Origin of the sequence: Reyranella aquatilis (assembly GCF_020880995.1) — a bacterium.
GTDB lineage: Bacteria > Pseudomonadota > Alphaproteobacteria > Reyranellales > Reyranellaceae > Reyranella > Reyranella aquatilis.
Genome location: NZ_JAJISD010000012.1, coordinates 55,334 through 108,089, shown reverse-complemented (window position 1 = coordinate 108,089; position 52,756 = coordinate 55,334). Strand labels below are relative to the sequence as shown.

The 52,756-nt window shown below is 67.8% G+C and carries 63 protein-coding genes (1 of these 63 only partly in view); 35 read left to right on the top strand and 28 right to left on the bottom strand.

What is annotated here, in order from left to right; translation table 11 throughout:
* Positions 1-523 carry the final stretch of a penicillin-binding protein activator gene (locus LJ725_RS23795; protein ID WP_230553436.1) on the top strand. Its footprint begins 653 nt before the window's first position, so only the last 523 of its 1,176 coding nucleotides appear in the window; the start codon falls outside the window, past its left edge; it ends in the stop codon at positions 521-523.
* Between the two features lie 2 nt (positions 524-525).
* Positions 526-1,263, top strand: a complete 738-nt coding sequence (locus LJ725_RS23790) for an HAD family hydrolase (RefSeq protein ID WP_230553435.1) — start codon at positions 526-528, stop codon at positions 1,261-1,263.
* 6 nt (positions 1,264-1,269) lie between these two features.
* Here the strand turns inward: LJ725_RS23790 and LJ725_RS23785 are convergent, their stop codons facing one another.
* Positions 1,270-2,049 (bottom strand): aspartyl/asparaginyl beta-hydroxylase domain-containing protein, encoded by a 780-nt coding sequence (locus tag LJ725_RS23785; protein ID WP_230553434.1) that lies wholly within the window; start codon positions 2,047-2,049, stop codon positions 1,270-1,272.
* A gap of 192 nt (positions 2,050-2,241) precedes the next feature.
* Here LJ725_RS23785 and LJ725_RS23780 point away from each other — a divergent pair, with 192 nt between their 5' ends.
* Together LJ725_RS23780 and LJ725_RS23775 are read left to right on the top strand one after the other, a co-directional pair.
* Positions 2,242-3,132, top strand: coding sequence for an SAM-dependent methyltransferase (locus tag LJ725_RS23780; protein WP_230553433.1), 891 nt, complete (start codon positions 2,242-2,244; stop codon positions 3,130-3,132).
* A gap of 8 nt (positions 3,133-3,140) precedes the next feature.
* The gene (locus LJ725_RS23775; protein ID WP_230553432.1) at positions 3,141-3,440 is read left to right on the top strand and encodes a hypothetical protein; all 300 of its coding nucleotides are present in this window, start codon (positions 3,141-3,143) and stop codon (positions 3,438-3,440) included.
* 169 nt (positions 3,441-3,609) lie between these two features.
* Here the strand turns inward: LJ725_RS23775 and LJ725_RS23770 are convergent, their stop codons facing one another.
* Both LJ725_RS23770 and LJ725_RS23765 read right to left on the bottom strand, forming a co-directional pair.
* Positions 3,610-3,960 carry a (2Fe-2S) ferredoxin domain-containing protein gene (locus tag LJ725_RS23770; protein WP_230553431.1) on the bottom strand — a complete coding sequence of 117 codons (351 nt, stop codon included), beginning with the start codon at positions 3,958-3,960 and terminating at the stop codon, positions 3,610-3,612.
* 10 nt (positions 3,961-3,970) lie between these two features.
* A complete protein-coding gene (locus tag LJ725_RS23765; RefSeq protein ID WP_230553430.1) occupies positions 3,971-4,237 on the bottom strand; it encodes a DUF6489 family protein in 267 nt (88 codons plus the stop codon).
* Positions 4,238-4,280: 43 nt separating this feature from the next.
* On the opposite strand from LJ725_RS23765, the gene LJ725_RS23760 reads away from it, so the two are divergent.
* The 4 genes from LJ725_RS23760 (at position 4,281) to LJ725_RS23745 (ending at position 7,402) form a co-directional block, all read left to right on the top strand.
* A complete protein-coding gene (locus LJ725_RS23760) occupies positions 4,281-5,453 on the top strand; it encodes a diaminopropionate ammonia-lyase (RefSeq protein ID WP_230553429.1) in 1,173 nt (390 codons plus the stop codon).
* Between the two features lie 5 nt (positions 5,454-5,458).
* On the top strand, positions 5,459-5,881 hold the full coding sequence (locus LJ725_RS23755; protein WP_230553428.1) for a DUF2267 domain-containing protein: 423 nt from the start codon (positions 5,459-5,461) through the stop codon (positions 5,879-5,881).
* Between the two features lie 81 nt (positions 5,882-5,962).
* On the top strand, positions 5,963-6,583 hold the full coding sequence (locus LJ725_RS23750; protein WP_230553427.1) for a hypothetical protein: 621 nt from the start codon (positions 5,963-5,965) through the stop codon (positions 6,581-6,583).
* 75 nt (positions 6,584-6,658) lie between these two features.
* Entirely contained in the window at positions 6,659-7,402 is a 744-nt protein-coding gene (locus tag LJ725_RS23745; RefSeq protein WP_230553426.1) for a creatininase family protein, read from the top strand.
* A 21-nt stretch (positions 7,403-7,423) separates the two neighbouring features.
* Here the strand turns inward: LJ725_RS23745 and LJ725_RS23740 are convergent, their stop codons facing one another.
* From LJ725_RS23740 to LJ725_RS23715, 6 genes are read right to left on the bottom strand one after another with little or no spacing between them, the layout of a single operon-like run.
* Entirely contained in the window at positions 7,424-8,284 is an 861-nt protein-coding gene (locus tag LJ725_RS23740) for a DMT family transporter (protein WP_230553425.1), read from the bottom strand.
* A 25-nt stretch (positions 8,285-8,309) separates the two neighbouring features.
* Positions 8,310-8,714, bottom strand: a complete 405-nt coding sequence (locus tag LJ725_RS23735) for an EVE domain-containing protein (RefSeq protein ID WP_230553424.1) — start codon at positions 8,712-8,714, stop codon at positions 8,310-8,312.
* Between the two features lie 15 nt (positions 8,715-8,729).
* A complete protein-coding gene (locus tag LJ725_RS23730; RefSeq protein ID WP_230553423.1) occupies positions 8,730-9,719 on the bottom strand; it encodes an NAD(P)H-dependent glycerol-3-phosphate dehydrogenase in 990 nt (329 codons plus the stop codon).
* The gene (locus tag LJ725_RS23725) at positions 9,716-10,351 is read right to left on the bottom strand and encodes a TIGR02466 family protein (RefSeq protein WP_230553422.1); all 636 of its coding nucleotides are present in this window, start codon (positions 10,349-10,351) and stop codon (positions 9,716-9,718) included. Before LJ725_RS23725 ends, LJ725_RS23730 begins: the two co-directional genes overlap by 4 nt.
* Positions 10,352-10,360: 9 nt before the next feature.
* Positions 10,361-11,398: a tRNA (adenosine(37)-N6)-threonylcarbamoyltransferase complex transferase subunit TsaD gene (gene tsaD / locus LJ725_RS23720; protein ID WP_230553421.1), complete on the bottom strand. Its 1,038-nt coding sequence runs from the start codon at positions 11,396-11,398 to the stop codon at positions 10,361-10,363.
* A 7-nt stretch (positions 11,399-11,405) separates the two neighbouring features.
* Positions 11,406-12,056, bottom strand: coding sequence for a 2OG-Fe(II) oxygenase family protein (locus LJ725_RS23715; RefSeq protein ID WP_230553420.1), 651 nt, complete (start codon positions 12,054-12,056; stop codon positions 11,406-11,408).
* A gap of 152 nt (positions 12,057-12,208) precedes the next feature.
* Between LJ725_RS23715 and hemC the strand changes: the two genes are divergently transcribed.
* Complete coding sequence (hemC, locus tag LJ725_RS23710) at positions 12,209-13,135, top strand: hydroxymethylbilane synthase (protein ID WP_230553419.1); 927 nt, start codon at positions 12,209-12,211, stop codon at positions 13,133-13,135.
* Between the two features lie 20 nt (positions 13,136-13,155).
* Here hemC and LJ725_RS23705 read toward each other — a convergent pair whose 3' ends face one another.
* On the bottom strand, positions 13,156-14,652 hold the full coding sequence (locus tag LJ725_RS23705) for a methyltransferase domain-containing protein (RefSeq protein WP_230553418.1): 1,497 nt from the start codon (positions 14,650-14,652) through the stop codon (positions 13,156-13,158).
* A 91-nt stretch (positions 14,653-14,743) separates the two neighbouring features.
* Here LJ725_RS23705 and LJ725_RS23700 point away from each other — a divergent pair, with 91 nt between their 5' ends.
* Genes LJ725_RS23700 through LJ725_RS23685 form a run of 4 tightly spaced genes read left to right on the top strand, consistent with a single transcriptional unit; the run spans position 14,744 to position 17,641 of the window.
* Positions 14,744-15,556 carry a M48 family metallopeptidase gene (locus LJ725_RS23700; RefSeq protein ID WP_230553417.1) on the top strand — a complete coding sequence of 271 codons (813 nt, stop codon included), beginning with the start codon at positions 14,744-14,746 and terminating at the stop codon, positions 15,554-15,556.
* On the top strand, positions 15,553-15,780 hold the full coding sequence (locus LJ725_RS23695) for a sulfurtransferase TusA family protein (protein WP_230553416.1): 228 nt from the start codon (positions 15,553-15,555) through the stop codon (positions 15,778-15,780). The genes LJ725_RS23700 and LJ725_RS23695 overlap by 4 nt, the downstream gene beginning before the upstream one ends.
* Before the next feature lie 45 nt (positions 15,781-15,825).
* The gene (locus tag LJ725_RS23690; protein WP_230553415.1) at positions 15,826-17,031 is read left to right on the top strand and encodes a phosphoglycerate kinase; all 1,206 of its coding nucleotides are present in this window, start codon (positions 15,826-15,828) and stop codon (positions 17,029-17,031) included.
* 10 nt (positions 17,032-17,041) lie between these two features.
* Positions 17,042-17,641 (top strand): NUDIX hydrolase, encoded by a 600-nt coding sequence (locus LJ725_RS23685; RefSeq protein ID WP_230553414.1) that lies wholly within the window; start codon positions 17,042-17,044, stop codon positions 17,639-17,641.
* Between the two features lie 126 nt (positions 17,642-17,767).
* On the opposite strand, the gene LJ725_RS23680 is transcribed toward LJ725_RS23685, so the two are convergent.
* Genes LJ725_RS23680 through LJ725_RS23665 form a run of 4 tightly spaced genes read right to left on the bottom strand, consistent with a single transcriptional unit; the run spans position 17,768 to position 21,342 of the window.
* The gene (locus tag LJ725_RS23680; RefSeq protein ID WP_230553413.1) at positions 17,768-18,364 is read right to left on the bottom strand and encodes a septation protein A; all 597 of its coding nucleotides are present in this window, start codon (positions 18,362-18,364) and stop codon (positions 17,768-17,770) included.
* The gene (gene ftsY / locus LJ725_RS23675; protein WP_230553412.1) at positions 18,361-19,569 is read right to left on the bottom strand and encodes a signal recognition particle-docking protein FtsY; all 1,209 of its coding nucleotides are present in this window, start codon (positions 19,567-19,569) and stop codon (positions 18,361-18,363) included. Before ftsY ends, LJ725_RS23680 begins: the two co-directional genes overlap by 4 nt.
* A gap of 9 nt (positions 19,570-19,578) precedes the next feature.
* Positions 19,579-20,427: a diaminopimelate epimerase gene (dapF, locus tag LJ725_RS23670; protein WP_230553411.1), complete on the bottom strand. Its 849-nt coding sequence runs from the start codon at positions 20,425-20,427 to the stop codon at positions 19,579-19,581.
* Positions 20,428-20,433: 6 nt separating this feature from the next.
* A complete protein-coding gene (locus LJ725_RS23665; RefSeq protein WP_230553410.1) occupies positions 20,434-21,342 on the bottom strand; it encodes a hypothetical protein in 909 nt (302 codons plus the stop codon).
* Between the two features lie 62 nt (positions 21,343-21,404).
* Between LJ725_RS23665 and LJ725_RS23660 the strand changes: the two genes are divergently transcribed.
* A complete protein-coding gene (locus LJ725_RS23660; RefSeq protein ID WP_230553409.1) occupies positions 21,405-22,007 on the top strand; it encodes a 2-hydroxychromene-2-carboxylate isomerase in 603 nt (200 codons plus the stop codon).
* A 9-nt stretch (positions 22,008-22,016) separates the two neighbouring features.
* Here LJ725_RS23660 and LJ725_RS23655 read toward each other — a convergent pair whose 3' ends face one another.
* Positions 22,017-22,616, bottom strand: a complete 600-nt coding sequence (locus LJ725_RS23655) for a CPBP family intramembrane glutamic endopeptidase (RefSeq protein WP_230553408.1) — start codon at positions 22,614-22,616, stop codon at positions 22,017-22,019.
* 206 nt (positions 22,617-22,822) lie between these two features.
* Between LJ725_RS23655 and ffh the strand changes: the two genes are divergently transcribed.
* From ffh to leuB, 9 genes are all read left to right on the top strand, one after another.
* Positions 22,823-24,226, top strand: a complete 1,404-nt coding sequence (gene ffh / locus LJ725_RS23650) for a signal recognition particle protein (protein ID WP_230553407.1) — start codon at positions 22,823-22,825, stop codon at positions 24,224-24,226.
* A 68-nt stretch (positions 24,227-24,294) separates the two neighbouring features.
* A complete protein-coding gene (rpsP, locus tag LJ725_RS23645; protein ID WP_230553406.1) occupies positions 24,295-24,666 on the top strand; it encodes a 30S ribosomal protein S16 in 372 nt (123 codons plus the stop codon).
* Positions 24,667-24,682: 16 nt separating this feature from the next.
* A complete protein-coding gene (rimM, locus tag LJ725_RS23640; RefSeq protein WP_230553405.1) occupies positions 24,683-25,216 on the top strand; it encodes a ribosome maturation factor RimM in 534 nt (177 codons plus the stop codon).
* Between the two features lie 6 nt (positions 25,217-25,222).
* Positions 25,223-25,954 (top strand): tRNA (guanosine(37)-N1)-methyltransferase TrmD, encoded by a 732-nt coding sequence (gene trmD, locus LJ725_RS23635; RefSeq protein WP_329958389.1) that lies wholly within the window; start codon positions 25,223-25,225, stop codon positions 25,952-25,954.
* Between the two features lie 16 nt (positions 25,955-25,970).
* Positions 25,971-26,456 (top strand): 50S ribosomal protein L19, encoded by a 486-nt coding sequence (rplS, locus tag LJ725_RS23630; protein ID WP_289297505.1) that lies wholly within the window; start codon positions 25,971-25,973, stop codon positions 26,454-26,456.
* Between the two features lie 10 nt (positions 26,457-26,466).
* Positions 26,467-27,912, top strand: a complete 1,446-nt coding sequence (leuC, locus tag LJ725_RS23625) for a 3-isopropylmalate dehydratase large subunit (RefSeq protein WP_230553404.1) — start codon at positions 26,467-26,469, stop codon at positions 27,910-27,912.
* A gap of 126 nt (positions 27,913-28,038) precedes the next feature.
* On the top strand, positions 28,039-28,533 hold the full coding sequence (locus LJ725_RS23620) for an RDD family protein (RefSeq protein ID WP_230553403.1): 495 nt from the start codon (positions 28,039-28,041) through the stop codon (positions 28,531-28,533).
* A 65-nt stretch (positions 28,534-28,598) separates the two neighbouring features.
* Positions 28,599-29,213, top strand: coding sequence for a 3-isopropylmalate dehydratase small subunit (gene leuD, locus LJ725_RS23615; RefSeq protein WP_230553402.1), 615 nt, complete (start codon positions 28,599-28,601; stop codon positions 29,211-29,213).
* 193 nt (positions 29,214-29,406) lie between these two features.
* Entirely contained in the window at positions 29,407-30,525 is a 1,119-nt protein-coding gene (gene leuB / locus LJ725_RS23610) for a 3-isopropylmalate dehydrogenase (protein ID WP_230553401.1), read from the top strand.
* A gap of 24 nt (positions 30,526-30,549) precedes the next feature.
* Here leuB and LJ725_RS23605 read toward each other — a convergent pair whose 3' ends face one another.
* Positions 30,550-32,259, bottom strand: coding sequence for a helicase HerA-like domain-containing protein (locus tag LJ725_RS23605; protein WP_230553400.1), 1,710 nt, complete (start codon positions 32,257-32,259; stop codon positions 30,550-30,552).
* A gap of 63 nt (positions 32,260-32,322) precedes the next feature.
* Between LJ725_RS23605 and LJ725_RS23600 the strand changes: the two genes are divergently transcribed.
* Positions 32,323-33,216, top strand: coding sequence for a sugar phosphate isomerase/epimerase family protein (locus LJ725_RS23600; protein ID WP_230553399.1), 894 nt, complete (start codon positions 32,323-32,325; stop codon positions 33,214-33,216).
* Here the strand turns inward: LJ725_RS23600 and LJ725_RS23595 are convergent.
* Genes LJ725_RS23595 through LJ725_RS23585 form a run of 3 tightly spaced genes read right to left on the bottom strand, consistent with a single transcriptional unit; the run spans position 33,213 to position 35,712 of the window.
* Positions 33,213-34,136 carry a glutathione S-transferase family protein gene (locus LJ725_RS23595; RefSeq protein ID WP_230553398.1) on the bottom strand — a complete coding sequence of 308 codons (924 nt, stop codon included), beginning with the start codon at positions 34,134-34,136 and terminating at the stop codon, positions 33,213-33,215. The two genes, LJ725_RS23600 and LJ725_RS23595, sit on opposite strands and share 4 nt — an antisense overlap.
* On the bottom strand, positions 34,133-34,795 hold the full coding sequence (gene rpe / locus LJ725_RS23590) for a ribulose-phosphate 3-epimerase (protein ID WP_230553397.1): 663 nt from the start codon (positions 34,793-34,795) through the stop codon (positions 34,133-34,135). The genes LJ725_RS23595 and rpe overlap by 4 nt, the downstream gene beginning before the upstream one ends.
* A 20-nt stretch (positions 34,796-34,815) precedes the next feature.
* Complete coding sequence (locus tag LJ725_RS23585) at positions 34,816-35,712, bottom strand: prephenate dehydratase (RefSeq protein ID WP_230553396.1); 897 nt, start codon at positions 35,710-35,712, stop codon at positions 34,816-34,818.
* A gap of 174 nt (positions 35,713-35,886) precedes the next feature.
* Between LJ725_RS23585 and LJ725_RS23580 the strand changes: the two genes are divergently transcribed.
* Positions 35,887-36,423, top strand: coding sequence for a c-type cytochrome (locus LJ725_RS23580; protein ID WP_230553395.1), 537 nt, complete (start codon positions 35,887-35,889; stop codon positions 36,421-36,423).
* Positions 36,420-37,205, top strand: a complete 786-nt coding sequence (gene hisN / locus LJ725_RS23575) for a histidinol-phosphatase (protein WP_230553394.1) — start codon at positions 36,420-36,422, stop codon at positions 37,203-37,205. The genes LJ725_RS23580 and hisN overlap by 4 nt, the downstream gene beginning before the upstream one ends.
* Here the strand turns inward: hisN and LJ725_RS23570 are convergent.
* Positions 37,172-37,720, bottom strand: a complete 549-nt coding sequence (locus LJ725_RS23570) for a GNAT family N-acetyltransferase (protein ID WP_230553393.1) — start codon at positions 37,718-37,720, stop codon at positions 37,172-37,174. The genes hisN and LJ725_RS23570 overlap by 34 nt on opposite strands.
* Positions 37,721-37,825: 105 nt before the next feature.
* On the opposite strand from LJ725_RS23570, the gene LJ725_RS23565 reads away from it, so the two are divergent.
* From LJ725_RS23565 to LJ725_RS23525, 9 genes are all read left to right on the top strand, one after another.
* Entirely contained in the window at positions 37,826-38,293 is a 468-nt protein-coding gene (locus tag LJ725_RS23565; protein WP_230553392.1) for a Spy/CpxP family protein refolding chaperone, read from the top strand.
* Positions 38,294-38,348: 55 nt separating this feature from the next.
* Positions 38,349-39,044: a response regulator gene (locus LJ725_RS23560; RefSeq protein WP_230553391.1), complete on the top strand. Its 696-nt coding sequence runs from the start codon at positions 38,349-38,351 to the stop codon at positions 39,042-39,044.
* 3 nt (positions 39,045-39,047) lie between these two features.
* Complete coding sequence (locus tag LJ725_RS23555) at positions 39,048-40,316, top strand: sensor histidine kinase (protein WP_230553390.1); 1,269 nt, start codon at positions 39,048-39,050, stop codon at positions 40,314-40,316.
* 191 nt (positions 40,317-40,507) lie between these two features.
* The gene (locus tag LJ725_RS23550; RefSeq protein ID WP_230553389.1) at positions 40,508-41,779 is read left to right on the top strand and encodes an acyl-CoA dehydrogenase family protein; all 1,272 of its coding nucleotides are present in this window, start codon (positions 40,508-40,510) and stop codon (positions 41,777-41,779) included.
* A gap of 209 nt (positions 41,780-41,988) precedes the next feature.
* A complete protein-coding gene (locus tag LJ725_RS23545) occupies positions 41,989-42,906 on the top strand; it encodes a DMT family transporter (protein ID WP_329958388.1) in 918 nt (305 codons plus the stop codon).
* A gap of 8 nt (positions 42,907-42,914) precedes the next feature.
* The gene (gene hisB, locus LJ725_RS23540; RefSeq protein ID WP_230553387.1) at positions 42,915-43,544 is read left to right on the top strand and encodes an imidazoleglycerol-phosphate dehydratase HisB; all 630 of its coding nucleotides are present in this window, start codon (positions 42,915-42,917) and stop codon (positions 43,542-43,544) included.
* 23 nt (positions 43,545-43,567) lie between these two features.
* Complete coding sequence (gene hisH, locus LJ725_RS23535) at positions 43,568-44,221, top strand: imidazole glycerol phosphate synthase subunit HisH (protein WP_230553386.1); 654 nt, start codon at positions 43,568-43,570, stop codon at positions 44,219-44,221.
* Positions 44,222-44,279: 58 nt separating this feature from the next.
* The gene (locus LJ725_RS23530; protein WP_230553385.1) at positions 44,280-44,675 is read left to right on the top strand and encodes a four-helix bundle copper-binding protein; all 396 of its coding nucleotides are present in this window, start codon (positions 44,280-44,282) and stop codon (positions 44,673-44,675) included.
* Between the two features lie 61 nt (positions 44,676-44,736).
* Positions 44,737-45,558 carry a bestrophin-like domain gene (locus LJ725_RS23525; RefSeq protein WP_230553384.1) on the top strand — a complete coding sequence of 274 codons (822 nt, stop codon included), beginning with the start codon at positions 44,737-44,739 and terminating at the stop codon, positions 45,556-45,558.
* A 24-nt stretch (positions 45,559-45,582) separates the two neighbouring features.
* Here LJ725_RS23525 and leuD (LJ725_RS23520) read toward each other — a convergent pair whose 3' ends face one another.
* From leuD (LJ725_RS23520) to LJ725_RS23485, 8 genes are all read right to left on the bottom strand, one after another.
* The gene (leuD, locus tag LJ725_RS23520; protein ID WP_230553383.1) at positions 45,583-46,185 is read right to left on the bottom strand and encodes a 3-isopropylmalate dehydratase small subunit; all 603 of its coding nucleotides are present in this window, start codon (positions 46,183-46,185) and stop codon (positions 45,583-45,585) included.
* Positions 46,186-46,197: 12 nt separating this feature from the next.
* Complete coding sequence (leuC, locus tag LJ725_RS23515) at positions 46,198-47,598, bottom strand: 3-isopropylmalate dehydratase large subunit (RefSeq protein WP_230553382.1); 1,401 nt, start codon at positions 47,596-47,598, stop codon at positions 46,198-46,200.
* 135 nt (positions 47,599-47,733) lie between these two features.
* Positions 47,734-48,603 (bottom strand): isocitrate lyase/PEP mutase family protein, encoded by an 870-nt coding sequence (locus LJ725_RS23510; RefSeq protein ID WP_230553381.1) that lies wholly within the window; start codon positions 48,601-48,603, stop codon positions 47,734-47,736.
* Positions 48,604-48,614: 11 nt separating this feature from the next.
* Positions 48,615-49,400, bottom strand: a complete 786-nt coding sequence (locus tag LJ725_RS23505; RefSeq protein WP_230553380.1) for a GntR family transcriptional regulator — start codon at positions 49,398-49,400, stop codon at positions 48,615-48,617.
* Entirely contained in the window at positions 49,397-50,176 is a 780-nt protein-coding gene (locus LJ725_RS23500; protein WP_230553379.1) for an ABC transporter permease, read from the bottom strand. The genes LJ725_RS23505 and LJ725_RS23500 overlap by 4 nt, the downstream gene beginning before the upstream one ends.
* The gene (locus tag LJ725_RS23495; RefSeq protein WP_230553378.1) at positions 50,173-50,922 is read right to left on the bottom strand and encodes an ABC transporter permease; all 750 of its coding nucleotides are present in this window, start codon (positions 50,920-50,922) and stop codon (positions 50,173-50,175) included. Before LJ725_RS23495 ends, LJ725_RS23500 begins: the two co-directional genes overlap by 4 nt.
* Positions 50,919-51,767: an ABC transporter ATP-binding protein gene (locus tag LJ725_RS23490; RefSeq protein ID WP_230553377.1), complete on the bottom strand. Its 849-nt coding sequence runs from the start codon at positions 51,765-51,767 to the stop codon at positions 50,919-50,921. Before LJ725_RS23490 ends, LJ725_RS23495 begins: the two co-directional genes overlap by 4 nt.
* Positions 51,767-52,756, bottom strand: coding sequence for an ABC transporter substrate-binding protein (locus LJ725_RS23485; protein ID WP_230553376.1), 990 nt, complete (start codon positions 52,754-52,756; stop codon positions 51,767-51,769). The genes LJ725_RS23490 and LJ725_RS23485 overlap by 1 nt, the downstream gene beginning before the upstream one ends.

The window sequence follows — 52,756 nt, the reverse complement described above, 5'->3', positions numbered from 1 at the left end:
ACAGGCCCGTCAGCTCGCCGCGTCGGCCAAGGGCGACGGTGGCAAGCTTGCCGTCCTGGTCCCGGTCGCGCCGCCGGCCCTCCCGGTCGCGCTCGCCTCCCTCGCCACCAACGGTCTCGATGGTCGCGCGGTACAGCTCATCGGTACGGGCGTCTGGGATTTCCCCGGCGTCGGCTCCGAATCCATGCTGCGGGGCGCGTGGTACGCCGCGCCCGACCCGGCCAAGCGTGCCGATTTCGAACGCAGATTCGTCTCGACCTACGGCCGGCCGCCGCATCGCCTGGCAACGCTTGCCTATGACGGCGTCGGCCTCGCCAGCCATCTCGCGCGGCTGAAGCCGGGCGGCGACTTCTCGGCGGAAGCACTCACCAATCCCAACGGCTTCTCCGGCGTCGATGGAATCTTCCGGTTCCTGCCGGACGGACGCTCCGAGCGGGCGCTGGCCGTGATCGAGATCCAGGGCGAGCGCGGCGTGGTGATCAGCCCCGCGCCCACGACCTTCGCGGGCCAGCCGACGAACTGACCATGCCTGATTCTCCCCGGGCGGGCCTGCCCCGCGCCATCCTGTTCGACATGGACGACACGCTGATCCGCGCCTACGCCCAGCCCGAGGAGGCGTGGACCCGCCTGCTCCATGTCTTCGCGGCCCACCTCGATGCCCACGACGAGGCCGCCATCGCCCGCGTGCGCACGGCCGTGATGGAAGAGGCACGCGCCTTCTGGAACGACCGCGCCGAGGCCGCGAAGTGGCGGCTCGACATTCCCGGTGCCCGTCGCCTGTCGGTGCGCCGCGGGCTCGCCCGCCTCGGTCGCCCGGACGATGCGCTGGCCGACCGCATCGCCGATTCCTTCACCGAGCTGAGGCGCAGGGAATACCGGCTCTACCCCGACGCCCATGCCACGGTCGATGCGCTGCGCGACGCCGGCGTCCGGCTGGCGCTCGTCACCAACGGCGCGTCGGAGACGCAGCGCGCCAAGATCGAGCGGTTCGAACTGGCCCATCGCTTCCACCACATCCAGATCGAGGGCGAGTTCGGCCAGGGCAAACCCGAGCTCGCCGTCTATCGCCACGCACTGGAGCGGCTGGGCGTTGGCCCCGAGGACGCCTGGATGGTGGGCGACAATTACGAGTGGGAAGTCGTGGCGCCGCAGATGCTGGGCATGTGCGGTATCTGGTACGACCCGTTCAAGGCCGGCGTGCCGGCCAACGCCACGGCGCAGCCGACGCGCATCATCAACCGGCTGGCCGAACTCGTCGAATAGCGCCGATCAGGCGGCCGAGCGCGGCGGCACGCCGATGGCGGCGCGGTCGTACACCGCCTTCACTTCGGCGCTGCGACGGCCGAGTTCGTAGCGCAGCGTCGTGTAGAGGTTCACCGGGAACGGCATGTTCGCGTTGAAGTCGATGATCAGGACGACGCGCGTCTCGTCGGTCTGGTTCTTGACCCAATGCTCGCGCGTGTCGTCGAACACAAGCGGCACGCCCTCTTCCCAGAAGAAGTGATGACCGCCGATCTCGATCCAGCACTTCTCCGGCTCGCTCGGCACGATCAGCGGATAGTGGAAACGGATCACGCCGGCGGCGGACCCGCGGTGCGGCTCGATCTCCGCGCGCCCCGCCAGGATGCTGAACAGCGCGGTGTGCACGCCGGGCAGGCGATTGATCGCCGCCATCGTATCCGGCACTGCGGCTGTGTTCGCCGTGATCTCATGGCCGTAGATCTTCAGGATGAACGTCCGCCATGCCCGGCCCGGCACGTAGAGATCGCGCGGATGGACTTCGTGCAGCGCCGGAATCTCTTCATGGTGGCTGAGCAGGTAGTTGAGATCGGCCTTGATCTTGTCGTGAACCTTCGAGAGTTCCGACAGGACCGGGAAGGCCTTCAACGCCTCCTCGCCGGCCAGCGGCAGCTTCGGCATGTTGCGCAGGATCCAGTCGGAGAGCCTGAGGTTCAGCTTCTCCAGTGGCTCCTGGGGGACCCAGATGTTCTTGGTGAGATAGAAGCGACCCTTCTGTCCAACGCCCTGCGGTTCATCCATCGTCGTCATTGGGGAGCGATCCTGACTGCCTCGATCTTTTGCACGAAGCGCGCTCATAGCGCCAAATCCATTCTTCGCGTGGTGGCATTTCTGGGACAAACGTAACCGCGATGCAAGACGGTCAGGAGGCCGCAGCGATCGGCCTTTCGGCACCGGGGCGCAAATCGACTATGGTGGCGCCATGAAGATTGGAATTAATCGATGATCGATCAGGCAACGGCCACCGGCGCATCCGCGGAGGCGATCCGCGCGCACTACGACGTCGGCAACGACTTTTACCGGCTGTGGCTCGACGAGACGATGACCTACTCGTCGGCGATGTGGCGCGACGAGAGCGACACCGGGCCGCTGGCCGAGGCGCAGCGCCGCAAGATCGACTGGCACCTGCGCCACGCCGGCGCCGATCGTTCGCCGAGCCTGCTCGACATCGGCTGCGGCTGGGGCGGCATGCTGCGCGCGGCGGTCGCGACGCGCGCTGACCACGCACCGCCCTTGTCGCGCGGCGTCGGCCTGACCCTGAGCGATGCGCAGGCCGAACTGGCACGCGCCGCGATCCGCGAGGCCGGCTCGCCGCCCGTCGAGATCCGCGTCGAGAGCTGGGCCGACCACAAGCCGGCAGAGCCCTACGGTTCGATCATTTCCGTAGGCGCCTTCGAGCATTTCACCAAGCCGCGCGACGATTCGGCGACCAAGACGGCGATCTACCGCCACTTCTTCACGCGCTGCCGCGACATGCTGGCGCCCGACGCGCGCATGACCCTGCAGACCATCGCCTACGGTGATCCCGACGACAAAGTGCCGATGGGGCCCCTGGTGGAAGACATCTTCCCCGATTCGGAACTGCCGCGCCTGCCGGAGATCCTGGCCGCCGCCAACGGTCTGTTCGAAGTCGAACGCTTCCGCAACGACCGCAACGACTACGGCCGGACCTGCGAGATCTGGGCCGCCAACCTCAAGGCGCGGCGGGCCGAGGCGATCGAGATGGTCGGCAAGGACCAGACGAGGCGCTACGAGCGCTATCTCAAGTTCTCGGCCTGGGGCTTCTTCTCGCACCGCCTGCATCTGCTGCGCTTCCGCCTGAAGCGCCGCTAGGAGGAGCCATGGACGCTCTCGCCACCTTCGCCGCCAGCGTGATCGCCGACCAGCCGCCAGCCGGGGCCAGCCCCGCCCTGCAGGCGCTGTGGTGGGTACGCCGCGGTGACTGGGCCCAGGCTCACGCATGCGTGCAGGCGCACGAGGGCGAGGCCGATTGCGACAGCGTGCACGCCCATCTCCACCGACAGGAGGGCGACCTCTCGAATGCCGGCTACTGGTACCGGCGCGCCGGCCGACCCGTGGCGCAGCAGTCGCTGGAGGCTGAATGGGCGGCGCTGGCAACGGAGCTGCTCGACCGCCCGTAGGCGGCGACCCGGCCCCGCCGAAGTCACGGCCTGTTGAGGAAACGGACCGCCCCACACCGGCGTTAGGCCCTCAGGAGGCCTGCCATGCTGGGTATCATCGTCGTGCTGATCATCTTCGCCGGATCGCAGGGGCTCGCGCGACGCGCCTCCTGACGCCGCGTTCTACCGGCTACTTGTCCTCCGGCTTCAGCATCAGCCGCTCGACCCTGCCGCCCTTCACCAGGTGCGTGTCGAGCACCTCGTCGACGTCTTCCTTGGTCGGCACCCTGTACCAGATCCCTTCCGGATAGATCACGAGCGTCGGCCCGAGTTCGCAGCGGTCGAGACAGCCGGCGTTGTTGATCCGGACGTTCTTCAACCCCAGCGCCTTGGCCTTGCTCTTCATGTGGTCGCGCAACGCCTCGCCGCCCCGCTCGGCGCAGCAGCCGCGCGGATGGCCGGCCGGGCGCCGGTTGGTGCAGCAGAAGACGTGGGCCTCGTAGTAGGGCTTCGGGTCGCCCGGCTTTTCACGCGCGCTCATGAACTCCGCCCTACTCTTTCTTGGTCGATCCGCCGGTGGCGATGTTGGCCAGCTGGGACCAGAAGACCTGCTGCATCTGCTGCATCTGGTCCATGCCCTGCATCGAGGCCGGCAGCCAGGTCTTGAAGATCGTCTCGGGGTTCATGGCGCCCAGGCTGTTGCGCAGGCGCTCCTCGATCTCGCCCATGATGCGATCCTGCATGGGCTTGATGTCCGGCAGGCCCATGAAGGCGCGAGCCTCCTCGGGCGTACAGGTCACTTCGACATTCACCTTCATGGGCCACTCCGTTTTGGGGACCTTAGCATGCTATGACCGGGTCATGACGACCCCCCGGTTGGCCCCCTGGTTGGCCCAGAATCCGCGCGCCTCCCGCGCCCTCGAATTCGGTCGCGAACAGCAGTTCGTGATCAATCCCAACGGGATTCCCGAGCTTTGCGAAGACCTGAGGGCCTGCCCCGTGCACAAGCCCACGCCGCTGTACGAGCTGCCGGCGCTCGCGGCACGGCTGGGCGTGGGCGAGATCCGGGTTAAGGACGAGAGCCAGCGATTCGGCTTCGGCGCGTTCAAGGCGCTGGGGGGCGTGATCGCGGTCGCCAATGTGCTGAGCAGCGCCGTCGGCGAGGCCTACCGGTCCACGCCCTCCTTCGAAAGCGTGATGAAGGGAGAGCATCGCGAGATCACCGGCAGGTTCGTCTTCACCGCAGCCAGCTCGGGCAACCACGGCCGATCGGTCGCGGCGGGCGCGAAGCTGTTCGGCAATCGCTGCGTGATCTTCCTGCCCAAGTTCACCAGCGCAGAGAAGGAGGCCGCGATTCGCGCCCGCGGCGCCGAGGTGATCCGGGTCGACGGCGACTACGATACCGCCGTCGCGGAATGCCGCCGGCAGGCCGAGGCGAGAGACTGGACGATCATTTCCGACACCTCCTGGGAAGGGTACGAATCGGTGCCGCGCAGCGTGATGCGCGGATATTGCGTGCTCGTCCACGAAGCCGCCGTCCAGCAATGGGGCCAGGCTCCGACGCATGTCTTCGTGCAGGCGGGTGTCGGCGGGCTGGCGGCCGCCGTGATCGGCTATCTCTGGGCGGTGTGCGAGAAGCGCCCGGTCTCGATCGTGGTCGAGCCCGAGAGCGCGGACTGCTGGTTCCAGAGCAACCTCGCCGGCAAGCCGACACTCGCCAGCGGTGACGCCGACACGGTGATGGGCGGCCTCGCCTGCCGCGAGATCTCACCCGTGACCTGGCCGATCATCGGCGCGGCGGCCGACTGGTTCATGACCATCCGGGAAGAAGAAGTCCTTCCGGCGCGCCGCCTCTACGCCAGTCCGCTCGGCCACGATCCCGCGATCATCTCCGGCCCGTCGGGCTGCGCGGGCCTCGCGGGCCTGATGCGCGTCTGCACCGACGCCGAAGCGTTCAAGGCCGTCGGCCTCGGCCCGACCTCGCGCGTTTTGCTGATCAACAGCGAAGGCAACCTGGGCGAGCCGCTGCCCTGACGACCATGCCGGTGCCCTTCGAATACAAGCGTGCATCCGCGGACTTCGAGCAGTTCATGCTCGACGCGCGGGACATTTCCTTCCTGGCAACCACCCATCAGACCTACACGATGGTGCAGGGCGTGTTTCAGGCCTTCCGCCGCCGCCTCGACGTGAGGGACGCGCTGCTGTTCGCCAACGTCCTGCCGCCCGTTCTGCGCGCGCTCTTCGTCGCCGACTGGAACCTCGACGAGCCCCACCGCCCGTTCGAGGATCGGGCAGTCATGACCCGCGAGGTGCAATCGCTGCGACCCGACCATAACCTTGCACCGGCCTCCTCGATCCGCGACGTGGCCGCCGCGCTGCGCAAGAATATCGACCAGGCCGAACTGGACCGCGTCCTGGCGCGGTTGCCGGCGGGCGCCCGCGAGTATTGGCAGGCCGACTGACCATCAGTTGTCCTTTCCATCTCTCTGCGCGTCGTGGTAGCAAGCCGGGCCGGGCCTTCCGGCAGGGGGAGAAACGAGAGAATGAACTCCGGGAAACTGGCGGCCGTCGGCCGCCTGATGATCGCTGTCGGCCTGCTGGCCACGACGGCCGCCTGCGCCACGGTGGTCGGCGGCACGACCCAGGAAGTCTACGTCGATACCGAGCCCAAGGGTGCCACCTGCACCGTGAACCGGCAGGGCACTGCCATCGGCTTCATCAAGCCCACGCCCGGCAAGACCACCCTCTCGCGTTCCAAGGAAACCGTCACGCTCGCCTGCAATCTCGAAGGCTACGAACAGTCCAACGAGGTCCTGGTGTCGAGCTTCACCGGTGCCACGGTGGGCAACATCCTGCTGGGCGGGCTGGTCGGCGTCGCCATCGACGCAGCCTCCGGCGCCAACAACAAGTATCCCGAGCGCGTGATGGTCATCCTGACGCCCGCGACCTTCCCGAGCGACGAGGCACGCGACGCCCATTATGCCGGCATCCGCCAGCGCATCGAGGCCGGCGCCAAGGCGGAGATCGACCTCGTCAACACGCGCTGCAGCTCGACCAACCGGGAACTCTGCACGATCGAGGCCAAGCAGATCGCCGACGCCCGCGACAAGGCGCTGGCCGATCTCGACAAGCGCCGGCTGGCCGCCAAGGTCGTGCCGGGCTGACCTCCAGCTGCCGGCATCCTTGTCTCGCTGCACGAAGCGACGCATCCTGCGGTCACATCACAGGAGTTTCGGTTCGTGCAGCTTCAGCTCAAGACCTGGCAGTTCGTCGAAGACTATCTCAAGACCAAGACCGGTATCATCATCCCGATCGGCTCGACCGAGCAGCATGGGCCGACCGGGCTGATCGGCACCGACGCGCTGACCGCCGAGATGATCGCGCGCGGCGCGGGCGAGAAGGCCGGCGCCCTGGTGGCGCCGACCATTTCCGTCGGCATGGCGCAGCATCACCTGGACTTCGCCGGCTCGATCACGCTGAAGCCCACGACCCTGATTGCGGTCGTGCGCGACACCGTGGTCTCGCTGGCCCGCCATGGATTCACGCGCTTCTTCTTCGTGAACGGCCATGGCGGCAACATCGCCACCGTCACCGCCGCCTTTTCCGAGATCTATGCCGAGCGCTCGATGGAGCGCATGAGCAACCAGCCTTCCATCAAATGCGCGCTGCGCAACTGGTGGGACGGGCCGGGCATCAAGCGGCTGAGCGCCGAGCTCTACCCGACCGGCGAGGGCAGCCACGCCACCGCGTCGGAGGTCGCCCTCACCTGGTACAAGTATCCCGAGACGATCCAGCGCAAGGAGATGGAGCCGCGCATCGCCCCGACCGGCAGCTTCGCCGACGCCGAGGACTATCGCCGCGCCTTTCCCGACGGCCGCATCGGCTCGGACCCCAACCAGGCGACGCCGGAACACGGCAAGCGGTTCTACGACACCGCCGTCGAGGAGGTCGCACGCGACTATGCAGCCTGGGTCGCGAAATAGGCGCCAGTTCGTCGGCGTTCGCTAACGCCTGACACGCTCGCGATGAAGGATATAGAGACCTGATCCGACGATCACGGCGATGCCGGCGAGCGCCAGGGTGTTGGGGACCTCGCCCCACACCGCGTAGCCGATGGCGAGCGCCCACAGGATCGACGAGTAGCGGAAGGGCGCCATCACCGAGATCTCGCCGCCCGAGCGCAGCGCGATCACGAGGAACTGGTATCCCATGGCGAGGAGCAGCGAAGACGAGACGAGATAGCCCCAGGCCCGCGCATCGATCGGCTGCCAGCCCTCGATCAACGCCCAGATGCAGCCCACGATCGCCACGGTGATCGCCGTCGAGAAGGAGACGACCAGCGTCGGCACGGCCGGCGGAAGATGGCGGGCGACGACGTCGCGACAGGCGCTGAGGCAGGTTCCGGTGAGCGCCACCCAGGTCCAGCCGTTGATGTCGCCGGGCCGCGGCTGGATCACCAGCAGGACACCCGCGAAGCCGAGCCCGACCGCCGTCCAGCGCCGCCAGCGCACATCCTCCTTGAGCACCAGGACGGCCAGCACCGTGAGGATGAGCGGCATCGAGAGGTTGACGGCCGTGGCGATCGCGAACGGGATCTGGAACAGCGCGATCAGGTAGATGATGGCCGCGGCGGCCTCCAGCCCGCTGCGCAGCATGACCTGCGGATGCATGGCATAGGAGATCTTGCGCCAGGTTCCCGTCGCCAGCAGCGCCAGCGCGCACCAGAGCGTGGCGAACAGGCCGCGCATGCCGATCGCCTGCACCGACGGCATGTTCTCCGCCGCGAGCTTGATCAGCGCATCGTTGAAGATGAAGACGACGACCGACGCCAGCATCGCCACGATGCCGCGGGTATTGTCGACCATGACGGTGCTGCCGGATGCCGTCGGGCTACCTGGCCATCTTCTCGATGAGCTTCCACTGCTCGATGGAGACCGGCACGACCGAGAGGCGCGACTGGCGCACCAGGCCGAAATCCTTGAGCTTCGGCTCGGCCTTGATCGCCGCCAGCGTAACGGGTTTTTTCACCGGGCCCAGGACCTTCACGTCGACCGTGACGGCCTTGCCGGCCTCGTCGGTGGGATCGGGATAGGCCGCCTTCACGACTTCGGCGAGGCCCACGATCTCCTTGCCCTCGTTGGAATGGTAGAAGAAGCACTGGTCGCCGGGCTTCATGGCCTTGAGGTTGAGTGCGGCCTGGGCGTTGCGCACACCGGTCCAGGACGTCTTCTTGTCCTTGATGAACTGCTCCCACGAATACGCCGACGGCTCCGACTTGATGAGCCAATAAGCCATGTCATTCCCCCAGCATCATTTGCCTTCACGGCGCAGCGGACGCGCCAGCAGGCCCCGGATCGCCTCGTCGAGATCCGCGCCCCGATGCAGGATAGCATCGACGGCGGTGCAAATCGGCATCTCGATGCCGAGCCGGGCGGCCCGTTCGAGCACCGCCGGCGCGGTCGCCGCTCCCTCCACGACCTGCCGCCGGCCTTCCATGTAGCGTGCGAGCGATGTGCCCTTGCCCAGCGCGGCGCCCAGCGCGCGGTTGCGAGAGAGCGGACCGTGACAGGTGAGCACGAGATCGCCCAGGCCGCTCAGCCCCGTCAGCGTCTCGAGATTGGCGCCCATGGCGAGGCCCAGTCGCGCCATCTCGGCAAAGCCGCGCGTGACAAGCGCGGCGGCGGCGTTGTGGCCCAAACCGCGCCCCTCGACGATGCCGGCCGCAATGGCCAGCACGTTCTTCACCGCGCCGCCCAGCGACACGCCCACGACGTCGTCGGTCCAGTAGGGCCGGAACATGCCCGCGGCGAGCGCGCCCGCGAGGTCCCGCCCCAGGCCGGCATCTCCGGTCGCGATGCTGACCGCCGTCGGCAGTCCCTGCACCGCCTCTTCCGCGAAGCTCGGCCCCGACAGCATGGCGACCGCCCGGCCCGGCAGCACCTCCGCCAGCACTTCGGGCATCAGCAGGCCGGTCGCAGCCTCGATGCCCTTGGCGCAGATCACGACGGGCGCGGCCCCCGGCAGATCGCGCGCCAAGGCCCGCACGGCCTGCGCCGGACAGACCAGCAGGATGACATCGCAGGCCTCCAGCTCGCCCAGCGTCGCCGCCGCCTCGATGCCGGCATCGAGCGGCTGGCCCGGCAGGTAGATCTCGTTGCGGCGCTGATCGGCGATCGCCGCCGACACGGTGCGATCGCGCGACCACAGGGTGACCCGACGGCCGGCGCGTCGCCCGAGACAGGCGAGCGCCGTCCCGAAGGCACCGCCGCCGACGATGCCGATATGCGAGAGCCCCGTCACAGGCTGAGATTGAGGGCGATGGAGATGCGCTGCGCGGTGCCGCGGTAGGGCCGCACCTGGTGCAGCACCCAGGACGGGAACATCACCAGCCGTCCCGCCTTCGGCACGATCGTCTGGTTGGTGCCCACCGACAGACCGCCCGGCAACGCGAAGGCAAGGTGCGGCGCGTACATCGCGGGCGCCGGTCCACGCGGATCCATGAACTCGAGCTCGCCACCCAGCGACGGATCGGCCTGGATGCCGCCGTCGTCGACGTAATAGACGCCCGACCAGTAGCTGCCGGGATGGGAATGGAATTCGTTTCCGTGGCCGCTGCGGTTGATGTTCGCCCACATGTTGGCCTGCCACATGATCGAGACCGGCTGGCCGGCGCGGTCGACTGTGGCGCGGTTGGCGACGTTGCGCGCGACCGCCAGCAGCTTGATGGCCGGCACGCCGGCCCACTTGTCGACGTCCCAGGTCGACTGCCAGCCGCCCAGCGTGCTGTGCGACTTGCTGGGCTGCTCGGCCTCGCGCTTCAGCAGCGTCGGCGACAGGGCGGCATTGAGCTGCGCGCCATCGGGAAGGTCGATGACCAGGATCGGCGTCGGAAAGGCGGCGACGGTCTCGAAGGCGAGCGGCGGGTTGCTCATGACGGCAGTCTACACCCGATTGGCGGCGGCGGGGTCGAGCGGCCAGCGTGGCCGCGGCCGGAAATCGAGCGTGTCGACCTGGCCGAGACGCAGCCGCTCGGCGCCCGCCCAGGCGATCATCGCGCCATTGTCGGTGCACAGCCTGACCGGCGGCGCGACCAGGGTCGCTCCGTGCGAGGCCGCGACTTCCTCGAGGCGGCCGCGCAGATAGACGTTGGCCGCGACGCCACCGGCCACGACCAGCGTGGCGGAGGGCGCCAATCCCAGCGCATTGGTGCAACGGTCGGCGAAGACATCGCCCACCGTGCGCTGGAAGGACGCGCAGAGATCGGCGACGGCCTGGCGATCCCCCGCCGGCAGTTTCTCACCCGTCTGGCGCACGGCCGTCTTGAGTCCGGAGAAAGAGAAGTCGCAGCCCGGCTTGCGCCACATCGGCCGCGGCAGCGCGAAACGCTTCGGATCGCCTCCGACCGCCGCCTTCTCGACCGCCGGGCCGCCGGGAAAACCCAGGCCCAGCAGCTTGGCGGTCTTGTCGAAACACTCGCCGGCCGCATCGTCGATGGTCGTGCCGAGCCGCGTGAAGTCGCCGGGTCCGCGCACCGTCAGCAGCTGGCAATGGCCGCCCGACACAAGCAGCAGCAGATAGGGAAACGCGACCGGCTCGGTCAGGCGCACCGACAGCGCATGCCCTTCGAGATGATTGACGGCGATGAAAGGCTTGTCGTGCGCGAAGGCCAGCGCCTTGGCGGTCATGACGCCGACCATCACGCCGCCGATCAGCCCCGGCCCGCCCGTCGCGGCGATGCCGTCGAGATCGGCGAGGCCGACGCCCGCCTCGTCGAGTGCCTGCGCGACCAGCCCGTCGATCCGTTCGAGATGCGCGCGCGCGGCAATCTCCGGCACGACACCGCCGAAGCGGCGATGCTCTGCCAGCTGGCTGTAGACGGTGTTCGAAAGGATCCGGCCGACCGGCTGCGTGCCGGCCGGCGCCTCGATCACGGAGACGGCCGTCTCGTCGCAACTCGTCTCGATGCCCATGACACGCATGACGCGCCTACAGGCTGAGATTGAAGGCGATGGAGATGCGCTCGGCCGTGCCGCGATAGTGCCGCACCTGGTGCAATAGCCATGACGGGAACATCACCAGCCGGCCGGCCTTCGGCAGCAGCGCTTCGTTGACTCCGCCCGACAGCCCACCCTGCATGGCGAAGCCGAGGTGCGGCGCGTACATCGTCGGTCCCGCCCCGCGCGGGTCCATGAATTCGAGCGCCCCACCCAGCGAGGGATCTTCGGCGATGCCGCCATCGTCGACGTAATAGACGCCCGACCAGAAGGCGCCGGGATGGGTGTGAGGCAGGTTGCCGTGGCCGGTGCGATTGATGTTCGCCCACATGTTGGCGCGCCACGTCACGGCGAAATGGCCAGGATGCGGTCCCGCGCCCGCCGTGCCCGACCGGTCGGTGGTCGCCCGGTTGGCGGTGTTGCGTCCGATCGCCAGCAGCTTCAGCGCCGGCACGCCACCCCAGCGATCCATGTCCCAGGTCGACTGCCAGCCGCCTTCGTTGGAGGCCTGCTTGCCCGGATGGGACTTTTCGCGCTCCTGGATGACCCGCCGCAGGTCGGCGTTGAGCGCCGCCGAGTCCGGAACGTCGTGGATGACGATCGGCGTGGCGAACAGCGGAACGATCTGGAAATCCTGGCTCATGCGGCCCTCTATCCGCCGACTATCGCCCGGCGGCAACAGGACACACAACCGCGCCGGCGACAATGCAGAAAGACCGCAACGACGGGGTCGCGGGACCCGCCGATGCATCGCTCATCTGGCGTGAGCGGGCGACCTACGCTAGAGCAGCCCGCATGACCGTACCCCTCCTTCGGCTCGGCACGCGCGGCAGCCCACTCGCCCTCACACAGACCGGCCTCGTGCGTGACGCGCTGGCCAGGGCCGTTCCCGCGCTCGCCGGCCCCGGCGCCATCGAGATCGTACCGATCCGCACCACGGGCGACGTCATCCAGGACCGGCCGCTGTCGGAAGCCGGCGGCAAGGGCCTTTTCGTGAAGGAAATCGAGGAGGCGCTTCTGCAGCGTCGTATCGATGCAGCCGTGCACAGCATGAAGGACATGCCGACCGCGCAACCCCCGGGCCTCGCCATCTCCGCCTTCCTGCCGCGCGAGGATGCACGCGACGTGCTGATCGCCGGCGACCTCGAACGCATCGACGCGCTGCCGCAGGGCGCGATCGTCGGAACCTCGGCGCTGCGCCGCAAGGCGTTGCTGCTGCACCGTCGGCCCGACCTGCAGATCGTCACCTTACGCGGCAACGTCGACACGCGACTGGCCAGGCGCGCCGACGGCACCGTTCACGCGACCATCCTGGCGCTCGCCGGCCTCAAGCGCCTGGGCAAACCCAATGTCGGCGCGGCCATCCCGGAATCGGAGATGTTGCCGGCGGTCGGACAGGGTGCGGTGTGCATCGAGGCCCGCGCCGACGACGCGCAGATCCGCGGCTGGCTCGCGGCCATCAACCATGAAGCGACCGCCGTCCGCGTGCGCGCCGAGCACGCGATGCTGGCCGCGCTCGACGGATCCTGCCGCACGCCGATCGCGGGCCACGCGACCCTGACGGATGGCACGCTGCACCTGCGCGGGCTGATCGCCCGCCCCGACGGCTCGACGGTGATCGAGACCGAACGCCGTGGCGCCGCCGCCGACGCCGACGCGATGGGCCACGATGCCGGCGAGGAACTGAAGCGCCGCGGCGGACCGGGCTTCTTCGCGGACTGAGCCCAGCTTTGCTCGGCTCCCTACGCCTTCTGGCAGACGAAGGCGTAGCCCGGGAACAGGTTCGACTTCTCACGCTCGAGCTGTTCCCAGCGGGCGAGGTCGGACATCGTGCGCTCGGTCGGGAAACGCGCGCGATACAGTTCGAGCGGGCCGGCATTGGCCGCCGCGCTCTGCGACGCACCGACGTTGAACTCGAACCCCAGGAAACGCAGCCCGCTGCCTTCGAGGAAGGTGCGCAGGCGCGAGATCGTGAAGCGATGCTCCTGCACGTGGAAGCAGAGGTCGCGCAGCAGGCTCGCGCTCCAGAAATCCTCCCAGGCGGTGAGCGGCCGCAGCCGCCGCCATTCGCCGCTCATCACCTTGCGGCGGAACTCGCGCAGCCCGTCGAGCGTCGAGGGCAACCGCGCCATCTCGATGTCGCGCCGCGCCTTCACCACCAGCGCACGCGCGCTCTCGCCGTAGAGCCCGAGCCGCAAAAAGGCGCCGGGCCGCAGCATGTCGGAGATCGCCTGCAGGCCGGCCTTCGGATCGGCCATGTGATGCAGCACGCCCACGCACTCGGCATGGTCGAAGGTGCGACCCAGTTTCGGCAGGTCAAGAATGTCGCCGCGCAGGAACTCGATGTTGTCGACGCCGTAACGCGCCGCCATGCGCTTGCCGTAGGCGAGGCTGGCGCGCGAGAGATCGACGCCGGTCACGTGGGCGTTCGCGTAGGACGAGGCCACGGTCAGCGGATGCTGGCCCGTGCCGGCACCCGGCATCAGCACTTCCAGCGGTCCGTTGCCGAACTCGACGGGGGTCGCATGCGGGAAATCGCGCATCAGGGCGGCACGCACGTCGACCGTCGGCCGACGCGCGAGATGCGTCCAGCGCGGATAGGGATTGGTCTCGTACATCGCCTGGACCGACAGCGAGACGGCATCGGTGATGGGCGCGATCTCGGGAATCGAGACCTTGAGGCTCTGTTCCTCGACGACCTCGGCGCGGGCCACGGCGGGCGGGCGAAACATGGTCGCCGCGGGCTCGTCGACGATCGCCGGATCGTCGGGCCAGACATACTCGTTGAGCCACGCCTGCTCGGCGAGCGAGGCGATCAGCTCGCCGACCTGTGGGCCGGGCTCGGCGGCCGCGACGGCCTTGCGCAGCGCCAGCAGCTTGCGTTCGAGATCGGCGTCGCGGTTCAGCGACTTGCGCAGGAAGGCGTGCAACAGCGGATCGGCGGCGAGACGCTGCAGGTCGTTGTCGGCCGGCCAACCGACCACGAGCTGGTTGGCCGCGCCCCAGCCGACCGCGTCCCAGTTGGCGCCCTCATCGGCATAGGCTTCGAGCAACAAGGTCCGAAGCTGTGCGTTGGGTTGCGCGGTGCGGGCGCGTTCGAGGATCGCATCGAGCCCCATGCGCGCCTGCGCATCGCGCGGCGAGGCGGCGAGCGCCTGGCGATAGGCCGACAGGGCTTCGTCGAAGCGGCCGGCGGCGAACAGCTCGTCGCCGATCGTGGAGTAACGATTGGGGGTCAACTTGGTCTTCGTTCGGTGGACGCTTCCCTATAGCACGCCCTCGCGCGGCGCACGCTCGACCTCCCGGAACGCCTTCCCTAGACTTCTCGGCATGGCTTTCGGCTCACGTCTGCTGCTGATCCTGTGCAGTCTCACGTCCCTGCTCTCCGCCTGCGAGACGGCGCCGGTTTCGGGGCGCTCGCAGATGATGCTGGTCAGCGAAAGCGAGGAACGGCAGATGGGTCTGCAGGCCTATCGCGAGGTGCTGAGCAAGGAGACGCTGTCGCGCGACGCGCAGGCCAATGCGCTGGTCGAGAAGGTCGGTCGCCGCATCGCCGCCGCCGCCGAGCGGCCGCCACAGGAATTGTGGCGCGCGCCGAACTTTCGCTGGGAATTCAAGACCGTCGACAAGAACGAGCCGAACGCCTTCTGCCTGCCCGGCGGCAAGATCGTGGTTTATACGGGCCTGCTGCCGATCACCCGGACCGAGGCGGGCATGGCTGTCGTGATCGCCCATGAGGTCGCCCATGCCCTGGCGCGCCACGGGGCGGAGCGCATGAGCGACCAGATGGTGGCGTCGGTCGGCACCACGGCGGCGGCGGTGGCGCTCTCGGCCACGGTGAGCGGCCGCAGCCGCACCTATCTGCCGGCCATGATGGCCGCGGTCGGCGCCGGCGCGACGGTCGGCTACATCCTGCCGATGTCCCGGGCGCAGGAATCGGAAGCCGACCGGATCGGTCTCGTGCTGATGGCGCTGGCGGGCTACGACCCGCGCGAGGCCGTCGGCCTGTGGGAGCGCATGCGGGCCGCAAGTTCCGGCAAGCGACAGGCGGAATGGCTCAGCACCCATCCCGCGGACACGACGCGCATCGCCGATATCCGGCGCTGGCTGCCCGAAGCCATGCAATATTACAGGCCCAAATGACCGACACGCTGGAATACGACGCGACCGGCCTGCTCTGCCCCCTGCCGGTGTTGCGCGCCAACCGCAAGCTGCGCGAGCTGGATGTGGGCGGACTGCTCACGGTGCGCGCGACCGATCCCGCCGCCGAAGCGGACTTCCCCGCCTTCTGCCGCCAGACCGGCCACGAGCTGGTCTCCGCGACCCGCGAGGGCGAGGTGCTGGTATTCGTCATTCGGAAACGCTAGACGGCGGCATCGCAAGACGGCCGTTCGACAGACAAGAGAGAGTTCATGCCGCAGACCACCTTCAAGACGATCGATTCCACCGACATGGCCGGCAAGCGCGTGCTGGTGCGCGTCGATCTCAACGTGCCGATGAAGAACGGCAAGGTGACCGATGCGACCCGCATCGAGCGCGCGGCGCCCACGATCAAGGAACTGGCGGCCAAGGGCGCCAAGGTGATCGTGCTCAGCCATTTCGGCCGCCCCGACGGCAAGCGCGTGCCCGAAATGACGCTGCGCCCGCTGGTCGAGCCGCTTGAGCAGGCGCTGGGCAAGCCGGTCGGCTTCGCGGAGGACTGCATCGGCCCGCTTGCCGAGGAGGCCGTGCGCAACATGAAGGCGGGCGACGTGCTGCTCCTCGAGAACCTGCGGTTCCACAAGGAGGAGGAGAAGAACGAGGCGGGCTTCATCGACAAGCTTTCGCTGCTGGGCGACGTCTATGTGAACGATGCGTTCTCGACCGCCCATCGCGCCCATGCCTCGACCGAGGGCCTCGCCAACCGCCTGCCGGCGGTCGCCGGTCGCCTGATGCAGGGCGAACTGGAGGCGCTCGACAAGGCGCTGGGCAGCCCGAAGCGGCCGGTGTGCGCGATCGTCGGCGGCGCCAAGGTCTCCACCAAGCTCGACCTGCTCGGCAATCTCGTCGGCAAGGTCGACAAGCTGATCATCGGCGGCGGCATGGCCAACACCTTTATGCATGCGGAGGGGATCAAGGTCGGCAAGTCGCTGTGCGAGAAGGACCTCGCCGCAACCGCGCTCGAGATCCTGGAGAAGGCCAAGGCGGCGAAGTGCGCGGTGCTGCTGCCCGTCGACATCATGGCGGCGGACGAATTCAAGGCCAACGCCCCGCATGTCGTGGTCGACGCCGACGCCTGCCCCGACGACAAGATGATCCTCGACGTGGGCCCCAAGACGATCGCGCTCTATCAGAAGGAACTGGCCGACTGCGCGACCGTCGTCTGGAACGGTCCGCTCGGTGCCTTCGAGATCAAGCCGTTCGACACCGGCACGATGGCGCTGGCGCAGGACGTGGCGCGCCTCACCGCGGCGGGCAAGCTGCTGTCGGTGGCCGGCGGCGGCGACACCGTGGCGGCGCTGGCGGCGGCCGGCGTGGAGGAGAAGTTCTCCTACGTCTCGACCGCGGGCGGCGCCTTCCTCGAATGGATGGAAGGCAAGACCCTGCCCGGCGTTGCGGCGCTGATACGGGCGGCGTAGCGTCGGCGCCATGAGCGCCCCCACGACACCTCCCGACCGCCCGCGCCTGCCGTGGGATCCGCCCGAGCATTTCGAGAAGCGGGTTCCCGACGGCGACAATCGCGAGCGGCTGGTCTGCGGCCGCTGCGAGTTCATCCACTACCAGAACCCCAAGGTCGTCGCGGGCGCGGTCTGTACGTGGGAGGACAAGATCCTGCTGGCCAAGCGCGCCATCGAACCGCGCAAGGGCTTCTGGACCCTTCCCGCCGGCTACATGGAACTCGGCGAGACGACCGAGCAGGCGGCGCAGCGCGAAGCGCGGGAAGAGGCCTGCGCCACCATCGAGATCGACCGGCTGCTGGCCATGTACAGCGTGGCGCGCATCGGCCAGGTGCAGATCATGTATCGCGCCAAGCTGGTCACGCCCGACATCGCCTGCGGCGTCGAGAGCGAGGAAGTGGCGCTGGTCGACTGGGCCGACATTCCATGGGACCAGCTCGCCTTCCCGACGGTGGTCTGGGCGCTCGCCCACTTCCACGAATCGCGCGACAAGTCCGACTTCTCGACCTACTCCAATCCCACCGGCGACCTCGCCCGCATGTGGCCGCCGAGGAAGCCCGCGGGGGTTTGAGCTCCTTCTGCCCCATTCAGATGGGGAGGTGTACGCGACGGAGGGCAATGAGGAACGATCGTTCTTCGACGCTCCCGGACATTGCAAGCAATGTCCTGCCGCTCCCTGGCCGAGCTCTGCTCGGCCTCAACTACCCCGCGCAAAGGGATTGTCGTCGCCGTCCCAGTACTTCTTCAGCAGCGGGATCTGCAGGAACGCGAAGACCAGCGTGAGCGGGAAGCTCAGGAACATCTTGCTGGCGATCCAGGTGTCCGTGGGGAAGTTCCGCCACATCACCTCGTTCACGATGGCCAGCACGAAGAAGAACATCGTCCAGCGCATGGTGAGCTGATACCAGCCCTCGTCGGTGAGCTTGAAGGCTGCACCGAACAATGGCTTCAGCAGCGGTTTCTGGAACAGCACCAGGCCGCCGCCCAGGATCACCGCGAACAGGCAGTTCACGATGGTGGGCTTCAGCTTGATGAAGGTCTCGTCCTGCAGCCAGATGGTGAGGCCGCCGAACACCAGAACGAAAAAGCCCCCGACCAGCGGCATCACCGGCCAGCGCTTCTCCAGCCAGCGATAGCAGGGAAGCGCGACCGCGGTGGCGACGATGAAGATACCCGTGCCCCAGTAGATGCCCCAGCGGCCGTTGGCCGCGAAGAACAGAACGAGCGGTCCCAGTTCCAGCGCCGTGGCGTAGAGTTTGCGCATGCCGTTGTCGTCGCTGCTCTTCTCGCTCATGCCGGCAATCCCATCAATCCGCGCGCGAAAGCCCGTGCCTCGAAGGGCCGCAGGTCGTCGATGCCCTCGCCGACACCGATGGCGACGACCGGCAGCTTGAACTTCTCGGCCAGCGCCACCAGCACGCCGCCCTTGGCGCTGCCGTCGAGCTTGGTGAGGACCAGCGCATCGACCGGCGACATGGCCTTGAACGTCTCCACCTGGGCATGGGCGTTCTGGCCGGTCGTGGCATCGAGCACCAGCAGGCAGGAATGCGGCGCCTCGGGATCGAGCTTGGCGAGCACGCGCACGATCTTGGCGAGCTCTTCCATCAGGTTGGTCTTGTTGTGCAGGCGGCCCGCGGTGTCGATCAGCAGCACGTCGGTCTTCTCGGCGCGCGCCCGCTCCAGCGCCTCGTAGGCAAGGCCCGCGGCATCCGCACCGGTCTGCTTGGAGACGACCGGCACGCCGGCGCGATCGCCCCACACCTTGAGCTGCTCGACCGCGGCGGCGCGGAACGTGTCGCCCGCCGCCAGCATCACCGAACGGCCCTCGCCCTTGTAGAGGCCGGCGAGCTTGGCGATGGTCGTGGTCTTGCCGCTGCCGTTCACGCCGACCACCAGCACGACATGCGGCTTCCGCGCGGCATCGATGGTGAGCGGCACGGCGACCGGCTTGAGAATCTCGGCGATGTCCTCGGCGAAGGCGGCGCGCACCTCCTCGTCGGTGACTTCCTTGCCGAAGCGTTCCTTGCCGAGCTTGGCCACGAGCCGTCCGGCAACGGCGACACCAAGATCGGCCTGGATCAGGACATCCTCGAGATCGTCGAGCGTCTGCTGGTCGAGCTTCTTCTTGGTGAAGAGGCCGGTGATGCTCTCGGCGACCTTCTTGGTCGACTTGGACAGGCCCTCGCGCAGGCGCGACAGCCAGCCCTTCTTCTCGACCGGCGGTGGCTCGATCGATTGCGGCTCGACCGCTTGTGCCTCGGCCACGATCGCCGTCTCGACGGCCGCCGGCTCGGGCTCCAGGGTGGTCTCCACCGGCGCGGGGATCGGCTCCGGCGACGGCGCCGCGACCGGTGCTTCCGGCGCGGCCGCGGCGGCCGGCTCGACCGGTTCGGGCTTTTCGACCTCGGGCTCGGGCGCCTTCGGCGGCTCGACGGTCGGCGCTACCCGGGAGCGCAACCGCGCAAACCAGCCCTTCTTTTCGGGTTCCGTCTCGCTCACCGCGGCACCTCAGGAAAGCAGGGAGCGGTCGAGTTCGCCCCGGTAGGCGAGCGATATGCCGCCGGTCATCGAAACATGATCGTCCCGCAGCCACTCGATGGTGAGTGTGCCGTGCTCGACGACGACATCGACCTTTCGGCCCGTCAGCCCGCGCCGCGCCGCGGCGACGCCGGCCGCGCAGGCGCCCGACCCGCAGGCGAGCGTAAGGCCCGCACCGCGTTCCCAGACGCTGAGCCTCACCTTGTTCTCGCCGATCACCTGGGCCACGCCGACATTCACGCGCTCGGGAAAGAACGGATCGTGCTCCAGCTTCGGACCCAGTTCGGTGATCGGGATCGAAGTCAGATCGTCGACGAAGAAGGTCGCGTGCGGGTTGCCGACGTTGGTGCCGACCGGATCCTGCAGCGGGCCGAGGCCAACCGGCATGTGGTTGGTGTCGCACGCCATTGCGACCGGAATCTCGCGCCAGTCCATGCGCACCAGTCCCATGTCGACGGAGATCACCGGCAGGCCGTTGGCACCGCGGCCGACCTTCTGCGATTCGAGCAGCCCGGCGATCGTCTGGATCGTCGCCTCTTCGGCCTTGAGTTCGTCCATCACCACGGAAGCGACGCAGCGCGTGGCGTTGCCGCAGGCCTGCGCCTCGCTGCCGTCGGGATTGTAGATGCGCATGAAGACGTCGGCCTCGCCCTCGGTCGGCGGCTCCAGCACGATGAGCTGGTCGCAGCCGACGCCGAGGCGCCGGTCGGCGATGGCGCGGCGGCGCGGCACCGTCAGATCGAGCGCGTGCCCACGCGCGTCGAGCACGACGAAATCGTTGCCCAGCCCGTGCATCTTGAGAAACGGCGTTCCAGCCATGCGGCGCTATATGGCGGTTCGGCCCGGCCAGCGCAACGAGCGCGCCCGCACCTGCCCGGCCTGCGGCCCCCCGATCTCGCGCACGTCGAGGGTGGGGAGTCGCTTGGTGTAGATCGTGAGATGCAGGATGCCGAGCGCCTCGTAGGGCATCGCGGGCTCGACGAACAGGCCGCGGCCGGCGTCCCAGGCCGGTGTGGCGTGATGCACCGGCCAATTGCAGCGGCTGGGCAGCGGTTCGCAGGCGAAGCCGCGGTCGTAGACCAGGACGTTCAGCGCCACCTGGTCGGTCATGTCGGCGGACCGCTGCAGCGCCGCGCCCAGCAGGTCGGCCCAGCCCTGCCAATGGGGCGCGCCGGCTGCGAGCGCGAAGACGCCGGCATTGATCAGTGGGTAGCGGATCAGCCGGTCGGCGACATCCCGGCCGAAGCAGGCCTCGAACGCCGCGCCGTTGATCGTGGAGAATTCTTTCCACGCATGCCGATAGTGCCGCATCGAGCGATGGATCTCGGGCGCCACCGCCAGCGCACCGGTCCGCGCGGCGGCCAGGAACAGGTCGATCGCATCGCCCTGCTGCACCCAGCAGTCGCCGTCGATCCAGAGATAGAGATCGAAGCCGGGGAAATAGCGCGGCAGGAAGGGGCGCGCCGTCAGCGCCTTGTAGCCGTCCTTCAGCGTCTCGCGCGCCGGGAAGTCGAAATCCCAGTCGGGCACGACGAGGATCGCGCCGCGATCGCGACACCAGGCGCGCTGCTCCTCCGTCAGGCCGCAATCGAGCACGCCGAGCGCCAGCCTCCGCCCTTCGTCCGTCGCCTGCAGCGACATGATGCAGTCGCGCATCAGGTCGAAATAGGCAGCGTCGCCGCCGGTGATGGCGATGGCTCGTTCAGGGGTGGCTTTTTCGGAAGAAGCAGTCACGTCGCGAAGATGGCGTATCGACGGGCTTTGCGCCACAGTCCGCCACCAACCGGAGGAACCGCATGGGCAAGCACGTCGACTACTATGTCTCGCTGAATTCGCCGTGGACCTATCTCGGCTCGGCGCGCTTCGACGCCATGGCGAAGAAGCACGGCGCGACCGTCACGATCTGGCCGGTGGATTTCGGCTCGATCTTCGCCGTGTCCGGCGGCCTGCCGCTGCCCAAGCGCTCGCCGCAACGCCAGGCCTATCGCATGATGGAGCTGAAGCGCTGGCGCGACCATCTCGGCGTGAAGACGACGCTGGAGCCCAAGTTCTTTCCCGCCAACGAGGTGCCGGCCGCCAAGTGCGTCATCGCGCTGCGCGAGCAGGGCCGCATGGCGGACGCGATCAAGGTCGCGCACGCGGTGCTGACCGGTCTCTGGGCCGAGGAGAAGAACAGCGGCGATCCGGACACGCTGAAGGCGATCATCGACGGATGCGGCCTCGACGGCGCCGCCGTGATGAAGGCCAGCGAAGCGCCGGGCATCGCCGAGAAGCGCGACGCCTATACCCAGCATGCGATCTCGCAGGGTGTCTTCGGCGCCCCGTCCTACGTCATCGACGGCGAGATCTTCTGGGGCCAGGACCGGCTGGAATTCGTCGAGCGCAAGCTCGCCGCCTGAGCTTCCCGTTCAGGAGCCGCCGAGGAAGGCGGCTCCTGCGACGGCGATCGAATTGTTGACGACATGCGCCACGATCGTCGGCACCAGCGAGCCGGTCCGCCAGCGCAGCCAGCCGAACCAGAAGCCCAGCGGCAGCACCAGGAGAATGTGCACGGGCTCCGTATGGGCGGCGGCGAAGGCCAGCGAACTCAGCACGAAGGCGACGAGGTTGCTCCAGCGTCCAGCCAGCCAGCCATAGAGCAGCCCGCGGAAGACCAGTTCCTCCGCCAAGGGTGCCAGAACGGCCAGAACGGCCAGGGTCTTTAGTATCTCGGAGGTTCTCTGGATACCTTCCGTAACCTGCCGGACCCCTTCGGGCTGCAGGCCGGTCTGGCTGACGGCGAAGCTGAGGACGGTCGTTCCCACCACGCCGAAGACGATCGGGCGCCAGCCGACCGGCCGCAGGCCCAGGGCTGCCGGGGCATCGCGACCCAGCGGCAGGACGGCGACGAGGAGGCCCAGCAGGCAGGTCCCGAAGAAGGCCGAGAGCACCAGCAGGTTGCTCCGACCCGGCAAAAGCCAGAAAACGACCAGCCCGATCAGGGGCGCGACGGCCACGAAGATCAGCATCGCCCAGCCCGGAAGCCGCGGAGAATTGTTGTTATTCAAAGAGTTAGCCGGGTCATCCAAGCGTTTTGACTCCTGACGCGCCAAGCCTTATACCCCGCCGGCTCAATCGGTCGTGCCGATTTACAAGGTTCCCCCTTCGGGGAGCTCCGCTGATCCGCGAAGGTTCGCGCATCGGCGCGATACGTCTTTGAGCGAACGGGAGCACGATGTTCGAGGGTCTTAGCAAGCGTCTGGGCGACGTATTCGACAAGCTGAGGGGGCGCGGTGCGCTGTCCGAGGCCGATGTCGACGCGGCCCTGCGCGAGGTGCGGACCGCCCTGCTCGAGGCGGACGTGGCGCTGCCCGTCGTTCGCCAGTTCGTCGACGAGGTTCGCCCCAAGGCGATCGGCGCCGATGTCATCCGCTCGGTCACGCCGGGCCAGATGGTCATCAAGATCGTCAACGACCACCTGGTCGAGATGCTGGGCGGGACCGTCGCCGATCTCGACCTGGGCGCCATTCCGCCGGTCGTCATCCTGATGGTCGGCCTGCAGGGCTCGGGCAAGACGACCTCCTCGGCCAAGATCGCCTATCGCCTCAGCCAGGGCCCGCAGGGCATGGCGGCCGAGATGTTCGGCGGCACCTTCTCGACGCGGCGCAAGGTCCTGATGGCCTCGCTCGACACGCGTCGCCCGGCCGCGCAGCACCAGCTCAAGGTGCTGGGCGAGCAGACCGGCGTTCCGACCCTGCCGATCGTCCCGCTCGAGATGCCGCTCGCCATCACCCGGCGCGCGCTCGAGACCGCCAAGCGCGAAGGCTTCGACGTCCTCATCCTCGACACCGCCGGCCGCCTCTCCATCGACGAAGAGTTGATGAAGGAAGTGGCCGACATCAGCGACCTGGCCAAGCCGAAGGAGACGCTGCTCGTCGCCGACGCCATGACCGGCCAGGACGCCGTGAACGTGGCCAAGGCCTTCAACGACCGGCTGGCCGTCACCGGCATCGTGCTGACCCGCGTCGACGGCGACGCGCGCGGCGGTGCGGCGCTGTCGATGCGCGCCGTGACCGGCCGTCCGGTCAAGCTGATCGGCGTCGGCGAGAAGTTCGACGCACTGGAGCCGTTCCATCCCGACCGTATCGCTTCCCGCATCCTCGGCATGGGCGACATCGTCTCGCTGGTCGAGCGCGCCGCCGAGACGATCGACAAGGAAGACGCCGAGAAGCTGGCCGCCAAGGTCCGCAAGGGCCAGTTCGACATGGACGACCTGCTCAACCAGCTGCGCCAGCTGCGCAAGATGGGCGGCCTGTCGGGCCTGATGGGCATGCTGCCGGGCGCGATGCAGGCCAAGGCCGCGATGTCCAAGGCCAAGATCGACGAGGGTCAGCTCAAGCGCCAGGAGGCGGTCATCCTCGCGATGACGCCGAAGGAACGGCGCAACCCCGACCTGATCCACGCCTCGCGCAAGAAGCGCATCGCCAAGGGCTCGGGCGTGCAGGTACAGGACGTCAACAAGCTGCTCAAGCAGCACGCCGACATGCTCAAGATGATGAAGCGTGTGAACAAGCTCGGCGAAAAAGGTTTCATGCGCAGCCTCGGGGGCATGGGTGGCCCACCGGGTTTCCCGCGCTGAGGGTTCGACGAAGTCAGACAGATCAGACGTAGGCCAAATCAGACGAATCGAAGAGAGGACTTGAGAGAATGATCGCAATCCGCATGACCCGTCACGGCGCCAAGAAGCGTCCGTTCTTCCACATCGTCGTCGCCGACTCGCGCAGCCCGCGCGACGGCCGCTTCATCGAGAAGCTGGGCACCTACAACCCGCTGCTGCCGCGCGACCACGCGCAGCGCCTGACGCTCGACAAGGAGCGCATCGCCCACTGGCTGAAGGTCGGCGCGCAGCCGTCCGACCGCGTCGCGAAGTTCCTGTCACAGGCCGAGCTGATGAAGCCGCGCGAGCGCCGCGAGCAGACCAAGAAGTCCGCCCCGCGCGCCAAGGCGCAGGAGCGCATGAAGGCCGAGGCCGCCGCGGCGGCGGCCGCCGCGCCGGCAGCGGAGGCTGCGGCCACCTGATCGGCTGGTGGTCCCGGTGAGCAAGGGTCGCATCCTGCTGGGTGTCGTTGCGGCACCCCACGGAGTCCGCGGCCTGGTGCGCATCCGGAGCTACACCGAGGATCCGATGGCGATCGCCTCCTATGGCGCACTGTCGGACGAGAAAGGGACGAAGGAGTACCGGGTCGAGGCGCTGAGCTCCGTAAAGGGGGCGGTCCTGGCCCGGATCGAGGGCGTAGCCGATCGCACGGCGGCCGAGGCAGTCCGGGGTTTGCGGCTCTACGTGGAGCGCGAGCGGCTGCCGGAGACGGGCGAGCGGGAGTGGTATGAGGCGGACCTGATCGGGCTCGCCGCGTTCGACCGGGAGGGCCGGAACTGGGGGAAGGTCATGGCCTTCCACGATTTCGGCGCCGGGCGGACGATGGAGGTGTCGGGAGGCAGCGCATCGAGGAATTCGGTGATGCTGCCCTTCACCGACGAGGCAGTGCCCGAGATCGACGTCGAGGGCGGCAAGGTAACGGTCGATCCGCCGGCAGGTCTGCTGACGGGTGGGCCGGCGAAGGAGGAGTAGGAGACGGTGTGGCGCGCGACAGCGCTGACGCTCTTCCCGGAGATGTTTCCGGGCCCGCTGGGCGAGAGCCTGGCCGGCCGGGCGCTCAGGGAGGGCGTGTGGTCGCTGGAGGCCGTCGACATCAGGCGGTTCGCAAGGGATCGCCATGGCACGGTGGACGATGCGCCCTTCGGGGGCGGCGCCGGCATGGTGATGAAACCCGACGTGCTGTCGGCGGCGATCGAGGCGGTCGCCCAGGCAACGGGGGGGCCGGAAGTGCCGAAGGTCCTGCTCTCGCCGCGTGGCGCGCCGTTCAGTCAGGCGCGCGGGCGGGAGCTGGCGGCGGGGCCGGGCGTGGTGCTGGTGTGCGGGCGGTTCGAGGGCGTCGACGAGCGCGTCATCGAGGCCCACGCGCTGGAGGAGATTTCGGTCGGCGATTTCGTGCTTTCGGGCGGCGAGATCGCGGCCATGGCGATGATGGATTGTTGCGTACGGCTGCTGCCCGGTGTGATGGGCGCGGCCGATTCGGCGAACGAGGAGAGTTTCGAGGACGGATTGTTGGAGTACCCGCACTACACCCGGCCCGCGACCTGGGCTGGCCCCGATGGAATTGAACGGCGCGTGCCGGAGGTTCTGCTCTCGGGCCATCACGGCAAGGTCGCCGACTGGCGGATGAAGCAGCGGGAAGAGATCACGCGGAGGCGGCGGCCCGACCTGTGGGCCCGTCGCCGGACCGCGGCGGGAAACGATGAGAAGTGACGAAAGGATGGATGCGATGAACATTCTCGACGCGATCGGCCAGACGACGATCGACAAGGTGCAGGAAGAGCGGCCCGTTCCGTATTTCGAGTCGGGCGACACGCTGAAGGTGCACGTGAAGGTGCAGGAAGGTAACCGCGAGCGGCTTCAGGTCTATGAAGGCCTGTGCATCGGCCGCAAGAACGCCGGCGTGAACTCGTCGTTCACGGTGCGCAAGATCAGCTTCGGCGAAGGCGTGGAGCGCGTGTTCCCGCTCTACAGCCCGAACATCTGGGAAATCGAGGTCGTCCGTAAGGGCGTCGTGCGTCGCGCCAAGCTCTACTACCTGCGTGATCTGCGCGGTAAGGCGAGCCGCATCGCCGAGGACACCGAGGCCCAGCGCGAACTGATCGCCACGCAGGCCGAGGAGGCTCTCAAGCGGCCGCGCCGCGAGAAGCTCAAGAAGGAAAAGCCGAAGGAAGAGAAGAACGTCCGCGCCGCCAAGGGCGGCGGAAAGAAGTAGCAGGCGCACCATGGCGTTCCGCAAGAAGTCGGCCACGCCGCCGGCCCCGCCGCCGCCACCGCGGACCCTGTTCGAGAAGATCTGGGACAGCCACGTCGTTCATCGCCAGGACGACGGGACCTGTGTCATCTACATCGATCGTCACCTCGTCCACGAGGTGACCAGCCCGCAGGCCTTCGAGGGCCTGCGCATGGCGGGACGCCCGGTGCGCCGTCCCGACGCCACCATTGCGGTCGCCGACCACAACACCCCGACGACGGACTTCAGCCAGGGCATCGAGGACGAGGAATCCCGCGTCCAGGTCGAAACGCTCGAGAAGAACGTCGCCGACTTCCACGTGCCCTACTTCGGCCTGAACGATCCGCGTCGCGGCATCGTGCACGTGATCGGCCCCGAGCAGGGCCTGACCCTGCCGGGCATGACGATCGTGTGCGGCGACAGCCACACCTCCACGCACGGCGCGTTCGGCGCGCTGGCCTTCGGCATCGGCACCTCCGAGGTCGAGCACGTGCTCGCCACGCAGACGCTGATCCAGAAGCCGGCCAAGAACATGCGCGTGTCGGTCGAGGGCAGCCTGCCGCTCGGCGTCACAGCCAAGGACGTGATCCTCGCCATCATCGGCAAGCTCGGCACGGCCGGCGGCACCGGCTACGTGATCGAGTATGCCGGCCGCGCCATCCGCGAGCTCACGATGGAAGGCCGCATGACGGTCTGCAACATGTCGATCGAGGCGGGCGCCCGCGCCGGCCTGATCGCGCCGGACGAGACGACCTTCAAGTACCTGCAGGGCCGCCCCTTCTCGCCGAAGGGCGGGGCATGGGACCTGGCGCTCAGCCAGTGGCGCCGCCTGCCGTCCGACAAGGGCGCGCACTTCGACGTGCAGCTCGACCTCAACGCCTCGGACATTCCGCCGATGGTGACCTGGGGAACGAGCCCGCAGGACGCGCTGCCGATCACCGACGTCGTTCCCGACCCGGCCAATGCGCCGGACGAGAACCGCCGCGAGGCCTGGACCCGGTCGCTGGCCTACATGGGCCTGACGCCGGGTACGCGCCTCGTCGACGTGCCGATCGACCGCGTGTTCATCGGCTCCTGCACCAACGGCCGCATCGAGGATCTCCGCGCCGCCGCCGAGATCGCGCGCGGCCGCAAGGTCGCGGCGAACGTCTCGGCGATGGTCGTGCCGGGCTCCGGCCTGGTGAAGGCCGAGGCCGAGAAGGAAGGTCTGGACAAGATCTTCATCGAGGCCGGCTTCGAATGGCGCCTGCAGGGCTGCTCGATGTGCCTGGCGATGAACGCCGACCGCATCGAGCCCGGACAGCGCTGCGCCTCGACCTCGAACCGCAACTTCGAAGGCCGTCAGGGCCGCGGCGGGCGCACCCATCTGGTGAGCCCGGCGATGGCTGCCGCCGCCGCCATCCGCGGCACGCTCGCGGACGTTCGCGACTTCCAGTAACCGCCGTTTCACGACGGATGAAGGACGGGCGGTGCCGCAGGGCACCGCCCGTTTCTGTTTGCAGTCGGGAACGCCTGTGGCCAATGTTGCATTGTCGTTTTCGCCGATCCTCCATGGGAGAAAGACATGGCCAGCGTCCCGAATTCAGGCTCCGCCGCCCCGCCTCCGCCGCCGGTCTGGGATGCGACGCCGCCGGGCACCACCCCAGTCGGCTACGGCGGCTTCTGGATCCGCGTCGTCGCCTACATCATCGATGCCATCCTCGTCAGCCTGGTGCTGGGCGTCGTGATGTCCGTGTTCGGCATCAAGTACATGGACTTCGACAATCCGGAGAAGATCGACCCGACGGCGAACCTGCTGTCGATCCTGGTCTTCTGGCTCTATTTCGCCCTGATGGAGAGTTCCGAGAGGGGCGCCACGGTCGGCAAGATGGCCATGGGGCTGAGGGTCGTGACCGGCGACGGCAAGCGCCTCACCTTCCTCAATGCCACCGGGCGCTATTTCGCCAAGATCCTCTCCGCCCTGATCTTCTGCATCGGCTACATCATGGTCGGCTTCACCGAGCGCAAGCGCGGGCTGCACGACATGATCGCCAATACCCTGGTCATCAAGACCCGCTAGACGAGAATCGCCGGCTTGACCCCGGCCCGGAAAGCCCGTTTATTCCGGCCTTTCCGGGAGGTCTCATGGAAAAATTCACGACGCTGAGCGGCGTCGCTGCGCCGCTGCCCATGGTCAATGTCGACACCGACATGATCATTCCGAAGCAGTTCCTGAAGACCATCAAGCGCACGGGTCTCAAGAACGGCCTGTTCTACGAGATGCGCTGGACGGCGGACGGCCAGAAGAAGGACTTCGTCCTCGACCAGCCGGCCTACCAGAACGCCAAGATCATCGTGGCGGGTCCCAATTTCGGCTGCGGCTCGAGCCGCGAGCACGCGCCCTGGGCGCTGCTCGACTTCGGCATCCGCTGCATCATCTCCGAGGACTTCGCCGACATCTTCTACAACAACTGCTTCAAGAACGGCATCCTGCCGATCAAGGTGCCGAAGGAGATCGTCGACAAGCTGATGGACGATGCGAGCCGCGGCTCCAACGCCATCATCGAGATCGACCTCGAGAAGCAGGAGATCAAGGGTCCGGACGGTGGCACCGTCCACTTCGACATCGATCCCTTCCGCAAGAAGTGCCTGATGGAAGGCCTCGACGATATCGGCCTGACCATGGAGAAGAAGTCGGACATCGACGACTTCGAGCGCCGCCAGAGCGAATCGCAGCCCTGGCTGCACGCCGCGACCTGACGAACAAAAAACCGACCTCATCCTGAGGAGCGAGCGCAGCGAGCGTCTCGAAGGATGTGCAACGGACACCGCGCCTGTTGCCCATCCTTCGAGACGCGCCGGAGACGGCGCTCCTCAGGATGAGGTTGTTTCAAATCGATCGAACAACGCTCCAACAATCCGAATACCAAACCCAACGGAAGACCTGACCATCATGGCGTCCAATCGCAATCTGCTCGTGCTGCCCGGCGACGGCATCGGCCCCGAGGTGATGAACGAAGTCCGCAAGATCATTGCCTGGATGGGCAAGAAGCGCGCGGTCGGCTTCGACATCACCGAGGACCTGGTCGGTGGCGCCGCGCTCGACAAGCACGGCGTGCCGCTCAGCGACGACGCCATGAAGACCGCGCTGGAAGCCGATGCCGTTCTGTTCGGCTCGGTCGGCGGCCCGAAGTGGGACACCGCCGACTTCAGCAAGAAGCCGGAACGCGGCCTGCTCCGCCTGCGCAAGGAGATGGACCTCTTCGCCAACCTGCGCCCGGCCAAGGTGTTCGACGCGCTGGTCGACGCCTCCTCGTTGAAGCCCGAGATCGTCAAGGGCCTCGACATCATGATCATCCGCGAGCTGACCAGCGGCGTGTATTTCGGTGAGCCGCGCGGCCGCCACGTCAACGCCGCCGGCGAGGTCGAGGCCTTCGACACGCAACGCTACACGGCCCCCGAGATCCGCCGCGTCTGCGCCGTCGCCTTCGAACTGGCGCGCAAGCGCAAGAACAAGGTCCTCTCCTCGGAGAAGGCCAACGTGATGCACACCGGCGTGCTGTGGCGCGAAGAGGCGACCAAGCTGCACAAGGAGAAGTACTCCGACGTGAAGCTCGACCACATGTATGCCGACGCGCTCGCCATGCAGCTGCTGCGCGCGCCCAAGGAATTCGACGTGATCGTCACCGACAACCTGTTCGGCGACATCCTGTCGGACGAGGCCTCGATGCTGACCGGCTCGCTCGGCCTGCTGCCCTCGGCGTCGCTGGGTGCGCCCGACGCGACCGGCCGCCGCAAGGCGCTGTACGAGCCGATCCATGGCAGCGCGCCCGACATTGCGGGCAAGGGCCTCGCCAATCCGATCGCGCAGACCCTCTCCTACGCGATGATGCTTCGCTACTCCTTCGATCTCGGCAAGGAGGCCGATCTGGTCGAGACGGCCGTGGAGAACGTGCTGAAGGCGGGCTACCGCACCGGCGATCTCCTGGTCGGCAAGACCGACGGCGTGAAGAAGGTCGGCACCCAGGAAATGGGCGACGCGATCGTCAAGGAACTGGATCGCCTGAGCTGATCGGCGGCCGGCAGGAACGCCGGCTCAGCCTCTCAGGATCGACCCCAGCACGCCGCGCAACACGGCGCCGCCGACACTGGCGCCGATACTGGCGGCCTTGCCCTTTCCGAACACGGCCTTCGCCGCCTCGCGCGCGGCGATGGTGGCCATGCTGCGTCCCGCCGCCTTGGCGACCGTCACCCCCACCGAATCGCGCTGGCGCCCAGCCGGAGCCTTTTTGGGTTCGGGCGTCGGCGCCTGCGGCTGAGGCTGCGCCGTCTTGAGGCGTGGCTGGGGCCGCGGCTCCGGTGGCACCGGCTGCTCGACCTGCGGCGTTGGCGTCGATGGGCGCGGTCCCCAGGGACCCGTCGTCGCCGGCACCGTTGGCGGCACCGATCCATATTGCCCGCGGCGACGCGGGGCGCCGTCCGGGGTTACCGATGGCGGGGGCGCCGAGGCCGGGGGCGCAGATGCCGGTGCGACGCGGCCGGTCAGCACTTCGTAGGCCGACTGGCGATCGACCGCCCGGTCGTACTTGGCGCCCAGCGGGCTCGCCGCCATGACCGCGGCGCGTTCCTCCGTCGTCGCCGGCCCGATGCGGCCCTGCGGCGGCGCGATGAAGCAGCGCTCGACCGGAAACGGCACGCCCTTGGGGTCGAGGAAGGACAGCAGCGCCTCGCCGACGCCGAGTTCGGTGATCACTTCCGCAGCATTGAACGCCTTGTTGGGGCGAAACGTCTCGGCCGCCACCTTCACCGCCTTCTGGTCGCGCGGCGTGAAGGCCCGCAGTGCGTGCTGCACGCGGTTGCCGAGCTGGCCCAGGACCGTTTCGGGAACGTCGAGCGGATTCTGGGTGATGAAGTAGATGCCGACGCCCTTGGAACGGATCAGGCGCACCACCTGCTCGATGCGCGACAGCAGCGCCTTGGGCGCGTCGTCGAACAGAAGATGCGCCTCGTCGAAGAAGAAGACGAACTTCGGCTTGTCGAGATCGCCCACCTCCGGCAACGCCTCGAACAGCTCCGACAGCAGCCACAGCAGGAAGGTCGCGTAGAGGCGCGGACTCTGCATCAGCCGGTCGGCCGCCAGGATGTTGATCGTGCCGCGGCCGGTCGCGTCGCAGCGGATCATGTCGGCGAGATCGAGCGCCGGCTCGCCGAAGAAGCGCTCACCGCCCTGCTGGCTGAGCGTCAGGAGCTGGCGCTGGATCGTGCCGACTGATTGCTTGCTGACATTGCCGAACTCGGTCGTGAGCGTGCCGGCATTCTCGGCGACCCATTGCAGCAGCGCCTGGAGATCCTTGAAGTCGAGCAGCAGGAGGCCCTGATCGTCCGCGATTCTGAAGACGATGTTGAGCACGCCTTCCTGCGTCTCGTTGAGCTGCAGCAGGCGGGCCAGCAACACCGGCCCGACTTCGCTCACCGTCGTGCGGATGGGGTGGCCCTTCTCGCCGAACAGGTCCCAGAAGACCGTCGGGAAGGCGCGGCCCGCATAGCCCTCGATGCCGAGCTGCGCGGCGCGCTCGAGCGCCCGCGGATTGTTGCCGCCGGCCTGGCTGACGCCCGAGAGATCGCCCTTCACGTCGGCCATGAAGACCGGCACGCCGAAGGCCGAGAAACCCTCCGCGATGGTCTGCAGCGTCACGGTCTTGCCCGTGCCGGTGGCGCCCGCGACCAGCCCGTGGCGATTGGCATACTTCAGGAGCAGGTACTGGTCCGCCTCGCTGGCTCCCACGAAGATCGCGTCGTCGCTCATGCCGTCTCCTGTGCGCTCGCCCCGACTTTAGCCAAAGCGGCCGGTCCATAGTAGGTTACCGGCATGTCCCTGCCTCGTCTCGCTCTCGCCGTGATCGGCGATGAAATCGGTCCCTCCCTCGACGAAATGATCTCCTTCTGCGGCGAACACGAGGTGCGCCGCCTCGACATGCGCACCGTGGATGGCAAGAACCTGCTCGGCCTGTCGCTCGAGCAGGGCAGCACCATCGCGCGCCGCCTGGAGAAGGAAGGGCTGTCAGTGCCCACCTTCGTCTCGCCGCTGCTGAAGTGGCCCGCACCGGGCAAGGGCAGCGAAGGCGGCCCGGTCGACTTCGCCTTCGATCCGGCCGACTGCCCGGCCGACGATCCGCTGGTCCATGCCTTCGACATGGCCACCGTGTTCGGCGCCGAGAAGATCCGCGTCTTCAGCCACCTCCGCTATCCCGGGTACAGGCCCGCCGACCTGATCGGACGTTTCGAACGGCTGGCCGACCTCGGCCTCACCTACTCGATCGCCGTCGAGATCGAGAATGAGCCGGTCTGCAACATCGGCTCGATCACGGACCTCGCCGAGTTCTTTACCGCCCTCACCGAGGCGACCGACCCCAATCCGCCGCCGGCGCAGTTGAAGCCGCTGATCGACATCGGCAATGCGTGGGCCGTCGGCAAACCGCCGACCGATGCGGAGATCGCGCAGCTGGCGCCGCTGGTGGACCTGATCCATCTCAAGGACCGTGACACAACCGCCAAACGCACCGTGCCGTTCGGCGACGGCGACATTCCCTGGTCGGCTGAACTGACTCGGCTGCTCACCGCCGTAGCGACAGGCGCGCATCCGGTGCGGGAAATCCACGCCAGCATCGAGACGCACTGCCCGCAGGACGGGCGCAACGCCACCGCCCGATCCGTCGCCGGCCTGCGCCGCATCGCTGCCGAGATCGGCGTCGAGGTGGTTTAAGCCGGCGTGAGAATGAAGCCGGCGCGCGGGAAATGGACGACGACATCTCCCACCCTCTCGTCGTGCCGCCTGATCGAGACGCGGTCGTTCGTGAGACCGACCAGCACGCCGCTCACCGGCACCTTGCCGGTATCGTCGGGCGTGACGCCGATGGTCTGACCGGCCTTCAGGCCGCTGGGATCTCCGGCATCGACGCTCGTCGCTTCCGGCGCTGCTTCCCTGGCGATGGCGATGGCGTCGGCCGCCGTCATTTCCGTCGGGCTGCCGCTGCCGGCCGCCTTCATGCGCTCCGACCAGGCCGTGATCAGCGGCAGCCGGTCGAACGGCGGCACCGTCTTTCCGCCCCCCATCCGCTCCTTGATGAACCAGACGGGATTGTAGAGCGCGCAATCGGCCAGACAGGGCGCGTCGCCCAGCAGATAGGGCCTGCCGTCGGCCAGCATCTCTTCCGCCAGGACGAGCTGGGCGTAGGTCTGCTGCAGCGCCATCGGCGCGGCGGACTTGAGCGAAGCGGGGTCGAACGAGCGGCCGGAGAAGGCGCTGCGGTCCTTGAGAAAGGCTTCCGGCAGCTTGTCGCCCAGCGCCCCCATGACGACGCCGACGGCCGCCCAGAAGATGTTGCGGTCGATCCACATGGCGAGCGCCCGGGCAACGCCCTCCTTGCCCTTGGGCAGGAGCGGCGGCGCGGGCACGCGCTTCTCGATCTCCAGCATGATGAGCTGCGTGTCGCAGTAGATGTCGGCGCCGACCTGCATCACCGGAGTCTTGCGATAGCCGCCGGTCAGCGGCATCAGGTCGGGCTTCGGCATCATGTTCGGGATCACGACCGACTTCCACGCGGCCTGCTTCACGCCGAAGGCGATGCGCACCTTCTCGGAGAAGGGCGAATTCGGATAGTGGTGCAGGATCATGTCGCTCATGAGCGCAGCGCCTCGATGTTGGCCGCGTAGCGTTCCGGCCCGCCGGTGAACACGGCGGTGCCGGCCACGAGCACGTCGGCACCCGCCTTGATGCAGCGCTTCGCGGTCTCGACGTTGACGCCGCCATCGACCTCCAGGTCGATCGGCTTGCCCAGCGTGTCGATCGCCTTGCGCAGGGCCGCGATCTTGGCGAGCTGGCTTTCGATGAAGGCCTGGCCGCCGAAGCCGGGATTGACGCTCATCACCAGCACGAGATCGAGATCGCCCAGCACATGCTCGATGGCGGACAGCGGCGTCGCCGGATTGAGCACGATGCCGGCCTTGCGGCCGAGGCTCTTGATGAGCTGGATCGTCCGATGGACGTGCGGGCCGGCCTCGGGATGGAACGAGATCACGTCGGCGCCAGCCTCGACATAGGCCGGCACCAGCGGATCGACCGGCGAGATCATCAGATGCACGTCGAAGGGCTGTTTGCTGTGCTTGCGCAGCGCCTTCACGACCATCGGCCCGATCGTGAGGTTAGGCACGAAATGCCCATCCATCACGTCGACATGAATCCAGTCGGCGCCGGCCCGGGTGATGGCCTCGATCTCCTGGCCGAGCGCGGCGAAGTCCGCCGACAGGATGGAGGGCGCGATGCGGACGGGCTGTTGCGGCATGACTTGACCTTTGACGGGGCTCAGGTGCCGGGCCGGGTCGGGGCGTCCCAGCCCTTGCGCCGGAAGGGATTGGTCGGGAAGGAGCCCAGCAGCTTCAGCTCGTCGGAGAAGAAGCCCAGTTCCTCGAGCGCCAGCGCGACGTTGGCCTGCTCGGGATGGCCTTCGACCTCGGCATAGAACATCGCCTGCTCGAAGCGCGCGCCCGAGAGATAGCTCTCCAGCTTCACCATGTTGACGCCGTTGGTCGCGAAGCCGCCCAGCGCCTTGTAGAGCGCCGCGGGACGGCTCCTGACCCGGAACAGGAAAGCGGTCATGCACTGCACGGTCCGCCAGTCCGGATGGGCCTCCTCGCGGGAAAAGACCAGCATGCGGGTGGTGTTGTGGTCCGCGTCCTCGATGTTCTTGGCCAGGACCTTCAGGTCGTAGATGCGGGCGGCGAGGGAGGAGGCGATGGCGCCCACGCTGGCGTCGCCGATCTCGGCGATCTCCCGCGCGGCCCCGGCCGTGTCGGCATGGACGACAGGCTGCAGCTTGTTCTTCTTCAGGAAGTTCCGGCACTGGGCCAGCGCCTGGACGTGGCTCTTGACGGTCCGGATCGACTTCAGGGACGCCCCCGGAAGAGCCACCAGGCAATGCTCGACCCGCTGGAAATGCTCGGCCACGATCTTGAGCTTCGTGTGCGGCAGCAGGCTGTGCAGGTCGGCCACGCGGCCGGCGATCGAGTTCTCGACCGGGATGATGGCCAGCTCCGCCTTGCCGGCCTGGACGGCGCCCATCGCGGCGTCGAATGTCGGGCACGGCAGGGTCGTCATGTACGGAAAGGCCGCGCGGCAGGCCATGTCGGAATTGGCGCCGGGTTCGCCCTGGAAGGCGATGATATTGCTGGCGGCGGCTTTCCCGCCCCGTCCCTTGGCCATTTATCCTGCTCCCCGCATCGCGTTCCGACGCCCATCGATAGGCGAAAAACCCCGTAATATCCGGCACTTGCGACGTTCCGCCGCGCGAGCTGCCAGACGCGATGGAATACTACTGGCGGCCGTGCGGGCATGCTACAGCAGCGTCCGTAGAATTCGCCGTTTCGGGATTTGACTATGGCCAGTTTCAACACGATCGCAGGCTGCGTTTTGGCTTCCGCCCTCTTCGCGATGGTGGTCGGCAAGGTGTCCAATGCCGTCGTGCATCCGCACAAGCTGGACAAGCCGGCCCTCGCTGTCACCGACGACGCCCCCGCGGCGGCGACCGCCGCCGCCCCCGCGGCGATCGAGATTCCGCCGATCGGCCCGAAGCTCGCCGGCGCCAACGTCGAGGCCGGCAAGGCGCTGTTCCAGAAGCAGTGCTTCAGCTGCCACACGGTCGACAAGGGCGGCGCCAACAAGGTCGGCCCGAACCTGTGGGGCATCGTCGACCGTCCGAAGGCCAGCCATGCCGGCTTCGGCTATTCGTCGGCCCTGACCGCCAAGGGCGGCAATTGGACCTACGAGGACATCGACCACCTGATCTTCAAGCCGAACGCCTATGTGCGCGGCACCAAGATGGCCTTCGCCGGCCTCCCGAAGGAGCAGGATCGCGCCGACGTGATCGCCTACCTGCGCACGATGGCCGATACGCCCGCGCCGCTTCCTAAGTGACCTCACCCACTCCGGTTCCGGCTGAACTGGTGGCGCTGGCCCATCAGTTGGCCGATTCCGCACGGCCGATCGCGGCCCGCTATTTCCGGACCGGCGTCACGGTCGACGACAAGACCGACCAGAGCCCCGTCACCATCGCCGATCGCGAAGCCGAGACGGCGATGCGCGATCTGCTGACGCGCCACGTGCCCGAGCATGGCGTGTTCGGCGAGGAGCACGGCGCGGTCCGCACCGATGCCGACTATGTCTGGGTGCTCGACCCAATCGACGGCACCAAGGCTTTCATCACCGGCCTGCCGCTGTTCGGCACGCTGATCGGCCTCTTCCATCGCGGCAAGCCGGTACTCGGCATCATCGACCAGCCGATCCTTCAGGAACGCTGGCTGGGCGTTGAAGGCGAGCGCTCCACCCTGAACGGCAGGCCGATCTCGGTGCGCGCCTGCGCGGGCCTCGCCAGCGCCTACATGTATTCGACCGCGCCCGGCATGTTTGCCGACGGCTACGCCCGGCCGCATCAGGCGCTCACCGAGAAGGTGAAACTCTTCCGCTGGGGTGGCGACTGCTACGCCTACGGGCTGCTGGCCGCGGGCCACGTCGACCTCGTCGTCGAGGCGGACCTCAAGCTCTACGACTATGCCGCGCTGATTCCCGTCATCACGGGCGCGGGCGGCGTGATCACCGATTGGAAGGGCCGGCCGCTCGACATGCATTCCGAGGGAGCAGTCGTGGCGGCCGGCGATCCCGCCGTTCACCGCGCGGCGCTGGACGTCCTCTCGGCATAGGTCTCGCGATCGACATCGTACCAGATGATGTCGGTGAAGCCCTTGTAGTCGACCCTCTTGCGGTAGCTGAGGCCGATCCGCTCCATCACCGCGCGTGAAGCACGATTGCTCTCCAGCGTGATCGCGAAGATCCGCTCGAGTGCGAGCGTCTCGAATCCGTGGGCGAGCGCCGCGCGCGCCGCTTCGGCGGCATAACCCCGGCCCCAGGCGTCGGGATGCAGCGACCACAGCACCTCCACGCCATCGAACTGCTCTATGTAGTTCAGCCCGGCATGGCCGATCAGCCGTCCCTCGCGAAACACGCCCCAGGGCGCATAGCGGCGCTCCTGCCAGGAAGCGGCGAAGCGCTCGATCGCGGCATGCGCCAGCGCCACGAAATCACCGTCCTGGACCTTGCCCGGCGCCGGCGGCAGCCACTTCGCCACCTCCGGATGAAAGCGCATGGCTGCGTATTCCTCGGCATCGGCAGGCAGCAAAGGTCTGAGCGTCAGGCGCTCGGTCGTCACGATCGTCATCGGAGGAAAGTTTACACAACTTTACCGGCGCGAGATGGGCGCGAAACGCCGAGCCTCCATCTTGGCTGCACGGGGACAGCAACCCGAAACCAGATGGAGACAGACATGACGAACCTCAGCATCAAGACGGCGATGGCGGCCCTCCTCGCGGGCAGCCTGGCGGTGACCGCCGGCGCGCCGGCCTTTGCCCGGGCGGACGGCGGGTCGGTCGATCCGGCCAAGTTCCAGGAGCGCATCGAGAAGCGCGTGGACAAGGCCCTGAACGGCACCGACGCCACGCAGGACCAGAAGAAGCAGGTGGTGAGCATCCTGCAGGCCGCCTTCGCCGACATGAAGCCGCTGCACGCCCAGCGCGTCGAGAACCGCAAGGCGATGCGCGCGGCACTCGAGGCCCCGACCATCGACCAGGCGAAAATCGAGCAGATCCGCGCCGACCAGATGAAGATCGCGGACGCGAGTTCCAAGCGCTTCACCAAGGCGCTGACGGACGCCGGCAACGTGCTGAACGCCAACCAGCGCCAGGCCTTCTTCAAGACCTGGGGCGAGCACAAGCACGGCCCGAAGAAGGGCTGATGCAAGAGGCTGACGGCAGATGACATCGGGGTCGCGCCGGTTCGATACTGAGCAGATGGCCGAACGAATCCTGATGATCGACGACGACGACCGCCTCGCCGGGATGGTTTCGGACTATCTCGGCGGGGCGGGCTTTCGTGTGACCGTCGCCGGCACAGGCCGCGACGGCGAGGCCCAGCTGAAGCGCGAAACCTTCGATGCGGTCATTCTCGACCTCATGCTGCCCGATGCCGACGGGCTCGACCTGTGTCGTCGCCTGCGCGCCGGCAGCGACGTGCCGATCCTGATGCTGACGGCGCGCGGCGAGCCGATGGACCGCGTGGTCGGCCTCGAACTGGGCGCCGACGACTATCTCGCCAAGCCCTTCGAGCCGCGCGAATTGCAGGCCCGCCTGCGCGCCATCCTGCGCCGGCGGGGCGGAGGCACTTCTCCGAAGGGGGACGTGCTGCGCTTCGGCCGCCTCGAGATCGACAAGGGCGCGCGCGTCGTTCGGGTCGATGGCGAGGAGCGCTCCATCACCTCCCATCAGTTCGCCATCCTGCTGGCGCTCGCCGAACGCGCCGGCCGCGTATTGTCGCGCGATGCACTGATGGACCTGCTGAAGGGCGAGAAGCTCGAAGCCTTCGACCGCTCGGTGGACGTCCATATCAGCCGCATCCGCGCCGCCATCGAGGACGACCCGAAGAAGCCCCGCCGCATCCTGACATTGCGCGGCAGCGGCTATGTCTTCGCCCGGGACCAGGATCGCTAGGATATGCAGCGCCTGTACCTGCAATTCTACGTCACCATTCTGATCGTGCTGGCGGTGTTCGTCGGCGCCGCGGTGCTGCTCTGGCGGGTTGCCGACGACGACAATCGCACGCCGCAGTATCTTGATGTCGCGGCCGAATTGACGGGCGCCCTCCTGCCCGAGGCCAATGCGCCGCGCCCCGAACAACAGCGCGCGATCGAGGCGCTGCAGCGCAAGCTGCGCTTCGACATCGCGCTCTACGAACCCGACGGCGACATGATCGCCATGGCCGGCAAGCCGCCGCCGCGCTTCGAGCCCAAGCGGAACCGAACGGGCTGGCGCCGCGGGCCGGGCGGGCCGAACTTCGTCCTGCAGTTGCCGGACGGGCGCTGGCTGGTGGCGCGTCAGGTGCGCGAACGGCCCAACCCGATCTACTGGATCGCCGCGGCGCTCGCGCTCGTCGCCATCGCCGTCGCCATCGCTTCCTTTCCTGTAGTGCGCGGCCTCGGCCGGCGGCTCGAAAGATTGAGAGCCGGTGTAGACCGCCTCGGCCATGGCGATCTCGGCGCCCGCGTTAAGGTCGAGGGTCGCGACGAGGTGGCGGCGCTGGCCGCCAGCTTCAACCGCTCGGCGCAGCGCATCGAGGAGCTGGTCGCCGCCCACCGCCTGCTGCTGGCCAATGCCAGCCACGAGTTGCGCACCCCGCTCACGCGCATCTCGGTCGCCGCGTCGCTGCTCGGCGAGAACGCCGATCCGAAGACGCGCGAATCGCTGAAGCGCGACGTGGCCGAACTCGACCAACTCATCGAGCAGATCCTCCTGGCGAGCCGCCTCGAAGCCCTGCCCACGCTCGAGCAGCGTGAACCGATCGACCTGCTGGCCCTGGCCGCCGAGGAAGCCTCTCACTACGACGTCGAGGTGAGCGGCGAGCCGGTGATCGTCTCCGGCGACCGCACGCTGCTGCGCCGTCTGGTGCGAAATCTGGTGGAGAATGCCCAGCGCTACGGCACCGGCAAGGACGGCGACGAGTCCGTGGCGGTCTCGGTGACCCGCGAGTCCGATTGCGCCGTCCTCGAAGTGACCGACAAGGGACCGGGCGTGCCTGAGTCCGAACGCCAGCGCATCTTCGAGCCCTTCTATCGCCTGGCCGGCGCGGCCGAGAGCGGCCGCGGCAGCGGTCTCGGCCTCGCCCTCGTCCTCGATATCGCCCGCCGCCATGGCGGCGACGCCGTCTGCCTTGCGGCAGAAGGCGGCGGCAGCCGGTTCAGAGTGGATCTGCCGGTAGCGCCTTGAACGCAATTGTCTGTTCTACCTGCCGGCGCGCCGGTGCGGTCGCCGCACGACGGAAGCCGACAAGCGTTTGCTGGGCGCGGGCAAGCAACCCGCCGCACGTGCTCCTCGAAGCGAAAGTCAGCCCTTACCTGTCCGGTCGCTGACCGCTAATAATGTCCGGTAAACGAGCGTTTACCGGAGGAGCAGGGTCCATGGATTTCAACATTCCCGCGGAGATCGCAGCCTATCTGCGCGAACTCGACGAATTCATCGAGCGCGAGATCCGGCCGCTGGAGCGCGAGAACGACAACATCCGCTTCTTCGACCATCGCCGCGAGCATGCGCGCACCGACTGGGACAATGACGGCCAACCGCGCCACGAATGGGAGGAGTTGCTGGCCGAGATGAAGCGCCGCGCCGACAAGGCCGGACACTTGCGCTTCGGTCTGCCCAAGGCGCTGGGCGGCAAGGACGGCTCCAACCTCGCCATGGCGATCATCCGCGAGCATCTCGCGCACAAGGGGCTCGGCCTGCACAACGACCTGCAGAACGAAAGCTCGATCGTCGGCAACTTCCCGGTGGCGCTGCTGCTGCACCGTTTCGGCACGCAGGAGCAGAAGGACCGCTACATCGAGGGCATGTTCAAGGGCACCGAGCGCATCGGCTTCGGCCTCACCGAGCCGCTGCACGGGTCCGATGCCACTTTCATGGAGACCACGGCGACGAAGCAGGGTTCCGACTGGGTGATCAACGGCATGAAGCGGTTCAACACCGGCATGCACACCGCGACCGTCGACCTGGTCTTCGCGCGCACCTCCGGCAAGCCCGGCGATGCGCGCGGCATCTCGGCGTTCCTGGTGCCGGTGAAGACCCCCGGCTTCAAGATCGAATACATGTGGTGGACGTTCAACATGCCGTCCGACCATGCCGAGGTGTCGCTCACCAACGTCACCGTGCCGGGCTCGACCATGCTGGGCGAGGAAGGCCGCGGGCTCGACGTGGCGCAGACCTTCGTTCACGAGAACCGCATCCGCCAGGCCGCCTCGAGCCTCGGCGCCGCGCAATACTGCATCGACCTGTCGGTGGCCTATGCCAAGAACCGCAAGGTGTTCGGCAAGGCGCTGGCCACCAACCAGGCGATCCAGTTCCCGCTGGCCGAGCTGCACACCGAGGCCGAGATGACCCGCGGTCTCGTGCGCAAGACGGCGTGGCATCTCGATCGCGAGCATCACATGAACGTCAGCGAGTGGGTGGCAATGTCGAACTACCGCGCCAACCGGCTGGTCTGCGACGCCGCCGACCGTGCCATGCAGGTCCATGGCGGCATCGGCTATTCGCGCCACACGCCGTTCGAGCACATCTATCGCCACCACCGCCGCTACCGCATCACCGAGGGTTCGGAGGAGATCCAGATCCGCCGCGTCGCCGGCGCCCTGTTCGGCTTCTGGGGCGCGCAGAAGACGTCGACGGCGGCGAAGGCGTAGTTTGATCCATCGCTCAAGAGTCCTCTCCGCCACGAAGTGGGGGAGAGGAAGGGACCCATTGCGCAGCAATGGGTAGGTGAGGTGGTGTTCCATGCGAACGAGATGGCTGCGTTGAAGAAGCGAAGACCCACCTCACCTCCCCCGCGCCTCGCGCGGGTCCCCTTCCTCTCCCCCCGCTGCGCGGGCGGAGAGGACGCTTGAGCGCAGGGGTGTCTTCAAAACCATCTGGACGCCGCTACACGGGCGACCTCATCATGTTCGGCACGGCCATGCTGATGGGATCGAGCTATCCCTTCGCCAAGGACGTGCTGCAGGTCATGAGCCCGTTGCTCTACAGCGGCTCGCGCTACCTGATCGCCAGCCTCTTCCTGTTCGTCATGATGGCGCTTATGCGCCGGCCGCTCGGCCTCCCGCGGCGCGACTGGCTGCCCCTGTTCCTGCTTTCCCTGGTTGGTGTCACGCTGTTCCAGGCCTGCTGGGGGCTGGCGATGACGCGCACGGCCCCGAGCCTGGGCTCGATCGTGATGACCACCACCACGGCCTTCTCCGCGATCCTTGCCTGGTTCGGCGGGCGCCGGCTCCCGGCGCTCGGATGGGCCGGCATCGTGCTCGCCTTCGCAGGCGTCGTGCTGGTGGTGAACAACAGCCTGTCGTCGGTCACGCTGTCGTTCGGCAGCCTCGACGGTACCCTGCTCTGGATGCTCGCGGCCTTCGCCTGGGCGCTCTATGTCGAGCGCTGCGCCCCGTACAACCAGCGGCTGGGGGCGCTTCCGGTCATGGCCTGGACGACCCTGTTCGGCTCGCTGGTGCTGGTGCCGATCGCCCTCGTCTTCGATTCGCTCGGGGAGTTCGCGAAGCTTGACGACCGGCTGCTGGGCTTCTGGTTCTACACCGCCATCTTCCCCGTGGGCGTCGCCTTCCTCGGCCTCACGGCCGGGCTGGAGCGGCTCGGGGTCAGCCGGGTCATGGTCTATATGTACCTGATCCCGGTGGCCGGGGTGGGCCTGTCGGCGGCCTTCTTCGGCGATCCTCTGACGACGGCACGGGTGCTGGGGGGCCTGATCGTGCTGGCCGGCGTCATTCTGACGCGTGTGGCGCTCGACCGTGCCGCCCGCGTTCCTGTATGAACCTCCCCATGGCCACGACCACCACTCCCTTGACCACACCCGGCACCGGCGGACGACGCGCGTCCGTGGAGCGGGCGACCAAGGAAACCCGCATCGCCGCCGCCATCAACCTGGACGGCACCGGCGTCTACGACATCAAGACCGGCATCGGCTTCCTCGACCACATGCTCGAGCAGCTCTCGCGTCACAGCCTGATCGACATCACGCTGCGCGCCGAGGGCGACCTGCACATCGACTATCACCACACGACGGAAGATGCCGGCATCGTGCTGGGCGAGTGCCTGTCCAAGGCGCTGGGCGACCGCAAGGGCATCCGCCGCTACGGCAGTGCCACCATCCCGATGGACGAGACGCTGACCGAGGTGGCGCTCGATGCGTCGAACCGGCCGTACCTGATCTGGAAGGTCGAGTTCACCAAGCCCAAGCTCGGCACCATGGATACCGAGCTGTTCAAGGAATGGTTCCAGGCCTTCGCCCAGCTGGGCGGCCTGACCCTGCACGTGTGGAACCACTACGGCGAGAACAACCACCACATCGTCGAGAGCTGTTTCAAGGGCATCGCCCGGGCGCTGCGCGTCGCGGTCGAGATCGACCCGCGCCAGACGATGGCCGTGCCCAGCACCAAGGGCGTCCTCTAGGGCCCGATCATGTCCGTCGAACCATGACCGTCGCCATCGTCGACTACGGATCCGGCAACCTCCGCTCCGCCGCCAAGGCCTTCGAGCGCGCCGCGCGCGAGGCGGGCACGGATGCGCGCGTGGTCGTGACCTCGCAGCCGGCCGAGGTCGCCGCTGCGGACCGCATCGTGCTGCCGGGTGTCGGTGCGTTCGCGGACTGCCGGGCGGGCCTGTACGGCGTGCCCGGCATGGTCGACACGCTCCAGCGGGAAGTGATCGAGCGCGGCAAGCCGTTCCTCGGCATCTGCGTCGGCATGCAGCTGATGGCCACGCGCGGTGTCGAGTACGGCATCCACACCGGTCTGGACTGGATCGCGGGCGACGTGGTGCGCATCGAACCCCAGCGTCAGGCGGGTCAGGACCACCTCAAGATTCCGCACATGGGCTGGAACGAACTGTCCGACCTCAAGCCGCACGCGCTGCTCGAAGGGATCCAGCCGCGCGACCATGCCTACTTCGTGCACTCCTTCCAGCTCGCCGCCACCCAGCCGGCGACGGTGCTCGGACTGACCGACTATGGCGGGCCGGTAACGGCGATCGTCGGGCGCGACAACCTCGCAGGCACCCAGTTCCATCCCGAGAAGAGCCAGGCCACGGGCCTGCGACTGATAGCCAACTTCCTGCGCTGGAAGCCCTGATCCGGTAACCAACCGACGCACGGTGCGTTTATCCTCCATTCATCGACGGAGGAAACCCATGCCCGCGCGTCCCCTTCGTTTCGACGCGCCCGTCCTCCATGCCATCGAGGCCTGCCACGTCTGTGCCGAGGCGTGCATACTGTGCGCCGACACGAGCCTCGACGAGGCCGCTGCCAGTCTTGCCCGCTGCATCCGGCTGGCGCTCGATTGCGCCGAGGCCTGCTCCACGACAGGCGCCGCGATGGCGCAGCGCACCCCCGCCAACGGCGCCCTGCTGAGGCCGATGGCCGAGACCTGCGCCGCGCTCTGCGAGGCCTGCGCCGCGGAATGCGATCTGCACGTGGACGAGCACGACCATTGCCGGCTGTGCGCCGAGGCCTGCCGGGCCTGCGCACGGGCCTGCCGGGCCGCAGCGATGTCGCTGGGCCCGAACGGGTTGCTGCCCGGCAAGTAGCCTGAAGGCCCGGGGAGATCGGGCTTGTCCGGCGAGGGCCAATCGCCGATCCTTCGCCTGCATGTCTCTCGGCCCCTTCGACGCGCTGTTCGGCTTCCTCGGCAGACTTACAAACGGCGACCTTCACTACGCTGGCCTCCTCGTCCTGGTGGTCCTCCTGGTGTCGCTCGAAACCGGCATCTGGTTGGGCCGGCTCGGCGCGCGCCGGCACGTTCCGACCGAGGGCGAGAAATCCTCGGTCAACTTTGCCACGGCCGGCATGATGGGACTGTTGGCCTTCCTGCTGGGCGTTTCCCTGTCGATGGCGTCGGACCGCTACCAGCAACGCCGCGATTCGGTCCTGGCCGAGGCCAATGCGATCGGCACGGTCTGGCTTCGCGCCAGCGTCGGCACCGGCGCCGAAGGCGTGGCGCTGCAGAACCTGCTGCGCGAGTATACGGCGGTCCGCATCGCGGTGGTGGCCGGCTCCAACACCTCGCCACCCGAGGAACTTCTACAGCGCACGAACAGCCTTCAATCCGAAATCTGGGCTCTCGCCCGCACCGTGGCCGAACGCTCCCCCACGCCCATCTCGGGCCTCCTGCTCACCTCGCTCAACGAGATGATCGACCTGTCGCTGACCAACCGGCGCAATCTCAATGCCCATGTGCCGGCCTACATATTGCGGCTTCTCCTGACCGTCTCGATCTTCGCGGTCGGCGCGGTGGGATACGGGTTCGGACTCGTCGGGAGCCGCCAGCACGTGCTCTCGATCCTGCTGCTCGGCATCTGGACCCTCGCCATCGTGCTGATCATCGACATAGACCGGCCGCAGAGCGGCGAAGTCCGCATCGATCCGGCACCACTGGTGTGGACGCTTCAGGGATTCGGACCGGCTAAGTAGCGCCGGCCGAACAAACCATGGGCGCTACAGCCAGCTCATCTCCTGGCGCTGCCGGGCCTCGAAGGCCTTGATGTCCTTGTCGTAGCTCAGGGTCAGGCTGACCTCGTCGGCGCCCTTCAGCAGGCAGTCCTTGCGAAAGGAATCGATCTCGAACCGGTCGATCTTGCCGTCCGGGCCGGTCACGGTCTGGGCCGCGAGGTCGATGCGGATCCTTGCGCCCGGAGAGGCGTGCAGCAGGCGCCGCAGTTCGCCTGCGCGGGCGGCATCGACGCGGATCGGCAGCGCGCCATTCTGGAAGCAGTTGTTGAAGAAGATGTCGCCGAAGCTCGGCGCGATGAAGGCGCGCAGGCCGTTGTCGACCATCACCGTGACGGCATTCTCGCGCGAGGAGCCGCAGGCGAAGTTGCGCTCCGCCACCACGATCTTCGCGCCGGCGTAGGCGGGCATGTTGGTGACGAACTCGGGCCGCGGCGCCTTGTCGGGCGTGTAGCGAAGATCGTGGAACAGGGCCCCGACCTGCATGTCGCGCGGCTTGCCGAGGAAGCGCGCCGGGATGATCTGGTCGGTGTCGAGGTTCGGCTGATCGATCGGAATGGCGACCGCGTCGAGCGTGGTGAAAGCTTCCATGGCGATGCTCCCCTAGGCCAGCTTGCGGACGTCGGCGAAATGGCCGGACACGGCGGCGGCCACCGCCATCGCCGGGCTGAGCAGATGCGTGCGCACGCCCGGCCCCTGGCGACCGATGAAGTTGCGGTTCGAGGTCGAGGCGATACGCTGCTGCGGCTTGCCGGTGTCGCCGTTCATGCCGACGCACATCGAGCAGCCGGGTTCGCGCCATTCGAAGCCGGCGTCGCGGAAGATCCTGTCCAGCCCCTCGGCCTCCGCCTGCTTCTTCACCAAGCCCGATCCCGCGACCACCCAGGAGGGGATCACGACCTTGCGGCCCTTGGCGACCTTGGCGGCGGCGCGCAGGTCCTCGATGCGGCTGTTGGTGCAGGAGCCGATGAACACGCGGTCGACCGGCACCTGCTCCAGCGGCGTGCCCGGCACGAGGCCCATATAGTCGAGCGCCCGCTTCATGCTGTCCTTCTTGGCGGCATCCGGCGCCGTCGAGGGCTCGGGAATGCGGCCCGTGATCGAAAGCGCATCCTCCGGGCTGGTGCCCCAGGTGACCATCGGCGCGATCGAGGCCGCGTCGAGGCTGACGTCGCGATCGAAGACCGCCCCCTCGTCGCTCGGCACGGTGCGCCAGAAGGCGACGGCCTTGTCCCATTCGGCCGACTTCGGCGCGAAGGGCCGACCCTCGAGGTAGGCGATGGTCGTATCGTCGGGTGCCACCATGCCGGCCTTGCCGCCGGCCTCGATGGACATGTTGCAGACGGTGAGACGGCCCTCGATCGACAGGCCGCGAATCGCGCTGCCAGCATATTCGATGACATGGCCGACCGCGCCCGCGGTGCCGATCCTGGCGATGATGGCCAGGATGACGTCCTTGGCGGTAACGCCTTCACCCAACTCGCCATCGACGCTGATCCGCATCGCCCTGGGCTTGCGCTGCCACAGGCATTGCGTTGCCATCACATGCGCCACTTCCGACGAGCCGATGCCGAAGGCGAGCGCCCCCAGCGCGCCGTGCGTGGAGGTGTGCGAATCGCCGCAGACCAGCGTCAGGCCGGGCTGCGTCACGCCCTGTTCCGGGCCGACGACATGGGCGATGCCCTGGCGCTCGTCGCCGAGATCGAACAGGGTGACGCCGCTTTCGGCGGTGTTGGTGCGGATCGCCTCGACCAGCTTGCGATGGTGCGGATCGGCGATGTCGGCCACGTCGCGGCTGTCGCTGCGCACATAGTGGTCGGGCGTCGCGAAACCGCGATCCGGACGGCGCAGCTTCATGTTGCGCTCCCGCAGCTTTGCGAAGCCTGCAGCCGAGCCGTCATGCATGAGATGACGGTCGATATAGAGCAGCGTGTAGCCGTCGTCGCGATCGACGACGACGTGACGCTGCCAGATCTTCTCGAACATCGTGCGTGCGGCGGCCATGCACTTCCTCCTCAATCATTCTTTCTCCTCTCCCCCGCTAGGGGGAGAGGTTGGGTGAGGGGGCAACGCACCCACTCACCCCCTCACCTAGCCTCTCCCCTATCGGGGGAGAGGAATTAGAACGAGGTCTGATCGTTACTCGGCGGCGGCCTTGACCGGGTCGCGGAACGCCGTGCGGCGCTCGTCCCATTCGGCGGCGCCGAAGCGGGCGAAGGTCTTGCCGGGCGAGCCGCTGACCGGCGGGAACTTGCCCTGCTTCAGGTCGCCCAGCAGGCGGTCGCAGGTCGAGATGATGCCGCCCAGCAGCAGGCCGGGGACGATTGCGATCGCGTAGCCCATGCGCTCGGCGACATCGAGGTCGATCTCCGGTGTCTTGCCGCCGCGCACGACGTTCAGCAGGCAGGGGCCGTTGACCCGCTTCGGCACCGATTCGATCTCCGCCATGGTCTGCGGTGCCTCGACGAAGGCCACGTCCGCGCCGTTGGCCAGCGCCGCGTTCGCACGTTCGATCGCCTCCTCGAGGTTCACCACGGCGCGCGAATCGGTGCGGGCGATGATGCAGAAGTCCTTCGACCTGCGCGCGGCCGCGGCGGCCCGGATCTTGGCGATGAAGTCCTCGCGGCTCACCAGCTCCTTGTTGTCGAGATGGCCGCACTTCTTCGGGAACACCTGGTCCTCGATGTGGATGGCGGCCACGCCGGCCCGCTCGAATTCCTGCACCGTGCGATAGACGTTCAGCTCGTTGCCGAACCCGGTGTCGCTGTCGCTGATCAGCGGGATGTCGATCGAGTTCACGATCCGGGCGGCATTGCCCACCATCTCGCTCATGGTGATCAGACCGTAGTCGGGATAGCCCAGCGTCGCCGAGGTACCGGCGCCGGTCATGTAGACGGCGGGAAAGCCGGCCTGGGCGATGGCGCGGCCGGTGATGCAGTCGATCGCGCCGGGCGCCACGATCATCTTCCTGGACGCGAGCAGTTTGCGCAGATTTGCGGCGTTGGACATGACTTTCTCCTTCAGCGTTTGCGTTTCGGGGCCGGCGACGGGCCGGAAGGCGACTTGAACTGCTCGGGATGCACGGTGAAACGAAGCTTGAGATGCTCGGGCACCGCCAGCATCTCGACGTATTCGACGGCCCGGCCCTGCTGGTCGATCATCAGGCTGCGCAGGTCGATCAGCGCCGCGCCCACCTTGACCCCGAGTCGCGAGGCCACCAGCGGTTCGGCGAGCACGGCCGAGACGAGCTGTTCGGCGCCGCAGATATGGGCGCCGGCACGCGCCAGCAGCTGGAACATCGGAATGCGGTTGAGGTCGGTCCTGGTGAAGGTCTCGCCCAGCGCGGCCGGGACATAGCTGGTGAGATGCATCACCGGCGTCCCGTCCTGGGAGCGCACGCGCACGGCGCGCTGGACCGGCTTCTGGTCAGCGTCCCAGAGTTTGTCCCGCGCATAGCCGCGGGCCTGCACGTAGCCGAACTCGACCACCTTGGCGACCGTCTCGGCGCCGTAGGAGACGATATTCTCGATCACCGACGTCATCGGCATGCGCATCGGCTGGCCGATCTGCGCCCGCACGACGGTGCGCCGTCCGGCCCCGCGCTCGATCAGGCCGGCATCGTGCAGGCTCGCAATCGCGCGCCGCACGGTAATGCGCGACACGCTGAACATGCGGGTGAGCTGTTCCTCGGTCGGCAGCGGCTCGCCCTCGGCATAGCGGCCGGTCGAGATGCCGTCCGCCAGGACGAGATAGATCTGGTGATGCAGGGGCGAGCCCATCTCGCGGGCGACGGCGATCCGGTTCATGGCTTCTCGTGCGCCTCCGGCGCGGCGCCGCGATGCAGGCGCTTGTCGATGGCCAGCAGGGCGGCATTCGCGCCGATGGCGAAGACCGAGATCAGGACCGCGATGGACAGGATCGTCTTCACGTCATGCAGGTCGATCGCCGTCATCAGGAGGAACCCCAGGCCCCGCTGCGAGGCGAAGAGCTCGCCCAGCATCGTGCCGAGCAGGGTGAGCGAGAAGCCGATGCGCAGGCCGGAGAAGATCTCCGGCAGGGTCGCGGGGACCAGCACGTACCAGCCGGTCTGTGCCGGGGTGAGACGCATCGCACGGCCCGCCCGCAGATAGGTGCGGTTGACGTTGCGCACCGCATTCATGGTGAAGAGCACGACCGGGATGATGCCGTGCAGAGCGCCGAAGGCGACCTTGGCCGGCATGCCCAGCCCGAACAGCAGCAGGATCACCGGGTAAAGCGTGATCTTCGGCACCGAGTAGAGCGCGACGAGAATCGGCTCCGCGACCTCGCCGGTGAGCTTGTGGCCGCCCAGCACGACGCCGATCAGCACGCCGCCGCCGCAGGCGATGGCCAGCGCCTGGAGGAAGGCGAGCCCGGTTTCGCGCAGATGCGGCAGGAAGCGGGCCTGCCCGATCATCTCCCAGAGGTGGGCGAGAGTCGGCGCCGGCGCCGTCACCGCCGAATCGCCGGCGATCTCGTGCAGGACCTGCCACAGGGCGACGAGCGAGATCGCGACCAGGATGGGATCGCGCCAGATGCGCAGGTTCAGCAGGCCGCCCCTCATGCGCCGCGCCGCCGCAGCATGCGGCGCTCCCAGGCGAAGACCATCATGTTGAACAGCGTGACGATACCCAGCACGAACAGGATCAACGCGTACATGCGCGGATTGTCGAAGTTGTCGTAGGCGAAGGCGATCTCGTGGCCGATGCCGCTGGTCGACAGGATGAATTCGCCGGCGATCACGCCGATGAAGGAATAGGCGACCGCGAGCTTCAGGCCCGACAGGATGTGCGGCGCTGCGGCCGGCAGGCGGACGCGCCAGATCTCCTCGACCAGCGACAGGCGATGGATTCGCGCGGTCTTCAGCAGCACGCGCGGCACCCGGTCGAGCCCCGCCATGGTGGCGAGGATCATCGCGACCATGGCGAACAGGGTCGCCAGCACGATCAGCGGCACAGGCCCCAGGCCGAAGATGACGATCAGCAGCGGGTAGAAGGCGAAATGCGGGATCGCGTAATAGGCCGCGAGGAACGGGCTGAAGGCGCGGCGCAGGAACGGCACCCAGTTCAGGACGAAGCCGATCACGAAGCCGCCGACGATGGCGATGCTCATGGCGATCGCCACGGCCGACAGGGTGTGCTGCAGGTGCATGCCGATCTCGTCGGACCGCAGCGTCTCGACGAGGGTCGTCACCATCTTCGACGGCGCGGTCACCATGGTCGGTGCGATCGCGCCCGTCCGGCAAGCCAGTTCGAGGGCGCCGACGGCGCCCACCAGCAGGATGGTGCGAATCCAGCCCGCCTTGCTCATCGGGCCACCGTCCCCTGCCCCATCGCCCGCAGTGATTCACCGCGCAGGTAGGACCAGAGGCGCGCCGTGACGGCGCCGAAATCCGGACGTTCGGCCAGCCGCGAATCGCGGTCGCGCGGCCAGCCGGTCTCGACGATCTCGAGGAAGCGGCCGGGCCGGGCCGACATGACGCCGATGCGGTCCGACAGGAGGTTGGCTTCGTCGAGCGCGTGGGTGATCAGCAGCACGGTCGCGGAGGTCTCGCGCCACAGGCGCAGCAGCTCATCGCCCATCAGCAGGCGTGTCTGCTGGTCGAGCGCGCCGAACGGCTCGTCGAGCAGGATGAGGCGCGGCTGCATCACCAGGGTGCGCGCGATGCAGACGCGCTGGCGCATGCCGCCGGAAAGCTGGCTGGGATAGGCCCGGCTGAAATCGCGCAGGCCCATGAAGCCGATCGCGAAATCGACCCGGCGCTTGCTTTCCGCCGCATCGACGCCGGCCCGCCGCAAGCCGAAGGATACGTTGTCCTCGACCGTGAGCCACGGGAAGCTGGCATCTTCCTGGAACACGACACCGACGCCTTCGGGCACCTCGCCGCGCACCGGCTTGCCCTCGAACTCGACCGTGCCGGCCGACGGCATCGCGAGGCCGGCCAGGACGTCGAGCAGGGTCGACTTTCCGCATCCCGACGGACCGACGACGCTGAAGAACTCACCGGCCCGGAGGTCGAAGGAGATCGGCCCCAGCGCATGGACCTCGCCATGGCCCGCACGCGGCGGGTAGACGCGCGTCACGCCCTCGAGACGGGCATGGACCTTGTGGCTGGCCGCGTTCTCGACCGCGGCCAGACGCGGCGCGCCGGCCATCACTGGGTCTTCGCCGCGGCGGCGGGCACGAACTGCGGGTCGAGGGTCGCCTTCCAGTCCACGGGCAGCTGCAGCGCGCCCACCGAGCCCAGCGCATCGGCCATCGACTGCATCAGCGGCATCGCGAGCTCGCCCCGGCTCCACCACGTCGGGTTCATCTTCTTGATGTTGTCGATGGCGTTTGTCGTGACGTCGAGCGGCAGGTTGTAGGCCTTCGCCACGATCTCGGCGGCTTCCTTCGGGTTGGCGTGCAGGAACTCGACGCCCCTGCGGCGCGCCTCGATCACCGCCTTGAGCTTCGGCCCGTTCTTGGCAATCGCCTCGTCGGTCGCGATGCCGACGGTCTGGGCATAGGCCGGCAGCTTCTCGTCGAGCCAGCCCAGCGTCTTGTACTTTGTGCCGGCCTTCTCCTTCTGCGAGTAGATCGGCTCCGGAATGATGGCGACATCGACCTTGTTGTGCTCCAGCGCCGTGAGGCCGGCGCCGAAATCGCCGATGGCGATCATCTTCACGTCGGCGGCGGTGATGTCCCAGGACTTCAGGGCGGAGAGCGTGATCGCCTCGCTGACCGATTTCGGACGCGAATAGACGAAGCGCTTGCCCTTGAGGTCGGCCGGCTTGTCGATCGCCTCGCCGGGACGCGTGACCCAGAACGAGCTTCGACCGTTGGTGCCGCCGCTGATGATCTTGATGTTGAAGCCCTCCTTGATGGCGCTGAGCGCCGCCGGAAGCGCGACCTCGGCGAACAGCGTGTCGCCGGCCATCATGTTGCGTACGGAGGTACCGCCGCCCTTGGAGGTCAGGATGCCCTTGATATCGACACCGGCCTCCTTGAAGTAGCCCTTCTCCATCGCGATGGCGTAGGGCACGCCATAGAGCAGCGAGCCGTAGTGGGTGACGACGATGTCCTCGGCGCGCGCGGCGGCGGCCGACAGCAGGCCCAGGCTGGCAATTGCAAACGCGCGGATGGCGGCCTTGAAAGCGCTCAT

Coding starts and splice junctions, on each gene's coding strand:
- LJ725_RS23790 (WP_230553435.1), top strand. CDS start 526: ATGCCTGATTCTCCCCGGGCGGGCCTGCCCCGCGCCATCCTGTTCGAC.
- LJ725_RS23785 (WP_230553434.1), bottom strand. CDS start 2,049: ATGACGACGATGGATGAACCGCAGGGCGTTGGACAGAAGGGTCGCTTC.
- LJ725_RS23780 (WP_230553433.1), top strand. CDS start 2,242: ATGATCGATCAGGCAACGGCCACCGGCGCATCCGCGGAGGCGATCCGC.
- LJ725_RS23775 (WP_230553432.1), top strand. CDS start 3,141: ATGGACGCTCTCGCCACCTTCGCCGCCAGCGTGATCGCCGACCAGCCG.
- LJ725_RS23770 (WP_230553431.1), bottom strand. CDS start 3,960: ATGAGCGCGCGTGAAAAGCCGGGCGACCCGAAGCCCTACTACGAGGCC.
- LJ725_RS23765 (WP_230553430.1), bottom strand. CDS start 4,237: ATGAAGGTGAATGTCGAAGTGACCTGTACGCCCGAGGAGGCTCGCGCC.
- LJ725_RS23760 (WP_230553429.1), top strand. CDS start 4,281: ATGACGACCCCCCGGTTGGCCCCCTGGTTGGCCCAGAATCCGCGCGCC.
- LJ725_RS23755 (WP_230553428.1), top strand. CDS start 5,459: ATGCCGGTGCCCTTCGAATACAAGCGTGCATCCGCGGACTTCGAGCAG.
- LJ725_RS23750 (WP_230553427.1), top strand. CDS start 5,963: ATGAACTCCGGGAAACTGGCGGCCGTCGGCCGCCTGATGATCGCTGTC.
- LJ725_RS23740 (WP_230553425.1), bottom strand. CDS start 8,284: ATGGTCGACAATACCCGCGGCATCGTGGCGATGCTGGCGTCGGTCGTC.
- LJ725_RS23735 (WP_230553424.1), bottom strand. CDS start 8,714: ATGGCTTATTGGCTCATCAAGTCGGAGCCGTCGGCGTATTCGTGGGAG.
- LJ725_RS23725 (WP_230553422.1), bottom strand. CDS start 10,351: ATGAGCAACCCGCCGCTCGCCTTCGAGACCGTCGCCGCCTTTCCGACG.
- tsaD (WP_230553421.1), bottom strand. CDS start 11,398: ATGCGTGTCATGGGCATCGAGACGAGTTGCGACGAGACGGCCGTCTCC.
- LJ725_RS23715 (WP_230553420.1), bottom strand. CDS start 12,056: ATGAGCCAGGATTTCCAGATCGTTCCGCTGTTCGCCACGCCGATCGTC.
- hemC (WP_230553419.1), top strand. CDS start 12,209: ATGACCGTACCCCTCCTTCGGCTCGGCACGCGCGGCAGCCCACTCGCC.
- LJ725_RS23700 (WP_230553417.1), top strand. CDS start 14,744: ATGGCTTTCGGCTCACGTCTGCTGCTGATCCTGTGCAGTCTCACGTCC.
- LJ725_RS23695 (WP_230553416.1), top strand. CDS start 15,553: ATGACCGACACGCTGGAATACGACGCGACCGGCCTGCTCTGCCCCCTG.
- LJ725_RS23690 (WP_230553415.1), top strand. CDS start 15,826: ATGCCGCAGACCACCTTCAAGACGATCGATTCCACCGACATGGCCGGC.
- LJ725_RS23685 (WP_230553414.1), top strand. CDS start 17,042: ATGAGCGCCCCCACGACACCTCCCGACCGCCCGCGCCTGCCGTGGGAT.
- LJ725_RS23680 (WP_230553413.1), bottom strand. CDS start 18,364: ATGAGCGAGAAGAGCAGCGACGACAACGGCATGCGCAAACTCTACGCC.
- dapF (WP_230553411.1), bottom strand. CDS start 20,427: ATGGCTGGAACGCCGTTTCTCAAGATGCACGGGCTGGGCAACGATTTC.
- LJ725_RS23660 (WP_230553409.1), top strand. CDS start 21,405: ATGGGCAAGCACGTCGACTACTATGTCTCGCTGAATTCGCCGTGGACC.
- LJ725_RS23655 (WP_230553408.1), bottom strand. CDS start 22,616: ATGCTGATCTTCGTGGCCGTCGCGCCCCTGATCGGGCTGGTCGTTTTC.
- ffh (WP_230553407.1), top strand. CDS start 22,823: ATGTTCGAGGGTCTTAGCAAGCGTCTGGGCGACGTATTCGACAAGCTG.
- rpsP (WP_230553406.1), top strand. CDS start 24,295: ATGATCGCAATCCGCATGACCCGTCACGGCGCCAAGAAGCGTCCGTTC.
- rplS (WP_289297505.1), top strand. CDS start 25,971: ATGAACATTCTCGACGCGATCGGCCAGACGACGATCGACAAGGTGCAG.
- leuC (WP_230553404.1), top strand. CDS start 26,467: ATGGCGTTCCGCAAGAAGTCGGCCACGCCGCCGGCCCCGCCGCCGCCA.
- LJ725_RS23620 (WP_230553403.1), top strand. CDS start 28,039: ATGGCCAGCGTCCCGAATTCAGGCTCCGCCGCCCCGCCTCCGCCGCCG.
- leuD (WP_230553402.1), top strand. CDS start 28,599: ATGGAAAAATTCACGACGCTGAGCGGCGTCGCTGCGCCGCTGCCCATG.
- leuB (WP_230553401.1), top strand. CDS start 29,407: ATGGCGTCCAATCGCAATCTGCTCGTGCTGCCCGGCGACGGCATCGGC.
- LJ725_RS23605 (WP_230553400.1), bottom strand. CDS start 32,259: ATGAGCGACGACGCGATCTTCGTGGGAGCCAGCGAGGCGGACCAGTAC.
- LJ725_RS23600 (WP_230553399.1), top strand. CDS start 32,323: ATGTCCCTGCCTCGTCTCGCTCTCGCCGTGATCGGCGATGAAATCGGT.
- LJ725_RS23595 (WP_230553398.1), bottom strand. CDS start 34,136: ATGAGCGACATGATCCTGCACCACTATCCGAATTCGCCCTTCTCCGAG.
- rpe (WP_230553397.1), bottom strand. CDS start 34,795: ATGCCGCAACAGCCCGTCCGCATCGCGCCCTCCATCCTGTCGGCGGAC.
- LJ725_RS23585 (WP_230553396.1), bottom strand. CDS start 35,712: ATGGCCAAGGGACGGGGCGGGAAAGCCGCCGCCAGCAATATCATCGCC.
- LJ725_RS23580 (WP_230553395.1), top strand. CDS start 35,887: ATGGCCAGTTTCAACACGATCGCAGGCTGCGTTTTGGCTTCCGCCCTC.
- LJ725_RS23570 (WP_230553393.1), bottom strand. CDS start 37,720: ATGACGATCGTGACGACCGAGCGCCTGACGCTCAGACCTTTGCTGCCT.
- LJ725_RS23565 (WP_230553392.1), top strand. CDS start 37,826: ATGACGAACCTCAGCATCAAGACGGCGATGGCGGCCCTCCTCGCGGGC.
- LJ725_RS23560 (WP_230553391.1), top strand. CDS start 38,349: ATGGCCGAACGAATCCTGATGATCGACGACGACGACCGCCTCGCCGGG.
- LJ725_RS23555 (WP_230553390.1), top strand. CDS start 39,048: ATGCAGCGCCTGTACCTGCAATTCTACGTCACCATTCTGATCGTGCTG.
- LJ725_RS23550 (WP_230553389.1), top strand. CDS start 40,508: ATGGATTTCAACATTCCCGCGGAGATCGCAGCCTATCTGCGCGAACTC.
- hisB (WP_230553387.1), top strand. CDS start 42,915: ATGGCCACGACCACCACTCCCTTGACCACACCCGGCACCGGCGGACGA.
- hisH (WP_230553386.1), top strand. CDS start 43,568: ATGACCGTCGCCATCGTCGACTACGGATCCGGCAACCTCCGCTCCGCC.
- LJ725_RS23530 (WP_230553385.1), top strand. CDS start 44,280: ATGCCCGCGCGTCCCCTTCGTTTCGACGCGCCCGTCCTCCATGCCATC.
- LJ725_RS23525 (WP_230553384.1), top strand. CDS start 44,737: ATGTCTCTCGGCCCCTTCGACGCGCTGTTCGGCTTCCTCGGCAGACTT.
- leuD (WP_230553383.1), bottom strand. CDS start 46,185: ATGGAAGCTTTCACCACGCTCGACGCGGTCGCCATTCCGATCGATCAG.
- leuC (WP_230553382.1), bottom strand. CDS start 47,598: ATGGCCGCCGCACGCACGATGTTCGAGAAGATCTGGCAGCGTCACGTC.
- LJ725_RS23510 (WP_230553381.1), bottom strand. CDS start 48,603: ATGTCCAACGCCGCAAATCTGCGCAAACTGCTCGCGTCCAGGAAGATG.
- LJ725_RS23505 (WP_230553380.1), bottom strand. CDS start 49,400: ATGAACCGGATCGCCGTCGCCCGCGAGATGGGCTCGCCCCTGCATCAC.
- LJ725_RS23500 (WP_230553379.1), bottom strand. CDS start 50,176: ATGAGGGGCGGCCTGCTGAACCTGCGCATCTGGCGCGATCCCATCCTG.
- LJ725_RS23495 (WP_230553378.1), bottom strand. CDS start 50,922: ATGAGCAAGGCGGGCTGGATTCGCACCATCCTGCTGGTGGGCGCCGTC.
- LJ725_RS23490 (WP_230553377.1), bottom strand. CDS start 51,767: ATGGCCGGCGCGCCGCGTCTGGCCGCGGTCGAGAACGCGGCCAGCCAC.
- LJ725_RS23485 (WP_230553376.1), bottom strand. CDS start 52,756: ATGAGCGCTTTCAAGGCCGCCATCCGCGCGTTTGCAATTGCCAGCCTG.